At 53.2% G+C, this 56,870-nt stretch carries 55 protein-coding genes (2 of these 55 running past the window's edge); 36 read left to right on the forward strand and 19 right to left on the reverse strand.

Translation table 11 applies throughout. The features are described from left to right. Both JWZ98_RS21635 and JWZ98_RS21640 read left to right on the forward strand, forming a co-directional pair. Window positions 1-269 carry the 3' portion of a clan AA aspartic protease gene (locus JWZ98_RS21635; protein WP_205451863.1) on the forward strand. 112 nt of this gene lie to the left of the window's left edge, so the window shows 269 of its 381 coding nt (coding positions 113-381); the start codon falls outside the window, past its left edge; its stop codon occupies window positions 267-269. A 33-nt stretch (window positions 270-302) separates the two neighbouring features. After that, entirely contained in the window at window positions 303-1,547 is a 1,245-nt protein-coding gene (locus tag JWZ98_RS21640; protein WP_275899147.1) for a TIGR03862 family flavoprotein, read from the forward strand. Window positions 1,548-1,613: 66 nt separating this feature from the next. Here JWZ98_RS21640 and JWZ98_RS21645 read toward each other — a convergent pair whose 3' ends face one another. Continuing rightward, window positions 1,614-2,459: a hypothetical protein gene (locus JWZ98_RS21645; protein WP_205451866.1), complete on the reverse strand. Its 846-nt coding sequence runs from the start codon at window positions 2,457-2,459 to the stop codon at window positions 1,614-1,616. A 376-nt stretch (window positions 2,460-2,835) separates the two neighbouring features. Between JWZ98_RS21645 and trpD the strand changes: the two genes are divergently transcribed. From trpD to trpC, 5 genes are all read left to right on the forward strand, one after another. Further along, complete coding sequence (trpD, locus tag JWZ98_RS21650; RefSeq protein ID WP_205451869.1) at window positions 2,836-3,843, forward strand: anthranilate phosphoribosyltransferase; 1,008 nt, start codon at window positions 2,836-2,838, stop codon at window positions 3,841-3,843. Between the two features lie 59 nt (window positions 3,844-3,902). Further along, window positions 3,903-4,196 carry a BrnT family toxin gene (locus JWZ98_RS21655; protein ID WP_205451872.1) on the forward strand — a complete coding sequence of 98 codons (294 nt, stop codon included), beginning with the start codon at window positions 3,903-3,905 and terminating at the stop codon, window positions 4,194-4,196. Continuing rightward, complete coding sequence (locus JWZ98_RS21660; RefSeq protein WP_205451875.1) at window positions 4,183-4,482, forward strand: antitoxin; 300 nt, start codon at window positions 4,183-4,185, stop codon at window positions 4,480-4,482. Before JWZ98_RS21655 ends, JWZ98_RS21660 begins: the two co-directional genes overlap by 14 nt. 472 nt (window positions 4,483-4,954) lie before the next feature. After that, window positions 4,955-5,440, forward strand: a complete 486-nt coding sequence (locus JWZ98_RS21665; protein WP_205451879.1) for a hypothetical protein — start codon at window positions 4,955-4,957, stop codon at window positions 5,438-5,440. 511 nt (window positions 5,441-5,951) lie between these two features. Further along, entirely contained in the window at window positions 5,952-6,749 is a 798-nt protein-coding gene (gene trpC, locus JWZ98_RS21670; RefSeq protein WP_205451892.1) for an indole-3-glycerol phosphate synthase TrpC, read from the forward strand. A gap of 262 nt (window positions 6,750-7,011) precedes the next feature. Here the strand turns inward: trpC and JWZ98_RS21675 are convergent, their stop codons facing one another. Beyond that, window positions 7,012-7,755: a methylenetetrahydrofolate reductase gene (locus JWZ98_RS21675; protein WP_205451895.1), complete on the reverse strand. Its 744-nt coding sequence runs from the start codon at window positions 7,753-7,755 to the stop codon at window positions 7,012-7,014. A 310-nt stretch (window positions 7,756-8,065) separates the two neighbouring features. Here JWZ98_RS21675 and JWZ98_RS21680 point away from each other — a divergent pair, with 310 nt between their 5' ends. From JWZ98_RS21680 to JWZ98_RS21740, 13 genes are all read left to right on the forward strand, one after another. Continuing rightward, window positions 8,066-9,466, forward strand: coding sequence for an efflux transporter outer membrane subunit (locus JWZ98_RS21680; protein WP_033157518.1), 1,401 nt, complete (start codon window positions 8,066-8,068; stop codon window positions 9,464-9,466). After that, window positions 9,463-10,641 (forward strand): efflux RND transporter periplasmic adaptor subunit, encoded by a 1,179-nt coding sequence (locus JWZ98_RS21685; RefSeq protein WP_205451897.1) that lies wholly within the window; start codon window positions 9,463-9,465, stop codon window positions 10,639-10,641. Before JWZ98_RS21680 ends, JWZ98_RS21685 begins: the two co-directional genes overlap by 4 nt. Then, window positions 10,638-13,745 (forward strand): efflux RND transporter permease subunit, encoded by a 3,108-nt coding sequence (locus tag JWZ98_RS21690; protein WP_205451900.1) that lies wholly within the window; start codon window positions 10,638-10,640, stop codon window positions 13,743-13,745. Before JWZ98_RS21685 ends, JWZ98_RS21690 begins: the two co-directional genes overlap by 4 nt. Window positions 13,746-14,220: 475 nt before the next feature. Next, on the forward strand, window positions 14,221-16,518 hold the full coding sequence (locus JWZ98_RS21695; RefSeq protein ID WP_205451913.1) for a PKD domain-containing protein: 2,298 nt from the start codon (window positions 14,221-14,223) through the stop codon (window positions 16,516-16,518). A 291-nt stretch (window positions 16,519-16,809) separates the two neighbouring features. Then, on the forward strand, window positions 16,810-18,696 hold the full coding sequence (locus JWZ98_RS21700; protein WP_033157523.1) for an ATP-binding cassette domain-containing protein: 1,887 nt from the start codon (window positions 16,810-16,812) through the stop codon (window positions 18,694-18,696). A gap of 2 nt (window positions 18,697-18,698) precedes the next feature. After that, window positions 18,699-19,208: a hypothetical protein gene (locus tag JWZ98_RS21705; protein ID WP_033157524.1), complete on the forward strand. Its 510-nt coding sequence runs from the start codon at window positions 18,699-18,701 to the stop codon at window positions 19,206-19,208. A gap of 8 nt (window positions 19,209-19,216) precedes the next feature. Further along, window positions 19,217-19,660, forward strand: coding sequence for a universal stress protein (locus JWZ98_RS21710; protein WP_033157525.1), 444 nt, complete (start codon window positions 19,217-19,219; stop codon window positions 19,658-19,660). Next, window positions 19,653-20,180 (forward strand): bifunctional adenosylcobinamide kinase/adenosylcobinamide-phosphate guanylyltransferase, encoded by a 528-nt coding sequence (gene cobU, locus JWZ98_RS21715; protein ID WP_033157526.1) that lies wholly within the window; start codon window positions 19,653-19,655, stop codon window positions 20,178-20,180. The genes JWZ98_RS21710 and cobU overlap by 8 nt, the downstream gene beginning before the upstream one ends. Before the next feature lie 7 nt (window positions 20,181-20,187). Continuing rightward, window positions 20,188-21,228 carry a nicotinate-nucleotide--dimethylbenzimidazole phosphoribosyltransferase gene (gene cobT / locus JWZ98_RS21720; RefSeq protein WP_205451916.1) on the forward strand — a complete coding sequence of 347 codons (1,041 nt, stop codon included), beginning with the start codon at window positions 20,188-20,190 and terminating at the stop codon, window positions 21,226-21,228. A 174-nt stretch (window positions 21,229-21,402) separates the two neighbouring features. Beyond that, entirely contained in the window at window positions 21,403-21,816 is a 414-nt protein-coding gene (locus JWZ98_RS21725; protein WP_205451919.1) for a TM2 domain-containing protein, read from the forward strand. Window positions 21,817-21,818: 2 nt separating this feature from the next. Next, window positions 21,819-22,541, forward strand: coding sequence for an adenosylcobinamide-GDP ribazoletransferase (locus JWZ98_RS21730; RefSeq protein WP_205451923.1), 723 nt, complete (start codon window positions 21,819-21,821; stop codon window positions 22,539-22,541). Beyond that, window positions 22,538-23,251: a 5,6-dimethylbenzimidazole synthase gene (gene bluB / locus JWZ98_RS21735; protein ID WP_205451935.1), complete on the forward strand. Its 714-nt coding sequence runs from the start codon at window positions 22,538-22,540 to the stop codon at window positions 23,249-23,251. Before JWZ98_RS21730 ends, bluB begins: the two co-directional genes overlap by 4 nt. Continuing rightward, complete coding sequence (locus JWZ98_RS21740) at window positions 23,241-24,725, forward strand: cobyric acid synthase (protein WP_205451938.1); 1,485 nt, start codon at window positions 23,241-23,243, stop codon at window positions 24,723-24,725. Before bluB ends, JWZ98_RS21740 begins: the two co-directional genes overlap by 11 nt. Before the next feature lie 142 nt (window positions 24,726-24,867). Here JWZ98_RS21740 and JWZ98_RS21745 read toward each other — a convergent pair whose 3' ends face one another. Then, window positions 24,868-25,311 (reverse strand): helix-turn-helix domain-containing protein, encoded by a 444-nt coding sequence (locus tag JWZ98_RS21745; RefSeq protein ID WP_033157532.1) that lies wholly within the window; start codon window positions 25,309-25,311, stop codon window positions 24,868-24,870. 104 nt (window positions 25,312-25,415) lie between these two features. Between JWZ98_RS21745 and JWZ98_RS21750 the strand changes: the two genes are divergently transcribed. The 3 genes from JWZ98_RS21750 to JWZ98_RS21760 all read left to right on the forward strand — a co-directional run bounded on the left by JWZ98_RS21750 (window position 25,416) and on the right by JWZ98_RS21760 (window position 28,212). Next, complete coding sequence (locus JWZ98_RS21750; RefSeq protein ID WP_205451940.1) at window positions 25,416-26,258, forward strand: oxidoreductase; 843 nt, start codon at window positions 25,416-25,418, stop codon at window positions 26,256-26,258. 100 nt (window positions 26,259-26,358) lie between these two features. Continuing rightward, the gene (locus JWZ98_RS21755; protein ID WP_205451942.1) at window positions 26,359-27,360 is read left to right on the forward strand and encodes an NADP-dependent oxidoreductase; all 1,002 of its coding nucleotides are present in this window, start codon (window positions 26,359-26,361) and stop codon (window positions 27,358-27,360) included. 54 nt (window positions 27,361-27,414) lie between these two features. Beyond that, window positions 27,415-28,212 carry an SDR family oxidoreductase gene (locus tag JWZ98_RS21760; protein WP_205451945.1) on the forward strand — a complete coding sequence of 266 codons (798 nt, stop codon included), beginning with the start codon at window positions 27,415-27,417 and terminating at the stop codon, window positions 28,210-28,212. 336 nt (window positions 28,213-28,548) lie between these two features. Here JWZ98_RS21760 and JWZ98_RS21765 read toward each other — a convergent pair whose 3' ends face one another. Next, window positions 28,549-29,646, reverse strand: a complete 1,098-nt coding sequence (locus JWZ98_RS21765) for an IS5 family transposase (RefSeq protein ID WP_205451286.1) — start codon at window positions 29,644-29,646, stop codon at window positions 28,549-28,551. Between the two features lie 271 nt (window positions 29,647-29,917). Between JWZ98_RS21765 and JWZ98_RS21770 the strand changes: the two genes are divergently transcribed. Further along, on the forward strand, window positions 29,918-30,487 hold the full coding sequence (locus JWZ98_RS21770; protein WP_205451947.1) for a TetR/AcrR family transcriptional regulator: 570 nt from the start codon (window positions 29,918-29,920) through the stop codon (window positions 30,485-30,487). Window positions 30,488-30,608: 121 nt separating this feature from the next. On the opposite strand, the gene JWZ98_RS21775 is transcribed toward JWZ98_RS21770, so the two are convergent. The 6 genes from JWZ98_RS21775 to amoA form a co-directional block, all read right to left on the reverse strand. Then, the gene (locus JWZ98_RS21775; protein ID WP_205451950.1) at window positions 30,609-31,115 is read right to left on the reverse strand and encodes a DUF1993 domain-containing protein; all 507 of its coding nucleotides are present in this window, start codon (window positions 31,113-31,115) and stop codon (window positions 30,609-30,611) included. A 64-nt stretch (window positions 31,116-31,179) separates the two neighbouring features. Further along, window positions 31,180-31,560 (reverse strand): tautomerase family protein, encoded by a 381-nt coding sequence (locus JWZ98_RS21780; RefSeq protein WP_205451953.1) that lies wholly within the window; start codon window positions 31,558-31,560, stop codon window positions 31,180-31,182. Window positions 31,561-31,579: 19 nt separating this feature from the next. Continuing rightward, window positions 31,580-32,842, reverse strand: coding sequence for an MFS transporter (locus JWZ98_RS21785; RefSeq protein ID WP_240348130.1), 1,263 nt, complete (start codon window positions 32,840-32,842; stop codon window positions 31,580-31,582). A gap of 431 nt (window positions 32,843-33,273) precedes the next feature. After that, entirely contained in the window at window positions 33,274-34,047 is a 774-nt protein-coding gene (amoC, locus tag JWZ98_RS21790; protein ID WP_205451956.1) for a bacterial ammonia monooxygenase, subunit AmoC, read from the reverse strand. 16 nt (window positions 34,048-34,063) lie between these two features. Then, window positions 34,064-35,302, reverse strand: coding sequence for a bacterial ammonia monooxygenase, subunit AmoB (gene amoB / locus JWZ98_RS21795; protein WP_205451967.1), 1,239 nt, complete (start codon window positions 35,300-35,302; stop codon window positions 34,064-34,066). Between the two features lie 11 nt (window positions 35,303-35,313). Then, entirely contained in the window at window positions 35,314-36,066 is a 753-nt protein-coding gene (gene amoA / locus JWZ98_RS21800; RefSeq protein WP_205451970.1) for a bacterial ammonia monooxygenase, subunit AmoA, read from the reverse strand. 251 nt (window positions 36,067-36,317) lie between these two features. On the opposite strand from amoA, the gene JWZ98_RS21805 reads away from it, so the two are divergent. Further along, complete coding sequence (locus JWZ98_RS21805; RefSeq protein WP_205451975.1) at window positions 36,318-37,253, forward strand: LysR family transcriptional regulator; 936 nt, start codon at window positions 36,318-36,320, stop codon at window positions 37,251-37,253. Here JWZ98_RS21805 and JWZ98_RS21810 read toward each other — a convergent pair. From JWZ98_RS21810 to JWZ98_RS21820, 3 genes are all read right to left on the reverse strand, one after another. After that, window positions 37,250-38,344, reverse strand: a complete 1,095-nt coding sequence (locus JWZ98_RS21810; protein WP_205451978.1) for an L-dopachrome tautomerase-related protein — start codon at window positions 38,342-38,344, stop codon at window positions 37,250-37,252. The two genes, JWZ98_RS21805 and JWZ98_RS21810, sit on opposite strands and share 4 nt — an antisense overlap. Window positions 38,345-38,701: 357 nt before the next feature. Then, on the reverse strand, window positions 38,702-38,923 hold the full coding sequence (locus JWZ98_RS21815; protein WP_033157545.1) for a hypothetical protein: 222 nt from the start codon (window positions 38,921-38,923) through the stop codon (window positions 38,702-38,704). Between the two features lie 167 nt (window positions 38,924-39,090). Continuing rightward, entirely contained in the window at window positions 39,091-39,252 is a 162-nt protein-coding gene (locus JWZ98_RS21820) for a hypothetical protein (RefSeq protein ID WP_165385901.1), read from the reverse strand. Window positions 39,253-40,093: 841 nt separating this feature from the next. Here JWZ98_RS21820 and JWZ98_RS21825 point away from each other — a divergent pair. Then, window positions 40,094-41,095 carry a type I restriction enzyme HsdR N-terminal domain-containing protein gene (locus JWZ98_RS21825; protein WP_205451992.1) on the forward strand — a complete coding sequence of 334 codons (1,002 nt, stop codon included), beginning with the start codon at window positions 40,094-40,096 and terminating at the stop codon, window positions 41,093-41,095. A gap of 650 nt (window positions 41,096-41,745) precedes the next feature. On the opposite strand, the gene lspA is transcribed toward JWZ98_RS21825, so the two are convergent. Together lspA and ileS are read right to left on the reverse strand one after the other, a co-directional pair. After that, window positions 41,746-42,225 (reverse strand): signal peptidase II, encoded by a 480-nt coding sequence (gene lspA / locus JWZ98_RS21830; protein ID WP_205451994.1) that lies wholly within the window; start codon window positions 42,223-42,225, stop codon window positions 41,746-41,748. Next, window positions 42,218-45,049, reverse strand: a complete 2,832-nt coding sequence (gene ileS, locus JWZ98_RS21835; protein WP_205452009.1) for an isoleucine--tRNA ligase — start codon at window positions 45,047-45,049, stop codon at window positions 42,218-42,220. The genes lspA and ileS overlap by 8 nt, the downstream gene beginning before the upstream one ends. 326 nt (window positions 45,050-45,375) lie before the next feature. On the opposite strand from ileS, the gene JWZ98_RS21840 reads away from it, so the two are divergent. After that, window positions 45,376-45,978 carry a nitroreductase family protein gene (locus JWZ98_RS21840; RefSeq protein ID WP_033157550.1) on the forward strand — a complete coding sequence of 201 codons (603 nt, stop codon included), beginning with the start codon at window positions 45,376-45,378 and terminating at the stop codon, window positions 45,976-45,978. A 44-nt stretch (window positions 45,979-46,022) separates the two neighbouring features. Beyond that, the gene (locus tag JWZ98_RS21845; protein WP_205452030.1) at window positions 46,023-47,420 is read left to right on the forward strand and encodes a diguanylate cyclase; all 1,398 of its coding nucleotides are present in this window, start codon (window positions 46,023-46,025) and stop codon (window positions 47,418-47,420) included. A gap of 42 nt (window positions 47,421-47,462) precedes the next feature. Here JWZ98_RS21845 and JWZ98_RS21850 read toward each other — a convergent pair whose 3' ends face one another. Next, the gene (locus JWZ98_RS21850; RefSeq protein WP_205452032.1) at window positions 47,463-48,536 is read right to left on the reverse strand and encodes a TIGR03790 family protein; all 1,074 of its coding nucleotides are present in this window, start codon (window positions 48,534-48,536) and stop codon (window positions 47,463-47,465) included. A 222-nt stretch (window positions 48,537-48,758) separates the two neighbouring features. Here JWZ98_RS21850 and JWZ98_RS21855 point away from each other — a divergent pair, with 222 nt between their 5' ends. Continuing rightward, window positions 48,759-49,190 (forward strand): DUF2721 domain-containing protein, encoded by a 432-nt coding sequence (locus JWZ98_RS21855; RefSeq protein ID WP_205452035.1) that lies wholly within the window; start codon window positions 48,759-48,761, stop codon window positions 49,188-49,190. Between the two features lie 39 nt (window positions 49,191-49,229). On the opposite strand, the gene JWZ98_RS21860 is transcribed toward JWZ98_RS21855, so the two are convergent. Both JWZ98_RS21860 and JWZ98_RS21865 read right to left on the reverse strand, forming a co-directional pair. Then, window positions 49,230-49,616, reverse strand: a complete 387-nt coding sequence (locus JWZ98_RS21860) for an MAPEG family protein (RefSeq protein WP_205452037.1) — start codon at window positions 49,614-49,616, stop codon at window positions 49,230-49,232. Window positions 49,617-49,784: 168 nt separating this feature from the next. Beyond that, window positions 49,785-50,411, reverse strand: a complete 627-nt coding sequence (locus JWZ98_RS21865; protein ID WP_205452039.1) for a DUF998 domain-containing protein — start codon at window positions 50,409-50,411, stop codon at window positions 49,785-49,787. A gap of 213 nt (window positions 50,412-50,624) precedes the next feature. Here JWZ98_RS21865 and JWZ98_RS21870 point away from each other — a divergent pair, with 213 nt between their 5' ends. The 3 genes from JWZ98_RS21870 to JWZ98_RS21880 all read left to right on the forward strand — a co-directional run bounded on the left by JWZ98_RS21870 (window position 50,625) and on the right by JWZ98_RS21880 (window position 53,280). Next, window positions 50,625-51,305 carry an SDR family oxidoreductase gene (locus JWZ98_RS21870; protein WP_205452041.1) on the forward strand — a complete coding sequence of 227 codons (681 nt, stop codon included), beginning with the start codon at window positions 50,625-50,627 and terminating at the stop codon, window positions 51,303-51,305. Window positions 51,306-51,351: 46 nt separating this feature from the next. Continuing rightward, window positions 51,352-52,611, forward strand: coding sequence for an FAD-binding oxidoreductase (locus JWZ98_RS21875; RefSeq protein WP_205452042.1), 1,260 nt, complete (start codon window positions 51,352-51,354; stop codon window positions 52,609-52,611). A gap of 237 nt (window positions 52,612-52,848) precedes the next feature. Continuing rightward, window positions 52,849-53,280: a hypothetical protein gene (locus JWZ98_RS21880; RefSeq protein ID WP_240348132.1), complete on the forward strand. Its 432-nt coding sequence runs from the start codon at window positions 52,849-52,851 to the stop codon at window positions 53,278-53,280. Window positions 53,281-53,456: 176 nt separating this feature from the next. Here JWZ98_RS21880 and JWZ98_RS21885 read toward each other — a convergent pair whose 3' ends face one another. Continuing rightward, window positions 53,457-54,308 carry a YicC/YloC family endoribonuclease gene (locus JWZ98_RS21885; protein ID WP_026602767.1) on the reverse strand — a complete coding sequence of 284 codons (852 nt, stop codon included), beginning with the start codon at window positions 54,306-54,308 and terminating at the stop codon, window positions 53,457-53,459. 55 nt (window positions 54,309-54,363) lie between these two features. Here JWZ98_RS21885 and JWZ98_RS21890 point away from each other — a divergent pair, with 55 nt between their 5' ends. The 4 genes in view from JWZ98_RS21890 to JWZ98_RS21905 are tightly spaced (at most 57 nt apart) and all read left to right on the forward strand, a layout consistent with a single transcriptional unit that may run on beyond the window. After that, window positions 54,364-55,269, forward strand: a complete 906-nt coding sequence (locus JWZ98_RS21890) for a serine/threonine-protein kinase (protein ID WP_020484023.1) — start codon at window positions 54,364-54,366, stop codon at window positions 55,267-55,269. 57 nt (window positions 55,270-55,326) lie between these two features. Continuing rightward, window positions 55,327-56,076, forward strand: coding sequence for a ribonuclease PH (gene rph, locus JWZ98_RS21895; RefSeq protein WP_205454518.1), 750 nt, complete (start codon window positions 55,327-55,329; stop codon window positions 56,074-56,076). A 5-nt stretch (window positions 56,077-56,081) separates the two neighbouring features. Continuing rightward, the gene (rdgB, locus tag JWZ98_RS21900) at window positions 56,082-56,669 is read left to right on the forward strand and encodes an RdgB/HAM1 family non-canonical purine NTP pyrophosphatase (RefSeq protein WP_205452051.1); all 588 of its coding nucleotides are present in this window, start codon (window positions 56,082-56,084) and stop codon (window positions 56,667-56,669) included. After that, window positions 56,666-56,870 carry the 5' end (the start) of an aminoglycoside phosphotransferase family protein gene (locus tag JWZ98_RS21905; protein ID WP_205452063.1) on the forward strand. Its footprint extends 857 nt past the window's final position, so the window shows 205 of its 1,062 coding nt (coding positions 1-205); the start codon lies at window positions 56,666-56,668; the stop codon falls past the right edge of the window. The genes rdgB and JWZ98_RS21905 overlap by 4 nt, the downstream gene beginning before the upstream one ends.

Consider the following 56,870-nt stretch of genomic DNA (forward strand, 5'->3'; position numbering starts at 1 on the left):
TCGCCTTGCAGCTAGGCTTCGATATTACTGAAGTCAGCCAACAGGTAGTGACCCTGGCCGATGGTCACCAGCGCAAAGTACCCAAAATAGCTCCGATTGAAATCGCATTCGCCAATCGGACTTATGTTACTGAAGCGGTGGTTTTGGGCAATGAGCCGTTGCTCGGCGTGATTCCGCTGGAAGCAATGGATTTAATCGTTGATCCGCGTCAACAGGTATTGGTGGTCAATCCGCAACATCCGAACTATCCGGTAGCACTGGCTAAATAGCTACCGCAGCATCTATTCCCACTTTTTAGGTCCGTGACCCATTCAAAACATAGTGTCGCCATCATCGGCGCCGGCCCCGCCGGATTGATGGCCGCCGAAGTGCTAAGCCAGACCGGCTTGAGCGTCGCTGTGTATGACGCGATGCCCTCCGCCGGGCGTAAGTTTTTGATGGCCGGTAAGGGTGGATTAAACATTACCCATTCTGAACCGTTCGAGCCGTTTTTGACTCGCTACGGCACACAGGGTGCCGCACTGGAACCGATGCTGAACGCCTTTTCTCCAGAGGCCCTGAGAGCCTGGGTGCAAAGCTTGGGCATTGAAACCTTTGTCGGCACATCCGGCCGCGTGTTTCCAACGGAGATGAAGGCCGCGCCCTTGCTGCGCGCCTGGTTGCATCGCTTGCGTTCGAATGGTGTGCACTTTCATATGCGCCACCGCTGGCTGGGCTGGGATGATGATGGAGCGCTGCGCCTGAGCAATCCGGATGGCGAAATTTCGGTCAAGCCGCAAGCAACCGTGTTGGCCTTGGGCGGTGCCAGCTGGCCGCAACTAGGGTCGGATGGCGCGTGGGTGACTTGGTTACAGGCGCGCGGAGTGGAAATTGCACCCTTGCAAAGCGCAAATTGCGGCTTTGAAGTAGCGTGGAGCGAGCATCTGCGCGAGAAGTTTGCCGGCGCGCCGCTCAAATCGGTAGCGCTGACATTTACCGACACGCAGGGCTACGCCGAACGCAGGCTGGGCGAAATGGTGATTAGCACGCACGGCGTGGAAGGCAGCCTGATTTACGCATTTTCGCGGCGGCTGCGCGAATATCTGCATGCTCACGGCAGCGCCACCTTCACCGTTGACCTGCTGCCAGGACGCGATGCGGAACGGGTGCTGGCCGAAATCAGCCGCCCCAGGGGTTCCCGGTCCTTATCCAGCCATTTACAGAGTCGGCTGGGTATTTCCGGCGTCAAGGCGGCCTTGCTGCGTGAGGTACTCAGTCAGGCGCAATTTGCCGATGCCGCCATTCTAGCGAAGACGATCAAAGCCTTGCCCATCACTGTCAATGCCACCCGGCCCATCGCCGAAGCGATCAGCAGCGCCGGCGGCGTGAGTTTTAACAGTCTTGATCAAAATCTGATGCTTACCGCGCTACCCGGCGTTTTTGTCTCCGGCGAAATGCTGGATTGGGAAGCGCCGACCGGGGGATATTTGCTTTCGGCTTGCTTCGCTACCGGCCGCAGTGCCGGACTGGGCGTGTGTGACTGGCTAAACCGGCATCAAAAGTTTTAAAGAACTCCCCACTCCATAGTCTGACGCAAAAAAGGGGTAGCCGGCGCCACCCCTTCAATATCTTGTTTAACGTGCGACTTCTGCGAATGGCCGCATTCTGCGCATTGTATTAGCCGACCGCAACGAGGCGGCTCCGGCCAATACACTGCCAAATAGCCAGAAAGCCCCCGGTAGAGGCACGCTGCCGCCGCCTCCGGTTCCGTAGTCGTACCCGTAAACCGATGCACTGGTATTCGCGGAAAAACTTCCGCTCCAACCGTCTTTAAAGACCAAAGCAACAGACAATATATCGTTTTCCGTCACGGCCCCGGAGCCGGTCGATAGATAGCGATTGACATTTTGGTTGACTGACCCGGAGTTTCCGCCATTGTAGTAACTCAAATTGAAGCTTGCGTTGGAGCTTGCCGACGCATTACTTGAGGCACCCAGGTCCCCCATCAAACTGTAATTCGCTTCGAAAATTAACAGTCCGCTGCCTTGTACGGTAAAACTACCGGATCGCTGGCTACTGCTGCTGGCCGATAAACTTTGATACGGAAAAGAACCGTTTAGAGCGGCATTGGCGTTGATTTGATTAATCGATGTAGCGCTGGAAGCAGATCTGCTATAGGTCGATGTGGACAGTGACTCGGTAGTCGAAGTCCCTGAGCTCCAATTTGCCGCGCTATCATAGGCGTTATTGTAGTAGCCATTATTCACTTGGCTATTGTCGTACTGATTACTCCAGGTCAATGTTGGCAGGCCATTGCCAATATCAATGGCGGTAATTTTAAAGGTACTCCAGTCGATGACCGCACTCGCAGAAACCGTCGCCGCCTCAGCAGATTGGGCAAGGCAAAGCGATAGCACCAGAATGCTGAACAGATTAGTCTTAAAGTAAGGTCGCCGAATCGGCTTGGCAAGGTATTTCATGGTAATGTCTCCATTGATTAACGAGCACAAATTTTCATTGCACGGCCAAACGGCCAAAAACCGTTGCCATGCTGATCAAGACTAGCTCTTTGCGACAAGCCGCTTATTTAAAATGCTAGTCTTGACCGTCATTTAACAGCTAAGTTAACCACCGTCAATTACCATAAAAACATAAAGGCTTAATCAATGTGCTACGTCAATAAAACTTGAAATTTATAAGCTGGCTTGCAATAAAATCGCCTTTTTATCTACCCATTCTCGAGATCGTGTAAGCAAGCAACCTCGCTCGCGAGGGATTGACGGCCCGCAAGGTTTTCGATATGAGCCGTCGTTTGTTATCATCCCTACCTTGACCAAAACACCGGCTATTCACTCCATGCAAATCCAAGCCACGCTGCAAAAACTTCTGGATAAACAAGACCTCGGCACCGAGGAAATGCGCGATGTGATGCGTACCATGATGCAAGGCGAGCTGACCGACGCGCAAATCGCCGGCTTTTTGATTGCCTTGCGCTGCAAGGGCGAAACCATCGAAGAAATTGCCGCGGCGGTCAGTGTGTTACGTGAGCTGGTGCGGCCGGTTCCGGTGCATGGAGAGCATGTCATCGACACCTGCGGCACGGGCGGCGACGGTGCCAACACTTTCAATATTTCGACGACGGCGGCCTTTGTAGTCGCGGCGGCCGGCGGCAAGGTGGCCAAACATGGCAATCGCTCGGTATCCAGCAACTGCGGCAGCGCCGATGTACTGGAAGCAGCAGGCATTAATCTGGATATGCCCGCCGAACAAGTGGCGCAATGCGTCAACGACATCGGCGTCGGCTTTTTGTTTGCCGCCAAGCACCACAGCGCGGTGCGGCATACGGTCGGTCCGCGCAAGGAAATGGGCGTGCGCACATTGTTCAATCTGATCGGCCCTCTTTCCAATCCGGCCAATGCGCCGCATCAATTGATCGGCGTGTTCGATAAACAATGGTTGGTGCCGGTCGCGGAAGTCTTGAAAAAACTGGGCAGCAAGCATGTGCTGGTGGTGCATGCGCGCGACGGCCTGGATGAAATCAGCATCGCCGCACCGACCGATGTCGCCGAACTCATCGACGGCATTGTGCACAGCTATACCGTCACCCCGGAACAATTCGGCATGCCGCGCGCCAGCCTGGCAACCTTGTCGATTACTTGCGCAGCCGATAGCCTGGCAATTATCCGCGCGGTATTAAATAACCAAGCCGGCCCGGCCCGCGACATCGTTGCGTTGAACGCCGGCGCAGCGATTTACGCCGCCGACCTGGCCGATTCCCTGGACGCCGGGATTCGCCGGGCGCATCAGGTGTTGGCGGATGGCAGCGCGTTGGGTAAGTTTGAGGCTTTGATTGCTTACTCTTGAGCGGCAGCATTTGCCCTATAAATGATGACAATAGGCACACGCCGGCGTAAACTCTATCCATGAAACCGTTTCGCTGGAATCATGAGAAAAATGAACTATTGAAGAAAGAACGCAGCATCTCTTTCGAAGAAATAGTATTGGCTATCGAAGCTGACGGATTGCTGGATGAATTACGCCACCCCAACCAGGAAAAATATCCCAATCAATTTGTGCTCGTGGTAGCGCTGGATGGTTATGTTTACTTGGTCCCTTACGTAGAGGAAGCGAATTATTTCTTCTTGAAGACTGTCATTCCAAGCAGAAAAGCAACCCGAGATTATCTGACCAGGAAAATACCCAATGATAAAACTTGATGACTTTGAGCAAGATCTTCTGACAGCCTATGAACAGGGCGAACTTGAATCGACAACGCCATCGAAAGCCGATTTGGCTAAATTCAAGGCCGCAGCCTTAGCTACCACCATCAAAGATAAACGAGTCAATATCCGATTGTCTTCTCCCGATCTGATGGATATTCAGGCTCGCGCATTGGAAGAAGGAATTCCGTACCAAACACTGATTGCCAGTGTTTTGCACAAATATGTTTCAGGTCGCTTAGTAGAGAAACCTTCCAGCTTAAATTCTCGTTCAAACCAATAGATTGCCAAATAGTGTTTTTTGGCCTGGCGGGTTGATTAGCCGGTCTATTGTCTAGGTCTGGTTTTTCGAACGGTTTGAGAGGTTTACTCAGGTTTATTTATCGATCAAAGCGAGACACTTGATGTCGGAAGTAGTTGAAGTTTTGTGTCGCTATCGCAACGGGTTATTTAGAAGTCGGGTCTCGGCCCGACAGCCGAGATACTTTCGCTACGAAAACCATCCTTGGTTTTAGCCCTACGGGCCAGCCTATCGGCTGTTCAAATTCGTTCCAGACGAATTTGTGTTTGGCCAAAAGAAAGTATCCAAAGAAAAAGCCACCCCGATGCCGCTTTGATCCTGCGCACCGGAGAGTTTGGGTAAGTGTTCTGATGTAGGATGCTGCCGACGTTAGGAGGCGCATCGTTCGCGACTGATGCGCTTCACTTTATTTAGCATCTATCAGGCAGTCAGCGCACGTTAACGGGTTAAAATTGTGCAGGAATTGGCGGAGATTTATTTGAGCTTGAATAATTCGAAAAAAATAGAAATATGGCGCAATACCCGTTGGTTGTTGCGCCTTACTGTCTTGTCTATTTTGTCTTTAGTAGTTTCGCCCACGTTTGCCGAAGAACATAGAGTGGCAAGCTGTCATTCTATTGATGTTATAGCAATAATTAAAGAAGCTAGGGATACATATAATTATAGAGATAGGAATAAATTTGGTCTTTATACGGATGTTAGCCAGAAAATTAGTAACTATATTCCACTTGATTGCGATGTAAAGGCCTTAGTGACCGAATTAATTAATGGTGGCTTTGAGCTAAATAGCAACCATCCAGAAATACTTACTGAAATTCATTTGAAAATACCGCTAAGCAAATACGAAAAACAGATTATGTTTTATATAATTTTTGAATATAAAGGTAGTCGAGTGGAGGCATTGAAAGCGATTATACATGCCCCTGTTAGCTATTATTAAAAGGCCGCAAATGCAATAACCAACGGATATTTCGCCTTATCTATACCATAAATTAATACTAAACAAATGGATTGCTGGTGAATTTGGCATCCTGACGGGACCTATTTTTACTGTCAACTTATTAACCTGGATGAAGCGCAGCGAAATCCGAGATAATTCAAGTCGTCAAAACCTCGATTTCGTTTCACTCCATCGAGGCTACATGATTTGCAGAACAAGCGAATTTTAATCAGAGACGGTTTTCTCCCCTATGCCGCGCCGAGCACCGGAGGGTTTGGACGGATCAGCCCGAAGGGGAGCGGCAGGGATGCCGCTCGTTTTTGGAGGGCTATGGATAGCCCTTCCAAAAACCCCGTTCAAACCCTTCGGCGCGCAGGATCAAAGCGGCATTGGGGTGGCTTTTTCTTTGGATACTTTCTTTTGGCCACACAAAAGAAAGTATCTCGGCTGTCGGGCCGAGACCCGACATTAAAATAACCGTCGCGATAGCGACACAAACTAAACAAGAAACATGACCGACACACCCGACATCCTAAAAACCATCCTAGCCAAAAAAGCCGAAGAAGTAGCGCGCCGCAAAAGCAATACGCCGCTGTCGCTGCTGGAAGAATTAGCCGGCACGGTACAAGGCCCGCGCGGCTTTTATTCAGCATTGCGCAGCAAAGCTGATCAGAAAAAGCCGGCTATCATCGCTGAAATCAAGAAGGCCTCGCCCAGCCAGGGCGTGATCCGCGAGAATTTCAAGCCGGTGGAAATTGCCGTGGATTATGCGTTCAGCGGCGCGACTTGTTTGTCGGTGCTGACCGACAAGGAGTTTTTCCAGGGTTCGGAAGCCAATCTGCAAATGGTGCGGCAAAACTGCCCGCTGCCGGCGATTCGCAAGGACTTCATGATCGATCCGTATCAAATTCACGAATCGCGAGCTTTGGGCGCCGATTGTATCTTGTTGATCGTCGCAGCACTGGACGACGCGATGCTGAAGGAATTGGCCGACACCGCCACCGGCTTGGGCATGGACGTATTGACCGAAGTGCACGACGCGGAGGAATTGGAACGGGCCCTAAAGCTCAACACCAATATGATAGGCATCAACAACCGCAATCTGCGCACCTTCGAAGTGTCCTTGCAAACCACGCTGGATTTGAAAAACACCATCCCGGCCGACAAACTGATTGTCACCGAAAGCGGCATCCATACCCCTGCCGATGTGAAATTGATGCAGGACAACGGTATTTATACTTTCCTGGTTGGCGAAGCGTTTATGCGTGCCGAATCGCCGGGGCAAAAAATGCGCGAGTTGTTTTTTTAGGTTAACTCTTGGCTTAGATTGATGCCGGCTGCCGATGCTGGAAGCGGCATTCAACCGGGTTTAGGGATAGTAAATCAAAGTATCTACCGGACGACACAGAGCGTCCATGGCGGCATTCCCACGCGATACCTCACGCCAGCGTCAGCCCCTTCTTCCACCGGGAGAAGGTTGGGATGAGGGGATCAGAATAAAGTTTTTTCTAATTTATCCCCTCACCCTAACCCTCTCCCAGTAGGAGAGGGAACTATTGCTGGTGTCAACATTACCCACCCAATTTAATCGCCCCAAAATACCGCGCCAAATCAATCCGTATCGGCATGAAATAGACATTCAAGCCATTCACCGCCGCCGAGGCAATCACGCCATTGGCAAATTCCACATTCCAGTCGTAATCCGGCCGAAAACGCTTCGGAAACTTCACCTTATTTTTCACTTCCCAATAATTCATCGAGGCCTTGCTGGTGATAGGGCTGATGCCGATATAGGTTTCCAGGTCTTGCATGTGCTCGGCGTAGATGTCGATCATGCGGCTGTCGTAGAACGGCTGCGAGAAGAACCCGCCGGCGCCGGCATCGACCTTGCGCTGGATGTAATCGCATTCATCCTGGACGCCGCTGCGATGCGGGTCGAAGCCGGCGTATATGTTCAGATTTGGGAAACGCTGGCGCACAGCTCGAATCAAATCCACCACATCGGTATTGTAAAACGACCGCTTCAAACCTTCCGGCGGATCGCCGGACACCAACAATACGCTGTCCAGCGCATATTCTTCGATGATACGGTAAAGTTCGCCGCTGTCGATTTTGAAGTCTATCGCCCGAAAATGCGGAATAAAGCGGTATTTGCTCCGATCAACGCGGGTTGCCAATTCCCAGCTGCGGGTATCGAAGCGTTGGATGTCCGGGACATTAATGATGTTGATGCCTTTGTCCAAAGTTTGCACAAAGGCGTATTGCTGGTCGAAAGCCTCTAGGCTGCGCGGGACGATTTCAAACGAAATATTCATCGTGTGGCTGGGTAGTTAAAAGATTTGACGGGAAACGTGCGCGATGCGCAAAGTATGGATTGTAACGCAGTAAAAACAAAGCCCGGCGGACATGGCCGATTTCTTTGAGTGGGTTAACGCAGCCTAAGCGCCAAGAGGCGGAATAATTTCTACCCAGCGGGCTTGCTGAACAATTAGTCGGTCCCAAGCTATCACGGCGAGTGGATTGCCTCTATTATTTTTCGCTTGCGGTGGGGATTTGGTCTGTTTGAACGTCTTACTCAATAACCGCGCCTCTATTCATCGGATTTTTTCTGCCATTCCCGCCCTAATGCCAGCCAAACCTTGCCACCCGATGTTATGGATTTTGTCAGCTCTATCGGCGCTATTGACTGTTGGCTGCGAAGCGCCCGCGCCTCGGGACCCACATGCTTTGGCTTTTCAGGCACCACCACACTGGAGCAGCAACGGCCATTTTGCCGAAAAGGCCGCAACGAGCTGGTTGGCCGCGTTTAATGATGAGCATCTGACGGGCTTGGTAAGCAGCGGTCTGGCCGATAATTTTGATTTGAAAACTGCCGCTGCCCGCGTCGACGCGGCACGCGAACAAGCTGTTATCGCCGGTTCCGGCCGCTGGCCGCAATTGTCGTTAACACCCGGCTATCAACGCGCAAAGTCCAATGTGGGTGGCGAAAGCAACGAATCCGGCGCGTTTATGGCGCTGTTCAACCTGAGCTGGGAGCTGGATGTCTGGGGCCGAATCAAGGCCGGACAACAAGCCGCGGAAACCGAAGCCGAAGCGACTGGCGACGATTATCGCGCCGCGCAATTATCGCTGGCGGCACGGATTGCCCAAGCCTATTTCGAATTCACTGAAGCGCAATGGCAAGCGACGGTGGCGGCACAGTCGGTCAAGGACCGCGGCACCATTGTCGATCTGGTGCGCGGCCGTTTCAACCGGGGTTTGACCCGCGGCCTGGATTTGCGCTTGGTGCTGACCGATCTGGCAAATGCCCAAGCGCAGCTGGCCCAAGCTAGAAACGATGCGCAGTTAATCGGTAAGCGCCTGCAAACCTTGCTGGGCCGGTATCCGGGGAATGATCCAGCTAAACAAGAATTCGACGCGACATTCCAATTACCGCAGCCGCCGGAAACCTTGAGCGCCGGCTTGCCGGCCGAGCTATTGGAACGCCGTCCGGACGTCATCGCCGCATTCAAACGCTTGCGGGCCGCCGACTCGCGCTTGGAAAGCGCCGAAAAAGCCCTGTTGCCGCGCGTGACGCTGACCGGCGCGGGTGGTGCCAGCAGCGCGGCCTTGACCGAGATCATCGACCCGCGCGCGGCCGCCTGGAACCTCGCCGCCGGCTTGGCCCAGCCGCTATTGACCGGCGGCCGGCTGCAAGGGGAAATTCGCTTTAATGAAGCTAAAGTCCAGGAAGCCTTTAACCAATACCAGAGCGTGGCCTTAAACGCCTTTCGCGAAGTCGAGCAAGCGCTGGCCGCCGAAGCCTGGCTGCGCACCCAGGAACAGGCCTTGCGCGAAGCTGTCGAGCAAACCGAGGCCAGCCGTAAGCTGGCGGTGTATTCCTACCGGCAGGGCTTGATCGAAATCCTGACTTTACTCGACAGCTACCGCAGCACCCTCAATGCGCAAAGCGCTCACCTGGCCGTACAGCGGCAATTATTAAACAATCGTATCAACCTCTATCTGGCATTAGGCGGTGGCGTTTGAATCCGCAAACACTCAATTTAAAAATCCTGTTACCGATTCTGGTATTGCTGGCGGCGGCCGGCGCGGCCTGGGCGATCATCGCCGGCAAGCCGCAAAACGTGCAGCAAAACACCGAACCAACGATTCCCAAGGTCAATGTGGTTCGCGTCGAGCCGCAAAGCTTGCGGCTGAACGTCATGTCCCAAGGCGTGGTCGCGCCGCGCGAGACTATTGACTTGGTCACCGAAGTGGGCGGTAAAGTAGCGCAGGTACATTCGGCGATGGCTGCCGGCGGTTTCTTTGCCGCCAACGAATTGCTGCTGACCATAGACCCGCGCGATTACGATTACGCCATCGTTGCCGCCGAAGCCCAGCTGGCCGAGGCCCAGCGAGTCTTGATCAACGAACAGGCCCAAGTCGAGCAGGCACACAGCGAATGGCAAGCATTGGGCGAAGGCGAACCTACAGCGTTGGCGCTGCGCAAGCCGCAATTGGCCGAGGCGCAAGCCAAGCTCAAGGCCGCCGCAGCTGATCTGGCCAAGGCCAAACTCAATCGCAGCCGCTGCGAATTGCGGGCACCGTTTGCCGGGCGGGTGCTCAGCAAACAAGCAGGTTTGGGCCAATATCTGCCATCAGGCGCAGTGATAGCACGGATTTACGCCAGCGATGTCGCCGAAGTACGTCTGCCGATCAGCACCGAGCAACTGGCCTTTTTGGAACTGCCTTTGGGGCAACATGGCAAGGTCGGCCGCTGGCCGGCGGTGACCTTGCGCGCAGAACTGGCCGGCCAGCCGCATAGCTGGCAAGGCCGCATCGTCCGCAGCGAAGCGGCGCTGGACGACAACAGCGGCCAGCTTTATCTGGTCGCGCAAGTCGCCGAGCCGTTCCGGGAAAGCGCGGATAGGCCGCCCTTGCTGAGCGGATTATTCGTGCAAGCCGAGATCGAAGGCGTGCTCCGCGACGGCTTGTTTAGCTTGCCGCGCACGGCTTTGAACGGTTTGCAACAAGCCAAATTGGTCGATGCCGAGCAACGCTTGGAAATTCGCCAATTGCAAGTGCTGCGCCACGACGCCGAGCATGTCGTCGTCAAGGCCGGATTAAATCCCGGCGAGCGGGTGGTGGTGTCGGAATTGCCGGTGGCGGTGGCCAGCATGAAAGTCACCGCAGTCGAAGCGCAGCCTGACGCTGCCCCATGATGCCCACCAACCAGCGATTGGGTTTATTGGCTTGGTTCGCCGGCAATCCGGTCGCGGCCAATCTGTTGATGCTGCTGATTCTGACCGGCGGCGTGCTGGGTGTGCTTGGCGTCGATAAAGAAGTATTTCCGCGCTTCAGCCCTAATATCATCGTGATCGAAGCCGTATTCCCTGGCGCTGGTCCCTCGGAAGTCGAGGAATCGGTATGCGTGCCCATTGAGGAAGCCATCCACGATGTGCCGGGCGTTAAACATCTGCACGCCGAGATTAGGGGCGATAACTGCAAGATCGAAGTTGAAATTCTGCCGGACCACGACCGAAACCAGATGATGGCAACCCTGCAAAGCCGGGTGGAAGCCATTCCGCGCCTGCCGAAACAGCTGGAAAAAATCCAGGTGTTGCCGGCAGGCCGGGACGACGACGACGGCGTGATCTGGCTGGCCTTGCACGGGGCTACCGATGCCGCCACCTTGCAACGTTACGGCGACCGGATTCAGGAACAACTGGCAGCGATTCCGGGCGTCAGCCGCGCGCGTAACTACGGTGAGCTGGCCTATGAAATCGACATCGAAGTGTTGCCGCATCAATTACGCAAATATCAGCTGACACTGGACGACGTGGCACAAGCCTTGCGTAAGGCCTCGGTGGATCTGCCGGGTGGCCTGATCAAGAATCCCGACGGCGAGCTGCAATTGCGCGTCAGTGGCCGCGCCCGCGACGCCGACGCGGTCGGGGCCTTGATCGTCAAGACTTTGCCGGACGGCAACCGAGTGCGGCTTGAGCAAATCGCCACCATCAAGGACGGCCTGGAAGAACGCTTATGGGCCTGGCATCACAATGGCGAAACTGCGCAGGGTTGGGAGATTCACGCCGAACAGGACAGCGTCGCAGTAGCCCGGCGCGTCAAAGCGTATGTCGAAGAGATGCGCGGGCAATTGCCGGACGGCTTGCGTCTGATTACCTGGTGGGACGATTCGCAAGCTTACGATGAGCGCATCGGCACGCTGTTGGAAGACGGCTTGAGCGGCTTCGTGCTGGTCTGTCTGGTGCTGACCTTGTTCTTAAGGCTGCGGGTGGCGCTGTGGGCCGGCGTCGGCATTTTTACTTCGGTGCTGGGTGCGTTTTGGCTGATGCCGGCCCTGGATATTTCTCTGAACATGCTGTCCTTGTTCGGTTTTTTGCTGGCGATGGGCATCCTGGTGGACGACGCCATCATCATCGGCGAAAGTGTGCATAGCCGGCAGATCGAAGGCCGGTATTCGCCGCTGCAAGCGACGATTAAGGGAGTACAGGAGGTGGCGCTACCGGTGAGCCTGTCGGTATTAATCGTACTGGTAGCGTTTTTGCCCGGCCTGTTTTTACCGGGTTGGGCAGGGCAGATGATGCGGCCGATTTGCCTGGTGATGATCTTGACGCTGGTATTCTCGCTAATCGAAGCCCTGCTGATTCTGCCATCGCATCTGGTCAGCGACATCGATACCCAGGCCAAACCCGGCCGTTTACACCGCTTACGCGAGCGAATGAATCAGAGCTTGGATCGTTTCGTCGTGCGTGTTTACCAGCCGTTATTGGAAACGGCACTGGCCTGGCGTTATTTGACCGTGGCCTTGTTCATCGCCTTGCTGGCAATTTGCACGGCCTTGGTGCTGAGCGACCGGGTGCGGCAGTCGATTAATCCGGACGTCACCAAGGATAGTTTTTGGGTATCGATGCAATTGCCGCAGAGTGCGCCTTACAGCGAGGCTCAAGCACTGGCAACCCAAGTGGAAAAAGCTCTGTTTGCTTTACGCGACGAACTGGACGGCGTGGATCAGGCAAGCCGACAAAATATGCACGCCGCTCATGCCAACGACCAGAGTGTGATTGTCGGTGTGGAAACGATTATTTGGGAGCATGGCGCCGGTATTTGGTTGGAATTCTCGGCAGAAGGCCGCCGGCGTTTGAAAGTTGAAGACTTCATCCGCGACTGGCGACAACGGATCGGCGATATTGGCCGGGGCAAGGTGGATTTTATTTATAAAGAAGGCGATGTGCCTTACGACATCGAGTTGCTGCTGGGCTCCGGCGACCCAAGCCTGCTGCAACCCGCCGCCGAGCAACTCAAAACGGCATTGGCAGCGTTTCCCGGGGTTTACGATGTGATCGACTCGTCCGAACCGGGCAAACCGGAAGTACGGCTGGCGTTAAAGCCGGAAGCCGAACGCCTGGGCTTGCGCCTGGAACAACTGGCCGAGCAAGTCCGCCAGGGTTATTACGGCGAGGAGGTACACCGCTTCCTGCGCGGCCGCCGCGAAGTGAAAGTGATGGTGCGCTATCCTCTGGAACAACGGCAATCGCTGGATGCGTTGAAGGCGCAACCGGTGCGCCTGCCGAACGGCAGCAGCGTACCGCTGAACGATCTGGCCGAGATGAAGCTGGTGCAAGGCTATTCCCGGCTGAATCGCGAAGACCGGCATCGGGTATTGAAGGTGCAGGCCCGCGTCGATCCGACCAAGGCCGATGTCAACGGCATTTACGCCGAGCTGGAGAACAGTGCTTTGCCGCGTCTGGAGCAGGCGTTTCCCGGCTTGAATGTGCAAATCGGCCAACAGCGCCAGGAACAGGAAGCGATGCTGGCGGCCTTCGGTAAAAATACCTTGATCGCGCTGTTGGTGATCTATGCTTTGATCGCGGTGCCGTTTAAATCTTACAGCAAACCGCTGATCTTTCTGTTGGCCGCGCCGGTGGCCTGGAGCGGCGCGGTGCTGGCGCATTGGGCGGCCGGACTGCCCTTGTCGATGGAATCGTTAGTAGGCATGATTGCGGCTAGTGGCGTGGTGGTAAACGACAGTCTGGTGCTGCTGGATTATATTCGTCAGCACGGCGACGAAGATACCCCGGTGGAACAGCTGATCAGCGCCGCCTGTATCGCCCGTTTCCGGCCAATCTTGCTGGCCTTTCTAACCAACTTTGCCGGTTTTTTGCCGACCTTACTGGAAACCAGCCAGCAAGCGCAGTTCCTGATTCCGATGACTTTGTCGCTGTCGGCCGGTCTATTGATCGGGATGGCAGCCAGCTTGATTTTGACACCGGTTTGCTATGCGATTTTGGGGGCCAGGCGATAGGCAGTATCGATGTAAAAACCAAAGCGGTAAGTTTGGCCTGATACATTGGTGGCGGGGGTTTTTGGCAGGTAGCGATGTTGCCACCGCTTACTAAATTAGCGGCGGATTCGCGTTGTAAGGCAATCCTATCAAGCCGGTGTTATGCTGCGAGGTACGGTGGCAGTGACGGGTATTTTCATTTACTAAAACATAGCTTTAGGGAGGTCTGAAAACATTTGTCATCGTTGTGTATGCGCGGATCTAGTAAGGTGATTGCAAAGGGCCCGCGCTTTCAGGGGAGGGGCGCTTAGGTATTATTATGAGTTACCTTGGGAAAGGTCGGCGCCGTTCAGTTTTTTCCGTTCTTTTTAAAATAGCCACTCTGATCTCAGAATTTTTGGGCACATTGTTCTTTACTTTGTCGTCAGTATTACTCGCCTGTGCCTGCCGATTTTGAGAATAGGTACAGTGATCTTTCCATACACGGGAGTCCACCATGAACAAACAGACATTCATCGCATCCGCCGTCATCACTACCTTAGTGGGTTGCGCCACGCCGCCGATTGAGCAGAAAGCGACCATCGAAAATGATTTGAGTACCGAATTACCCGCTTCAGCCGCCGGCATATCTGCAGAGCCACTGTACTTTTCTTCGCAACAAGAAGCCGAAAGCGCTTTGATCGGTTATAACTACGGGCTGACCCTGCTTGCCGATGGCCGGGTTCAAGCATTTGTCTCGGGTTTAAACGGGTCGGGCATGGAAAACCCATTCGACGTGGTCAGGGCAAAATCGCAAAGTTCATCAGCCAAGATTACCGACTTGGCCGAGGCGGAAACTGAAATGGCATTTCCGCAAATTACCCTAACAGGCAAAAAGAACGGCCAGGCAGCTATCGACGCATTGGGCGACAAGCTGGGGGATGTGGCGAAAGCCTACGACATGTCCAGCGAACGCCTGGAAGATATATTGCGCACCGATGCCTCTGCCTGGATCGATGAAAGCGGCCGCCTGCTTTATATCGATGAGCATACCAAAATCACTCAAGGACAAGGCGAGCAAGAAACCGCCACGGTCACCAGCACCGGTAGCGGCGTAGCCAGTACGGCAACTGCCGACCCATTCGCCCTGCACAGCAAGCCTGGTTCCAATCGCGTTATTTATTTGGACTTCAATGGCCACGTCGCGACCAACACGGCCTGGAGTATGACTACGCTTACCGCTCAAGCCTATGATATAGACGGCAACCCGGGCGCTTTCAGCACTACGGAATTAAATAACATTCGGGAAATATGGCAACGGGTAGCGGAAGACTACGCCCCCTTCGATGTTGACGTGACGACCCAGGAGCCCACTTTGGATGCCTTGAGGCGCAGTAGCACCAGTGACATTCAGTACGGCACTCGAGCCGTGGTTACCCGGTCTATGCCGGAACTTTGCAACCAAACTTGCGGCGGCGTCGCTTACGTGAATGTGTTTTCATATTATTCAGCCACCTACCCGGAACGCTATCGGCCCGCCTGGGTATTCTTCGACAAACTGGGCAACGGTTATCCCAAATATGTTGCAGAAGCTATTTCACACGAAGTAGGGCATAACTTAAACCTCAATCATGATGGCAATGCCAGCACCGGCTACTATGCCGGCCATGGTAGCGGTGCTACCGGCTGGGCGCCGATCATGGGGGTGGGCTATTACAAACCTGTCGCACAATGGAGTAAAGGCGAGTATCCGGGCGCCAACAATCTGCAGGATGATCTTGCAGTAATAAACGCTGCGGGTGCGTCTGTGCGGCCCGATGACTTCCCGGATGCAACAGCCAGTGCGGCACCATTAGCCGGCGACGCCAGTGCGGTTTCACAAAGTGGCATCATCGAGCGCACAACGGACGTCGACGTTTTCGTATTTTCAACCGGCGGGGGCAGCGCGCAGTTGAATGTTACACCCGATGCAATAGCGCCCAATTTGGATGTGTTGTTAACGTTAATTGACGCGCAAGGCAAAACGGTGGCCCAAGCCAATCCGGTGGACAGCTTGGCGGCATCCTTAAACGTCTCGCTCAACGCCGGAAAATATTTCCTGAAAGTCGAAGGAGTAGGCAAAGGCGACTTAACTACGGGTTACTCTGACTACGGCAGCCTTGGTCAATACCAAATTACCGGCAATTACCCGGTTGTAGCGTTGGTGCCACCCTCAGCAGTCATCACAGCGCTGCCAACTGTCGGCGACGCTCCGCTGAATGTTACGTTGAATGGTGCCGGCTCAAGCACTAAAAACGGCTCGATCTCTTCATACGCCTGGAATTTCGGCGATGGTTCTGCGGCAACAACTGGCACATCGGTCAGCCACATCTACAATACCCCCGGCGCCTATACCGCAACACTAACCGTTACCGATAGCAGCGGTTTGAAAACCAGCACCACACAAAGTATTCAGGCGGCGCAAAGTGTCGTAGCGATGAATATGAAAGTTGCCAGTACCGTGATGACTCGAAAATTGTTAAGCGGAGGTAAATCGCAATGCGTCGCCAACATTACCGTTAAATCCGGAACATCGACCATTACCGGTGCAGGCGTCTATGGTACCTGGAGTGGCTCGGTTACCTCGAGCACCAGCAAAACTAATGTGACCGGGGCAAGCTATTCCATTACCGGCACAAAGGGCTCGACCAGTTTGAGCAGTGCCCTGTTACCTAGCAACAGCAAGGGTACTTGCGCGTTCACCGTCACCAAGGTAGTTAAAAATGGCTACTTGTACGATGGTAGTGGCGCTATTTCACGCAGTTTGTCCTGGTAAGTTAATTCTCGGGGGCGGCTGGTTCTTGGCCGTCCCCGACGTATTCCGGAGTTGCCCCGTTTGACGATAATTCATCCGAAATCGGGATAACCTTAAAAACATTACCGCTCCCGCTTACATCCCCTAGCGGCTTATCCCTCCTCTCCCAAAAGCTCCTATTGCCCTGCTCAACAACAAGCCCGCAAATAGCCGGCTCTGCGTCGTCACGTAAACTGCAAAAGACGCGCAACCCCCTGCCGCGCTAAAATCCCCCTATTGTGCGGTGTCGCACCCAGCCAACTTTTGACCATCATGCTCAATTTCAAAAACATCGCCATCCGTCGCGGCAACCGTTTGCTGTTTAGCGAGGCCTCTTTCACGATACATAAAGGCCAAAAAATCGGTCTGACCGGAGCCAATGGTGCCGGCAAATCCAGCTTTTTTGCGTTATTGCGCGGCGAATTGCATGCCGACGAAGGTGATTTTTCCATGCCGCCGAATCTGGAAATCGCCCATGTCGCCCAGGAAACCCCGGCCTTGGAATGTTCAGCCATCGATTATGTGCTGGACGGCGACAGAGAGTTACGTGCGTTGCAGGCAAAATTGCATACGGCCGAGCAAGCGCACGACGGCATCAAATTGGCGGAGCTACATGCCGCTTTGGATCATGTCGGCGGATACACGGCGCAAGCTCGGGCCTCGCGTTTGTTAAACGGTCTGGGTTTTAGCACCGAGCAAGAAAGCCGGCCGGTCAGCTCATTCTCCGGTGGTTGGCGTATGCGTTTAAATTTGGCGCAAGCGCTGATGTGTCGGTCCGATGTTTTACTTTTGGACGAACCCACCAACCACTTGGATTTGGACGCAGTGATTTATCTACAGGATTGGCTCGGCAAGTACCCCGGCACGCTGCTGTTGATTTCGCATGACCGCGATTTTCTGGACACCATCACCGACCACATCGTGCATATCGAGCAAAACAGAGCCGAAATATACACGGGCAATTATTCCGACTTCGAACGCATGCGCGCCGAAAAACTGGCTCAGCAACAAACCGCCTACGAAAAGCAGCAGCGTGAGATTGCCCATATCCAAAGTTTTGTTGACCGTTTTAAAGCACAAGCCACCAAAGCCAGACAGGCGCAAAGCCGGATCAAAGCGTTGGAGCGCATGGAATTGATCGCTCAGGCTCACGTCGATTCGCCGTTTGGTTTCAGTTTTCCGCCGCCGAAGAAAATGCCCAATCCACTGCTGAAAATCGAAGAAGCCGACATCGGCTACGGCGATAAAGTGGTGATTAAAAACGCCAGCCTATCGATTGCGCCGGGCGACCGCATCGGCCTGCTCGGACCCAACGGCGCCGGCAAGTCCAGCCTGATCAAAGTACTTTCCGGGCAAATGCCGGCATTGACTGGTAAGCTACAAACCGCTCAGGATTTGCATATCGGCTATTTCGCTCAGCATCAATTGGAATTGCTAAGCCTGGAAGAAAGCCCGCTCTGGCATCTGCAAAAGCTGGATAAACAAGCGACTGAAAAAGATTTACGCAATTTTTTGGGCGGCTTCGATTTTCGCGGCGACAAGGTCAACGATCCGGTCGGACCGTTTTCCGGCGGCGAAAAAGCCCGCTTGGTGCTGGCGATGTTGGTTTATCAAAATCCGAATTTGTTGCTGCTGGACGAGCCTACCAACCATCTGGATTTGGAAATGCGCCACGCTCTGAGCGTGGCTTTGCAGGAATACCAAGGCGCTCTGGTGGTGGTTTCGCATGACAGACATTTATTGCGCTCGGTGACCGACCAACTGTTATTGGTAGCCGGCGGCAAAATCCAGCCGTTCGACGGGGATTTGGACGATTACAAGCAATGGCTTGCCGAACAAAAGAAAGCGGGCGACGAACCGGTCGCCAACGACAATGGCGGCGGGGTGTCGCGCAAGGATCAGCGTAAACTCGATGCGGAGCGCCGGCAGCGTTTAAAACCATTGTTGGACGCGGTGAAAAAAGCCGAAGCGGCAGTGGAAAAGTTTCATCAGCAACAGCGCGATCTGGAAGAACAATTGGCCGATCCGGCCATTTATGCCGAGGAATATAAGGAACAATTAAAGCAGTTACTGAGCCGGAAAGGCCAAATCGATAGCGCGCTGGAACAGGCAGAAATGGATTGGCTGGCAGCGGAGGAAAACCTACAACAAGCGGAGTGATCATGTACCAACTGATGGTGTTGTTTTTTGAGATTTGCATTATGCGCAAAGGCCCGCAGGATGTGCCGGCGTCGCCTTGGTTAATGCGGCTGATGTTCATACCCTATTTGCTGGTTAATCTATTGATTTTGCTGCTGGATAGCGATTGGTCGCATGCCCTGCTGCAAATTGCCGCCGAGACGGTGTTGATGATAGGTTTTTGCTATCCGCTACTCTATTTTTCCGGAAAAACCGCCCGTTTTCCACAAACCCTGACAGCACTATTGGGCTCTGATGTGGTGATTAGTTTGTGCGCCATTCCGGCGGTCGCCAGTCTGTATACCCAGATCAGTCAGGTGGCATATATCGCGATGATAGCTCTGATGGGCTGGCATTGGCTGGTTAACGGCAATATTTTTCGGCATGCCCTGGATAGGCCGTTGATGTTCGGCTTGGCGTTGGCTTTTTTATATATACTGATTTCCACACAGGTTATGACTTTGTTGTTTACCGAGATCGCTGTTAGCGATTAGGAGGAATTATGTCGATTTATAAACATGTTTTATTGGCGGCCGATTTTTTTGAACATGGCGGTCAAGTTGCGGAAAAAGCCAGGCAAATCGCCGCGCAAAACGCTGCCCAACTGAGCTTGGTCCATGTGGTCGATAATTTGCCGATTACCGATCCGGCCTATGGCCCCATCATTCCCTTCGACGTGGATCTGACCCAGGAACTGATGGATGCCACCAAGAAACGCCTGCACGAGCTGGGCGAGAAACTACAGGTTCCCGCCGAACGGCAACATCTGGAAATGGGTAGCCCCAAACTGGAAATCGTCCGGGTAGCCGAAGAGATTCAGGCCGACTTGATTGTCGTAGGTTCGCACGGTCGCCATGGTTTAGCATTGTTGCTCGGCTCTACTGCCAACGGCGTGCTGCATCACGCTAAATGCGATGTACTGGCGGTGCGGTTAGCGGATGATTGAGCTGGTTTTGGGCGGCGCCCGTTCCGGTAAAAGCCGCTATGCCGAGCAACAGGCTTTGGCCTCCGGCCTGCCCGTGGTTTATATCGCCACCGCTGAAGCCGGTGACGACGAAATGCACAGCCGCATCCAGCACCATCAACAACGCCGGCCGCCGCATTGGTTAACCGTTGAAGAACCCATCGCCTTGGCGGACGTGATTAACGAATATGCCGGCAAACAACATTGCTTGCTGGTGGACTGTCTGACGTTGTGGTTATGCAATGTGTTGTTCGATAAACAAGGTAATCTGCAAGAACAGCGCTATCAGCAACAAGCCGATGCCTTATGCGCCGTACTGGCGACCGGCAGGCAACGGGTGATTATGGTCAGCAACGAAGTGGGCCTGGGTGTCGTAGCCGCCGACGCCATGACGCGCCGATTCGTCGATGAAGCCGGCTTTTTACATCAAAGACTCGCGCAAATCAGCGACAAGGTGGTGCTGGTCACCGCCGGTTTGCCGCAAATCCTCAAAACCCTGTAATTTGATTATGAACAGTTTATCCGCGCCGATTGCCGCGCCTGATGCCGCTTATTACCAACAAGCTTTAAACAGGCAAGCACAATTGACCAAGCCGCCCGGCTCCTTGGGCTTGCTGGAGGATTGCGCGGTCAGGTTGGCGGCGATGCAGCGCCGGGAAATACCTAAACTGGAAAAAATCCATGTCAGCGTATTTGCCGCCGATCACGGCATTGCCGAGGAAGGTGTCTCGGCATTTCCGCAAGTGGTAACGATGGAAATGGTAAAAAACTTCGCGGCCGGCGGTGCCGCGGTGAATGTGCTGGCCCGGCATGTCGATGCCTATTTCGAAGTCGTCGATGTCGGTCTATTGCAGCCAGTGGCCTTACCCAATGTAATCAGCCATCGAGCCGGTGCCGGCACCGCTAATTTTTCACGGACAGCGTCGATGAACGACGAACAGTTAACGATAGCCTTGGCCGCTGGCCGGGCTGCCGTCGAGCGGGCGGTAGCGAACGGCGCCGATTTGTTTATCGGCGGGGAAATGGGCATCGCCAATACCACCAGCGCCAGCGCTTTAACTGCCGCCAGTTTGCGGATACCGGCCGCCGAGATTACCGGCGCCGGCACCGGTTTGAACGCCGGACAAATCGATCACAAAGCCCGTGTTATCGACTCCGCCTTACAGCTCCACCAAGCGGCTCTGCAATCGCCTTTGGATATTTTAAAAACCTTGGGCGGTTTTGAAATCGCCGCGCTCACTGCAGCCTATATCAGCGCCGCCCAGCAAGGTCTGCCGGTGTTGATAGATGGCTTTATCAGCAGTGTCGCGGCGTTGCTGGCGGTGGGGATCAATCCCGGCTGCGTGGACTGGTTTTTTTACGGCCATTGTTCCGCGGAAAAAGGCCATGCCCGCGTCCTGCAAGCCTTGAACGCTCAGCCGTTATTGAATCTGCAGATGCGTCTGGGCGAGGGTAGCGGCGCGGTGTTGGCGGTACCCTTACTGCAAATGGCCTGTCGTTTACACAATGAAATGGCCACATTCAGTCAAGCGCAAGTCTCTACTGCCTGAAATAGGCTTGCGTTAGCAAGCTGCGTCAAGCGCAATGGCGGGGCCTTGGGCTTTCCCGTATCATTAGCCGCGAAAAATAAGCTGGGCTGACGTCGAGCTTGCTTTGCGACCGGCAACTGTCCTAATGGCAGCTGCACATAATAATAAAAACATACAACTGATTTGGTAAACAACATGCTAGGACACATAGAAAGTTACGATGAAAGATGCCAGACCGGCGTGATCAAATACGAAGGTCAATTCTACGAATTCCACCTGGATCAATGGACATCGGAAGCGCCGCCCAAAGTCGGCGATGATGTGGATTTCGATCACGACGAAGATAAAGTCACCGACGTCAGCCTGGTCGGCGCTTATCTGATGGAAGCCAAGCCAGTCAAAAGCAAGTTGGTCGCGGCTTTGTTGGGGATTGCATTCGGCGCGATCGGCTTGCATCGCATTTATCTGGGCTTCTATTTCCTCGGCTTCACCCAAGCCATAGTCACGCTGGTTACCGGCGGTTTTGGCGTCATGTGGGGCTTCATCGAAGGCGTGTTGATTGCAACCGGCCATATCTACAAAGATGCCAAGGGACGTCATCTTAAATAATCGTGGATGCTTTTCTGCTTGCCTTGCAATTCCTGACCCGCATACCTGTTAGCTGTCGTGACGAGGCTGGCGCTCCCTTGCTGGGGCGTTCGGTTTTGTACTATCCAGCGGTCGGCCTGCTACTGGGTGTTCTCCTAAGCCTGCCGCCGATACTGTTTGCCGGCAGTGCGCCCATGCTGTTGGCGGCTATCGTCTCGACCGGCTGGGTATTACTGACCGGCGGCCTGCATTTGGACGGTTTGGCCGATTGCGCCGATGCTTGGGTCGGCGGCTACGGTGACAAACAGCGTAGCCTGCAAATCATGAAAGACCCGGCCTCCGGGCCGATTGCGGTTAGTTTGCTGGTGCTGGTTTTAGTCCTGAAGTTTGCTGCACTGACCGCCATGTTCGAGCAAACTCGCCTCGCCCCCTTGCTGCTGGCCCCGGTTTTAGGCCGAACCGCAATTCTGGGTTTGATGCTGACAACTGACTATATTCGCCCAAAAGGCCTGGCCGAGGCGCTATTGCAACAATTGCCAAGAGCGCATATCCAAGCGGTGTTGGTGATTAGCGTCCTGACTGCCGCGGTGTTTTTAGGTTTACCGGCCGTACTGTTCGCCGGAGGCTTACTATTTTGGGTACGGCAAACCGCGGTCTCGCGCTTGGGCGGGGTAACCGGCGACGTTTACGGTGCGGCGGTCGAGCTAACGGAAGCCGCCGTGCTAATGGTTGCCATGCTGCAATGACACAGCAATCGCCGCGTTCGCCGGCAACTCCCGAGCACAAATCGGCACCGCAAGACGCCTCTGCCGCGCACCGCTTCCCTGACCAACAACTCGCCGGCGTCTATCGCGCCATCGCCGAACGCCGCGACATGCGGCATTTTCTTTCCGATCCGGTCGATGCCGAAGTCTTGGCTCGTCTATTACAAGCCGCGCACCTGGCCGGCAGCGTCGGCTTGATGCAGCCTTGGCGCTTTATCCGCATTACTGATCGCCGCATGCGTAACGATATTTACGCGCTGGTCGAACAGGAACGCAAACTTACCGCAGAAGCCCTCGCCGAACGGCACGACGAATTCATGAAGCTTAAAGTGGAAGGCATACTCGATTGTGGCGAATTGCTGATCGTCGCTTTACCTGATCGACGCGAGCAACACATTTTCGGTCGGCGCACACTGCCGGAAATGGATCTGGCCTCGGCGGCCTGCGCGATTCAAAATCTGTGGCTGGCGGCCCGCGCCGAAGGCCTGGGGCTGGGTTGGGTATCGCTATTCGATCCGGGCGCATTGGCGCAACTATTGAAAATGCCTACCGGCAGCCGGCCGATTGCGGTGCTTTGTCTGGGCCATGTCGCTGAGTTTTACCCCAAACCCATGTTGGAACTGGAAAACTGGGCAACGCCGCAGCCCTTATCAGCATTTGTCTACGAAAACGGCTGGCCCGATGCATCCTAAGCCGCCTTTCCAGGCCGTAATGGTGCAAGGCACTACCTCCGATGCCGGCAAAAGCACCTTGGTGACGGCTTTGTGCCGTTATTACCGGCGTCAAGGTATTGCCGTCGCGCCGTTCAAGCCGCAAAACATGGCATTGAATAGCGCGGTAACCATAGACGGCGGCGAGATCGGCCGCGCCCAAGCCGCGCAAGCCGCGGCCTGCGGTTTGCCGCCGCACAGCGATATGAATCCGGTGCTGCTCAAGCCTAATACCGATACCACCGCGCAAGTGATTATTCACGGCAAAGTCCTGCAAAACCAATCGGCCAGCCAATACCACGATTATAAAAAAGTCGCCAAGCAAGCGGTTCTGGAATCGTGGCAACGCTTGGGCGCTCAGTACCAGATGCTGATTGTCGAAGGTGCCGGCAGTCCGGCGGAGATTAATTTGCGCGCAGGCGATATTGCCAATATGGGCTTTGCCGAAGCAGTGGATTGTCCGGTGATTCTGATCGCCGACATTGATCGTGGCGGCGTGTTTGCCCACTTGGTCGGCACACTGGAATTGCTATCAGCAAGCGAACAACAGCGCGTGATCGGTTTTGTCATCAACCGTTTCCGGGGCGATATTGCGTTGTTAAAACCCGGCTTGGATTGGCTGGAACAGCGAACCGGCAAGCCGGTGTTGGCCGTGCTGCCTTATTTGCACGATCTTTATCTGGAAGCCGAAGATGCCTTATCCACTCGGCATGCCCAACAGGGCCAAACCGGCGCGTTTCATATCGTCGTGCCGCATCTGCCCAGCTTCAGCAATCATACCGATTTCGATCCACTGCAATTGCACCCCGGCGTGCAGGTCAGTTTTGCGAAAAGCCCGGACCAGGTAGCGGGTGCGGACTTGATTGTGCTGCCCGGCAGCAAATCGGTGCGTAGTGATTTAGCGCGTCTTAGAGAGCAAGGCTGGGACAGATTTATTGCCCGCCATCTGCGTTACGGCGGCAAACTGCTGGGGATTTGCGGCGGCTTTCAGATGCTGGGCAAAAGCATAGACGACCCACTGGGGCTGGAAGGTCCGGCCGGTAGTGCTGCCGGTCTGGATTTGTTGGATATGCAGACGGTTTTGCACGCGGAAAAATGCTTGAAACAAACTACCGGCACGTTTTATGGGCAAACTACACAGGTGGCGGGCTACGAGATTCATATGGGCGTCAGTAGTGGTCCGGCGCTGGCACAACCCTTATTTTCGCTAGCGGATGGTCACGATGGCGCCGTTTCGGCAGACGGGCAGGTGGCGGGCAGTTATCTGCACGGTTTATTCGATTTGCCCTCAGCCTGCGATGCCCTGTTGCATTGGGCAGGCTATCGGCAAGCGCAAGCCCTGGATTTCAATGCGGTGCGCGAAGCCGGCATCGAGCGTCTGGCTGATTGTCTGGCAACACATTGCAATTTCACCTTGCTGGAAGCGTTAGCGGCATCTACCCGACGCGCTTGCTGACGCTCAGCCATTGCGGCGAATGGCTGAAATATGTGCCATTTCCGACAGCGGATTTTTTGCATAAACCCCTTTGTTTGATTAGGGCTGTTGCCGTTTTAACTGGGCAACCAAATAAAAGCGCAGGCCAAAGCGGCAATAACCCCTAGTCGCCATCCGGCTCGACAATGCGTATCGGCCGATTCCCGATCTTTATCCCGGTGACCTCATCCACAAGCACCGGTCTGATTTCTGCCCCCGTTTCTGCGTCCAAGATGCGCACCAGTTGGCCCTCGCCGCGATATTGACGTCCCCAGGCACCCATCGTGAACAGCACCGGCAGAAAATCGCGGCCGGCGGCAGTCAACACATACTCCTCACGCGGCGGGCGTTCCGAATAAAGCCTTTTTTCCAACAAGCCTTCCGCTGTCAGAGTCGCCAATCTGCGGGTCAGGATCGCGGGTCCGATTCCCAGGTTTTTCCGAAACTGGTCAAAGCGGGTGAGGCCGAAATGGGCATCCCGCAGAATCAAAAGACTCCATGCGTCTCCCAGAAAAGCCAAGCAGCGCGCGATTGGACAAGGGTCATCACAAATATTTTTATCGTTCATACAATTTTGGTAGTGACTTGCTTTCAAATTGGTAGTAACATAACTACCGAAATGATAGTAACACTTAGATGATAGACAATCCACCCCGCAAGGAGATTTGAGTTATGAGTATTAAGCAAAATATTAGTGTCGCGCTGGTTACCGGCGCATCCTCGGGCATCGGCGAAGCAACCGCTCTGCGGCTGACCGCGGCTGGCTACAAGGTCTACGGGACCAGCAGACGGGGCGCCCAAACCGGTCAACGTTCTTTTCAGATGCTGCCTCTCGACGTGACTAGCGATGTTTCCGTCGAAGCTGCAGTTAGCGAGGTGATGCAACGGGAAGGACGCATTGACCTGCTGGTGAACAACGCCGGCTTCGGGGTTGCGCCTGCTGGAGCGGAAGAGAGTTCGATTGAACAGTCCCAGTCGGTTTTTGATACGAACTTCTTCGGCATCGTCCGCATGACTCGCGCCGTTACACCCCATATGCGGCGCCAAGGCAGCGGCCGCATCATCAACATCGGCTCGGTACTTGGCGTATTGCCGATGCCGTATATGGCCATTTATGCCGCGAGCAAGCACGCGATCGAAGGCTATTCGGAATCGCTAGACCACGAGTTGCGTACCCGAGGCATCCGGGTCTCGGTCATCGAGCCCGCATACACAAAAACGAAGTTCGACGCGAACCTAATGGCGCCCGATTCGCAGCTTGAGGAATACCACGAAACCCGCGCGGCATTAGATAAGGTGTTGGAGGAAGTTATGGCTATTGCCGATGAGCCGGAAGTCGTGGCCGATGTGGTGCTGAAAGCGGCCAGATCGGCTCGTCCCAAGCTCCGATATACCGCGGGCGGTCTCGCTAAGCGCTTGAGCCTGCTACGCCGATTTGCGCCTGCTCGCGTATTGGACGCAGGGCTTCGTAAAGATCTGCGGCTAGACGCAATAAAAAAACCACAAATGTCATGAAGGCGTTCGTCGTCCAGCGTTATGGAAACCAAGTCGCATTTCAACACCGATTTAGTCTGAACTTAGCAACAAGGAATTTTTTGTGAATAGCACATTAACCATGAAAGCCCTCACCTTCAAACGCTATAGCAAGTCGCCCGAGATCGGTTTTTCCGACATTTCTCGTCCCACACTGAAGGCTGACGAACTGCTGGTAAAAGTCCACGCCGCGGGCCTGAACCCGATCGACAACATGATTCCAACCGGGATGTTCAAACCGGTCCTGCATTTCCAGTTGCCGGCCACGCTGGGCAGCGATCTGGCGGGTGTGGTGACTGAGGTCGGCAGCAACGTAACGCGCTTCAAGCCCGGCGATGCGGTCTTCGCCAGTATCTTCGATCTTGGCACGGGGTCGCTTGCCGAATTCGCGGTGGTGCCGGAGAGCGCCGCCGCGCTGAAGCCGGCCAATCTGGATTTCGTGCAGGCCGCATCCATTCCGATGGTCGGGCTTACCTCCTGGCAAGCGCTGAAGGAACGCGCCAATCTTCGCGCCGGCCAGAAGCTGTTCATCCCGGCAGGCTCAGGCGGCATTGGCACCTTTGCGATCCAACTGGCAAAGCACCTTGGCGCCACGGTGGCAACCACCACCAGCACCGGCAACGTTGAACTGGTGCGCAGCCTGGGAGCCGATGAAGTCGTCGACTACAAGAAGCAAGATTTCGAGAAAGTGCTGGGCGACTACGACGTGGTGCTTGGCACGCTCAAGGGGGCCGAACTCGAGAGAACCGTCGGCATCCTCAAGCCGGGAGGCAAGATCGTCTCGCTGATCGGGCCGTTGGATGCGGCGTTCGCGGATGCCAAGCGCTTGAATTTCTTCCTCAGGTTCGTATTCGGGCTGATGAGCCGCAAGATCATGCGGCTTGCCAGAAAACGGGCAGTCACTTACTCATTTCTGTTCGTGCGTCCCGATGGCGATCAACTCAGTGAAATCGGCAAACTCCTCGAAGCCGAGCGTATTAAGCCTGTGATCGACAAGGTGTTTCCGTTCGAGGAAGCCAAAGATGCGCTTGCCTACCTCGCTCAGGGGCGTTCGAGGGGGAAAGTCGTCGTCAAGATGCAGTAAACAGAAGACAAGCAAAGCTCCACATTTTTCAAACACATCCAAAGGTAAAAAACCATGACTTCATCTAAAAAAATCGCTGTTGTAACAGGTGCTTCTTCCGGCATCGGATCCATCTACGCCGATCGTCTAGCTCAACGCGGATACGACCTGTTGCTGGTCGCCCGGCGCGGCGACCGCTTGCAGAATCTCGCCGCCAAACTAGAGCAGGCTTACGGCATCAAGGCCGAAACGCGGGTGGCCGATCTTGAGAACGAAACAGACCTCGCGGGTCTTGAAGCCGTTCTCGCTGCCAATCCCGCTATCAGTCTATTGGTCAACAATGCCGGCATTGCCAGACTCAGCCCTTTTGCGGAAGCGCCAGTGAAAGACTCCTTGTCGCAGATCGCGTTGAATATCACGGCGCTGACGCGATTGACGCATGCCGTGCTGCCTGCGTTCAAGGCACGCAACGACGGTGTCATTATCAATATCGCCTCGGTATTGGCTGTGCATTCGTTTCCGGTGAGTTCGGTATACAGCGGCACGAAGGCGTTCGTGCTCAATTTCAGTCGCGGGCTACAGCAAGAACTGGCAAATACGGGGATTAGGGTGCAAGTGGTGTTGCCTGCCGCCACAGCCACCGAACTTTGGGATACCGCCGGGATGCCACTGACCGCGTTTCCAGAAGAAGCGGTGATGACTACCGAGCATCTTGTCGATGCCGCGCTGGCTGGTTTCGACCAAGGTGAGCTGGTCACCTGGCCCTCCCTGGCTGACGCCGGGCACTGGGACCGATACGACGCTCACCGCTCCGATCTTTTCGCGGCGACGCAAACCGGTAAGTCCGCGCCACGCCTAGCGACGCCATCCTGATTGTTTTCCATGTAAATAACGCGAGCCGTTTTTTGATAACGCCACAGACCACTATAAATCGCATCTGGAAAGGCGCGAGACTGGTTGGCGTATGACAGACATTCTTCACAGATACAGGTAGGCTGAGCAACGAGTCGTTAGTCGCGCGGATTACCAAACAATCCGCGCCTAGCAGGCTGGTGAAAAACCCGCCGATATTTCCCCTTACCCACGATGTAAGTGATTTTTTCGAGTTGAAATCGGTCATGACATCGAGTTTCAAGCGTTTTGCCCCGGTTTCAAGGGCTTTTTATTCGCCTGAAGCCGTCTGTGGACGGTTTTCAGGCGAACTTCACCCTAGGCGGGCGCACTCCACGCCGGTTTCGGCGTGAACACCAATAGGTTGAGCATGCGCGTCAGGTTGTAGGCGGCAAAGCAAAACAAGGCCTGACCCGCGACTTTGGCTAAGCCGATGTGACGAGTTTTGCGCAGGCCGCCGACCGTTTTGACCCAGCCAAAGGCTTCTTCGACGATTTTGCGGCGCTTGAGACTTTGGGCGTAACCTTTGCCGCGCGCGGTGCGGCCATCGACGGCACTGCCGGTCTTTTTGCGGGCCACATGGGCTTTGATGTCACGGGACTCGAGTCCGTTGACGAACGCCGCTTGGTCGTAGCCTTTGTCGGCACCGACGCTGCCGCCTTTGGGCACGCGGCGTTTGATCATTTTTTGCGCGGCTTCGATTTCGGCGGTGCCGGTGGCTTGAGTGGTTTCGACATCGACAATCAGGCCGTTGCGATTCTCGGACAAGGCATGGGTGATGTAACGCAGTTTGGCCTCGGTGTATTCGCCTTTCTTGTAAAGCCGGGCTTCGGGATCGGTCGTACTGTGGTGGGTGGCGTTGCTGCGCTTTTCGCCGCTGAAGTCGACCTCGGGATTGCGGCCGGCGGGTTTGTCCGGGCCGCTGCCGTCTTTTTTAACGAAGCTTTTATGCGAGGCCCAGGCTTCAATGAGGCTACCGTCGACGCTGAAGTGTTCGTCGGACACCAGATTTTGCCATTCGGCTATGGCCAGTACCCGCTCAAAAAATTCGCGACTCAGGGCTTCGGACAGCAGGCGTTCGCGGTTGGCGCTGAACACGCTGCGCTCCCAGACAGCATCGTCGATACCCAAACCAACAAACCAGCGAAACAACAGGTTGTAGTCCAGTTGTTCCATCAACTGACGCTCGCTACGGACCGTATACAGGACTTGTAACAGCAAGGCGCGCAGCAGTTTTTCGGGGGCAATCGAGGGACGGCCAGTGTGCGAGTAACGCGCGGCAAAGACGGCATCCATCGAGGCCAGTACGCCATCGACCAACAGCCGTAAACGGCGCAACGGATGCTGCTTGGGAATGCGGTCTTCCAGGTTGATGTAGCTGAACCAGTTGTTTTGGATGGCATCGTGTCCGCGCATTGAAAGGCTCCAAATTTAGGTAGCCTATTTTAACAGTTGGCGGCTCATCTATGCCTTAGCTTACTTGGCTTTTCGAGTTTTTCACCAGCCTGCTAGCGGCGAGTTTCTATATCGCCATTAAACTTGATTGATTTATTATCAGGCGCTTTTTAAAAATTTAGCATGCACCGTTGTTTCATGACGATTTTTACTCAAACTCCAGCGAACAAAGAATGAATGCAGAATTTTTATTGGGCGCCATAATATAGCGTTTGATTTATATTGATTAAAAATGTCAAATAAAACTCAGGATAAAATTTTAGCCGCTACGACTCATCTTTTTAATGAGCAAGGCATTCGTGCAACCGGAATAGATGGTATTTTGAAAGAAGCTGAAGTGTCTAAAATGAGTCTTTATAAATATTTTGCATCGAAAAACGACTTAATCGTTGCCTATCTTCTGCGTCAGGAAGCATTATTCATGTCCCGATACGAAAACATAGCCGCCGAAATGATTGATCCGAAAGATAAGTTATTGGCGATGCTGGATGTTTATAATGATTTAATTCAAAGTGGAGAGTTCAAAGGCAGTCCGTTTTTGAACGCGCTTTCGGAATTTCCAATTAAGGACGATCCTGTACATCAAGCGGCGATCAGGATAATTCATAATTTTTGGACGCATATACTAAACCTCGCCAATCAATGCGGGGTAAGTCAGCCAAAAACATTAGCATCACAAATTGCCATGTTAATGCATGGCTCAATACTATTTTCTCAAACGAGTTGCAATTCAGATTATATAGCTAACGCCAAAGAACTAGTTTATTCCCATCTGGATTGCCTTGCTACGAATCAGCCATAACTTGAGATCCAAGCCGTGATCAAGACTCTGCCTATTCCAGGCTAAGGAACAGCGCTACCATAGGCAAAACGACCCATTCTACCTATGGGAAATAAAAGATATGGATAATTCAAACTCAGAATTAATCCACCCCCAAAAAGTCCGATTTCCCCAATTCAACCCCGTTGTGGCGAAGGATCGCGTAGCTCATCGTGATGTGGAAATAAAAATTAGGTAGGACAAAATCCAGCAAATATGGCAGACCGACAAAGTTTTTCTCGGTGCCGCCAATCTTGAAACTAATAGCCAGGTTCTCATTGCCATTTATTTGCGCCGGGGTTACATCTTGGATAAAAGCGATGGTTTTGGATATACGAGCCTGCAAATCGGCAAATGTGGTTTCATTGTCTTCATAGCATGGAATCTCTAATCCCGCCAGGCGCGCGGCACAGCCTTTAACCATATCCGTTGCAATTTGCACTTGTTTGCTGAGCGGAAACATATCGGGGGCCAAACGGTAATTTATAAAGACCGATTGATCAATGTTTTTCGCTTCGGCATGGATTGCGGCTTTATCTAGTATTTTCGATAAATTGCCCAGCATTTTGATAAAAACTTTTATTGATACTTGATACATATCGATGGACATAATAACCCCCTATTTTTAAAAACATTTAATCAGATTAATGAAACGCAGAAGTATTGACAGCTTATTACGCATACTGCGCAATGCCATTCCCAAACGACCAATTTTCCTTTTTGACTTCAACCAGGCTTATTAAGACATCTTCTCTGCGTATATCTAGCTGATTATGCAGGGTATCGGCTATGTTTTTATAAAGTGATTTCTTTAAATCAACACCTCTACCTTCGTTCAAGGTTATTTGGATAAAGATGATGCCATCGCTTCGATGTATACCAAGGTAATTGGAATCGTAGATTAAAGAATTATTATCATGCTCAGTAATAACCTGAAAACAATCTTTTTCGGGTACGCTGATTGTGTGCACCATTTCTTGGTGAACGATTTGACCAATCTTTCCCCCAAACTCTTTATTTTCTTGCTTCATTAACGATATTCGAACTAAAGGCATGTTATTCCTCCAAAATTAATTAAAAACGAACAGTTTGCGGCTCTCTGATAAAAAGAACGATACCGGTTGCGATAAAAGCGAACAGGCCTGACGCCACAAAAGCCAAGTGGTAATCACCCATCAGACTATGGACGTACCCGGCACTGTAGGCAGCAATCGCCGCGCCGATTTGATGCGCGAAGCAGATCCAGCCGAACACCACGCCGACGTTTTGTTTGCCGAATAAATCCGCGGTCAAGGCTGAAGTGGCCGGAATTGTGGACAACCAATTCATGCCGTAGATAATCGAGAACATCATCAATTGCCCGGTCGTATCGATGCCGGGCAGCAGTATTAGCGTTGCGCCTCTGACTATGTAATAAAACGCCAGCGGCCAGCGCTTGCCGTAGCGATCGCACAACCAGCCGGATAAAATGGTGCCGAACACATCGGCCGCACCCATGACGCCTAAGGACATGGCCATGGTCATTTCAGTGAAGCCGTGTTCGATGCCGTGCGGAATCAAATGGGTCTGAAATAAGCCGGAGGTGGTTAAACCGCAAATGCCGAAACTCAAGGCCAACAGCCAGAACTGCGGACTGCGCATGGCCGAGCGCATGGGATTTTGATCCGGCTTAAGCATCGTTCGATGAACGCCATGGTCGCCATAGGCCGACAGGCCTTTTGATTCGGGATAGTCTCTTAAAAATTTCAGCACCAACGGTAAAGCCACCAGGCCTAAGCCGACGGCGATAAACAATGTCGCCGCGCGCCAGCCTTCATGCACATTGATCTGCATGAGCAGCGGGGTGAAGACTAACTGGCCGGAGGAAAAGGCGGCTCCCAATATCCCTAACGCCAGCCCGCGGTGTTTATGGAACCAGCGATTGATCAACGCCGATCCCATAATCATCGACGTGCCGCCCGAACCTGCGCCGATCAGCAATCCCCAAAGCAAATACAGTTGCCAGGACTCCTGCATAAAAACGCTGCCGCCGGCACCCGCCACCGACAAAATTAAAGTGATAACGCTGATCCGTTTTGCGCCGTAGACATCCATCAATCGGCCTAGAAAGGGACCGGCAAGGCCAAATAACAACAGGTTGAGCGAAATCGCGCCGCTAATGGTTTCTCTGTTCCAGGCAAACTCCTGTTCCAGGGACAGCATGATGATCCCTGGAACGGAGCGCAGTGCCGATGCCATAAACAAGCACAGAAACGTGACCGCGAGTATGACCCAGGCATAGTGAACTGAATCGGTGTGACTCTTTGGCATGGCGACATCGGACTTGGATTGAAACATGGTCGTGTGGGTTGATTAGTAAGGGATGGAAACGCTTCGCGAGACCACTTTAAAAGTCGGGTCTCGGCCCGACAGCCGAGTTTCTTTCTTTTGCTCGGCCAAAAGAAAGAAACCAAAGAAAAGGCCGCCCCGCATACCGCCTTAATCCTGCGCTTCTCGCCTTTGTCGAGGGTTTTTCGAAAGGGCATCCCAGCCCTTGCGAAAAACGCGCGGCATCCATGCCGCGCCCCTGCGGGCAATTTCTCGTCAAAGGCTGCGATGCTCGGGACGGTATGAGGGGATAAAAACCAGCCTTCGGCTTTTTTCGCTTCGCGGTTTTTTGATTTTTCACATCAATTTGAACCGCACCCATTGCATTCAGGCCGACCTACCTTGGGTACAGCAGCCTTGTTATGTTGGGCTTTTCATGCCAGCTGCATCCCAAAGCAGACCTATTCAGCATCCTCGATTTTGTCCATGAGCTCGATCAGCCGAGTCACGCCTTGCAACAAGATGCCGCCGACGCCCAAAGCAAACCAAACCCCGATCACAAAACCCCAATGAATCGGCGCGGCGAAGAATTCCTCTCTAAACCAGAAGGTGTGTCCCCATTCGTTGAAGCCAACGCTTACCAAGATCATGAAGGGGCCGAACACCGCCAAGGTCAAGGGCAAGGAAATGCCTTTGGCATACAAGGGCAAGCGGGTTCTGGCGTACAGCCAGGCGCAGCCACCCAGGATCACGTACAGCGGAAAGTTGAAGTAAAACTCGATGATATGGTTGGCGGTAAACGGCGTATCGCGAATCGCCACTTGATGCCAGGAGTTGTCCTGCTCGGCGAAATAACTGCCGGCCCAGTACACCGCAAAAGTGTAAATGCTGATCCACATCGTCAAGGTGAAATAGCGGCGTATCTCTTCCTTGGGTGCCAGTTGATCCAGATTCCGGTCGCGCGTGGTCCATAAGTAACCCCAAAAACCGCTGGCGACGGCGGCAATCACCGCCAGTTCGATATAAAACAGCCGCATCCAGTATTGTTCGAATGCCGGTTCCGAGGAATCCAACCCGTGTGCTATGGCAAAAGCGCCCTGATACAGGCGTAAACTGATGTACATAACGGTTAAAAAGCCAAAGCCTTTTAAATATTTGGGTAAGTCGGTCAAATACCAAGGCAATGATTTGGGTTTTTCGGTGCTTAAGCTCACGTGTTCTGTCGTGGTAGCCATGATGTGTGCTCCTGAATTAATTAAATTTGGGAATGACGGCGGCGGAAATGCTGGAGATATAGCGTTTTCCCATCACGTCGTCGTAAAGAAACAGCAAGCCACCCAGCCGGCTGTCCGCATCTTTGATCAGCCCATCCAGCTTTTCCGATTCCCAGGCCGCATCGCGCACTTCTACGGTGACGGTGCGTTGTTCGCCGGGGGCGATAGGGGTGTTGTCACTCAAGCTCAGACCGTTATTACTGACGTCATCCTTGCCGGGTTTGCTGTTGACGCTCGCTAAATCAGAGTTCATGAAATGCACATTGGAACTGGAAAATTGGCCGATCCTGACCGCGCCTTGGCTGCGATTGTCAATACTAAACTGCAACACCATGGCGCGTTGCGCCACGTTGTATTCCGCTTTTAGCGTGTCGACATTGACCATGCCGGCATTGACTTGAGCCGGTAAAGGCAAAATCCGATCCAAGCCCGCTTGTAATGGGATGGCGTCCGGGTACTGGTTGGCAGTGACGGCATTCAACGCCAATACCAATACCGGCACGCCGACTAACACCGCCTTGGCGATGGTTTTATCCTGATTGGTGATCAACTCATGTTCCAAACCGGCATCCAGCATGCGGTAGCGGCTGATGAACAAGGGACGGCGAACCCACCATAACAGCCAGGCAGCCGCCAACGCGCCCCAGAACAGATGCCAAAACACGCCATTGGCAAAGCCGAAGCTCTCCATGTCGATCATTTCACCATTAATGGTTTGAATGGTATTGCTAAAATCCGCGGGATCGCCGCCAATGTCCAGCCACACACCCGGCCCCATCACCTGACCGGCGTCTTTTAAATTAAAAAACGGATGGATGTGATAATGGCCCGGCAAACGGCCTTTCATGACCACCTTGAACTCGTAGTCGCCGCCCGGCTCCAGCGATACCGAGTTGGTCCAGGGTTTACCGTTCAGGTAGCGCTCGGTACGAATCAGCACCGGTCCCGGGGTGGAGATATTCAAGAAGCTGGCTTCCGGTTTGGGGACGCTGATGGGCCAGTCTTCGGCGACATGAAACTTGCCGCTGACGCTGACTTCATCGTTGACGTTGAATTTTTGCGTGGACCATTGCACGTCGTACCACTGGATGGTGCGCATCCTGATGAACGGCTCCAGGGCTTTTTCGCCATGGGCCTGCGCGGTGGGTACGGCAAATATCGACAATACGTTGATGCAAAGCACTGTCAACAGCCAAGGTTTAAAAAATGATTTCATGGCTGTTCTCCTTAGATTTTTTTCAGATAACGGGTATCAGCGAACAATTTGCCGATTTTCCACCAGAGCGGATACATCAGCGAGCACAACAACGCTGAGCAAAATGCCGACAATGGCGTCGCGTACTGACCATAGGTGCGTAAGGTGCCGCGTTCGATGATGCGCAGGTATTCCGGCATGCCGGTACGGATATATTGGAAACCGAACACATCGGCCACCGAAAGCTGGCTATTGTGGTAATCGACCGCTTGGTGGAACATGCCGAAGATCGGCCAGTTGGTGGGGTAAAACAACAAAGCGAACGCCGCGCCGCCAAAAATGGAGGTGATGGTCAAGCTGTTGGTGAGCATCAGCAGGGTATCCAATACCAAGGCACCCGGCACCATAGTCGCTGGCAGCACCATGTTGATCGGAAAGAAATTCCAGTAGTGATAGGCAAACACGCGGGTAACCCAGGTGCCCAGCAACAAGGCAGCGACACAGAGCGTAGCGCCCAAAGGTAGCCGGAACTTATCCCATAACACAGCTTGAACAGCCGCTGGAAAGGTGATGCCGATCAATGGCGTCACCAAAGGCCACCATTGCCGGTCTTTCCAATCGACCCAGAAGTCCCAGTCGCCGACGGTCAGGGCAAAATGCAGGTGAAACGAGCCGATGAATAAGAATAGGGCCAGCACCAGGATCAGGTAATCGTAAGCCCTGGCCAAGCGGGCTTTTTCGCCCCGATAAGGTTTGAAGGTTGAAATTGGAATTTGTGCAGACATGGTAAGAATCCCCCGTAATGCGTTTTAGTGAATGGCTGTTGCCATTGAGTATTTGGGCGCGCCGCCAACCGAAAAGCTACCCTTGGGGGGAGTTAAACCTTGTAGGCTTGGACGACGCGCTCGGGGTATAAGGTAGGGAGAAACGGCCTGGCTGTGAAATGGTGAAATTTCATCCGCTACCATCAAGACTGTTCATACCGGCCAGCAGCGATATTGTTTAGTATGCAGCCGAATTTTTTGAGGAACTCAGGATGGCTAACCTACGCACTTTCGACTTAAACCTATTGCTGGCTTTCGATGTTTTGATGCGGGAGCGCAATGTCACCCGCGCGGCGGAATGTATGTTCGTGACGCAGTCGGCGATGAGCCATACCTTGCATCGCTTGCGCCAGCAATTGAACGATCCGGTCTTGGTTAAATCGCCCACCGGCATGCAGCCGACCGCACTGGCGCTGGCCTTGGTGGAGCCGGTACGCAGCCTGTTACAGGAAATGGAACGCTTGCTCGAGGCTCCGCAAGCCTTCGATCCAGCATCTAGTCAGCGCCGCTTCACCATCGCCGCGACCGATTACATGGAGTTTTTGATCTTGCCCGAGTTGTCGCAGTTGATAGAGCAAACGGCGCCGGGCGTGGATATTCATGTCAAACGCACGGAATCTGCTTTTCCGTTGGCGCAGTTGGAAAACGGCAGTCTGGATGTGGTGTTGGGCTTTGCATCGGTACTGAATCCGCCCGCGCATTTGCACTGCGAACATTTATTCATGGATCGCATGGCTTGCGTAGTTAGGCAGGATCATCCCAGCATCCAAGCCGCGCCGTCGCTGGAGGACTATTTGGCGGGGACACACATGCTGATCTCCCGAACCGGCGATAAATTGGGGGTAATAGACGAGAAATTGACCGAGTTGGGCTTGGAGCGGCGTATCAATTTCATCGTGCCGCATTTTCTATCGGCACCCTTGATCGTGGCCCAAACCCACATGATTTTGTCTTTGCCTTATCGCTTGGCCATCGCTTTTCAGAAACTGGTGCCGCTGCAAGTATTACCCGTGCCGGTGAGTTTACCGGACTACGATTTGGCGATGATTTGGCATCCGCTATGGGAAAAAGACCCGGCCCACGGTTGGTTGCGCGAACAAATCAACGCCATAGGCCGGAAAATAAGCGCATCTCAAATCAATCTTTAACGTCCTGGCAGGCCCGCGGCCAAGGCTTTGACCTTCAACAGAAAGTAAGGCGGTTTGGATTGGTTGTCGCCGCCGTTCAGTGTGGCTGAGCGATGCAAGCGATTCACTACCGCATAGAGTTGGCCGTTAGCGTCAAAACTGAAGGAATCGACCCATGACAGCCTTGGACACTGCGCCAATTGCCGGTATTGTCGGTTAGGCGCGATCACGCCAATCGCATTATTCGCCAAGTCCCCCAGATAAATATTGTTGTTCTCGTCAATGCTGATGCCGTCCGAGATCGGTTTGTCGCTGTAGCGTTCAACCTGCTTCGCGAGTTCTTGAGGCGTTAATGACTCGTTGATCAAATCCGCCGCTTTAATCCGGTAAAGACTCAGGCCGTGCATTGGCCCGAAATAGACCCATTCGTTCGCCAAATCCTCGGTAATCGGATTGACGCCAATATGCGGCTTCACCAATTCGCCCGCCGGAGTCTTCACCAGAATCGGCACATTGTCGATAACCAAATCGACGTTTTCCGGCACCACACTTTTATGACCTTCCAGTACCCGCCGCGCGACGCCGGTGGACAAGTTGACCACGATCAAGCCGGCATTCGCACCGCCCGCCGGATCGCTGATGAAGGCATGATTGTGGTTGGCATCCAATGCAAAGTCGTTAACGAACGCATCTTTCGGTGCAATCGGGGCCGGCAGATAAATCAAACGCTGCAGCTTGTTGGTTTTGGTATTCCAGCCGACCAGCTTAGGCGTCACCCCGCTGCGCATGCCGTTGTCCAGCATCCAGACGATGCCGTTGGCGTCGGAGCGGATACCCAGCACCGAGTCGAGTTTGATCGGCGCAGTCGAATCGGCAGCAGACATTTCCTTATTCGGAAAAGGGACCAAGGTTTGATCCTTGTATTCCACCACCGTGTATTGCGGCTGATAAAACTGATGCTGGCTCATAATGATCCGGCCGCTGGCTGTGGCCGTAACATTGCCGGGGCCGGTATCGAGGTTGGCGAATACATCAAAATGAGAGTTGCCATCCGCCAAAGCCTCAAAGGCCGAAAACACCATGGCGGTGCAAAATAGGATTCCACGGTTCATTATCATCTCCAGTAAGTTGTTGGGTTAGGCAACACCATACTGGATCGTTAGACCCCTGTTAAATGACATCCATTCATCACGAACCATTCAGTACATTGATGATGATTGGCGTATTCAATTTTGGAAACGCCGCGATAGCGAAGTGAAGGTTTTTATACCCAGATAGCCGCAGCGCCAAGTTGCGGGAAAATCTAAGCTCAACCCCTGGTTAGAGCGGAAAAATGTGACACGGGTGCCGTTCGGGCTGAGCCCATCGAAGCCTAGGCTGGCGCCCCCTTCGATAGACTCAAGGCGAATGGTATTTAGGGGGCGAGTTAATAATAACTCCCAGAAAAACGCCGTATTTGAATTTATCCATTACATTTCAACATCCAATACATTCAAAACATCCGGCCTTTGTTGCACGAACACTTCTGGTCGCTGAAGTATTCGATGCCAATTGCGACGAGTCATTTGTTCAATCCAGTCCAACACATCATCAAACTCGTCATCGCTCCATGATTCGATAATCGCCAGGGTGACGGGAGGCGCATATAAAAATTCGAGCGCACTTTTCATATTTGCGTAACGTAAATTCATGGTATTTCTCCTATGGCTTTATGCTTGGCAGTGAATGACTGTAAGGATCTTTAATATGTCTAAGATTTGGGTTTGTTTATAAAAATACCCATAAGGTTCCGCCGTGATTAGCAATGCCGGCATTTAAGTCTGCGCCACAAGTTGCCGATAGCGGTCAGCCTACACTCTTAAACCCGCGCCGGTGTTGCTTGATTCAAGTTACTGGCCAATGATGCGGAACCAAATAAAAGTGTGGATAGGATAAATTGACCGGAGACGAAGCTGAGCACGCCGGTGACAAAAAACAAGCCAATCATCACGTCTCTATAAATGTTTTTTGAAATATTCATGGGGTCCACCTTGACTATGTTTAGTCGCTTTGTAAGTACGACTTCACTATATACCTGCCAAAAATATTTACAATCAGGCATTTAATTCATGATTTGTTTCCTTTATGGAAACAAATTGCCCGGAACTTTTGTAATCTGTAGCGCAAAATAGCTACCGTCATTCAAATTCGCAGAATTGTGTGAGCGGTAGGAAGGGTTAGCAACTTGTTTGACCTGGGATTTTTGACCTTAGCGTGGCAGGGTTTGCGTTCCCAATTTGCCCAAGCTCAAGAGTGTGAGCTGATTGGGTTATCGACGGAGAAGAATAATTTTTCTGTGCAACGGTTCCGCGGGCGGAATTTGAGATTTCGGGGATGATGCCAGGTGGTTGGTTTTATAGGTGTCGCTAGCGCGACGGCTGGTTTTAATGTCGGGTCTCGGCCCGACGGCCGAGATACTTTCTTTTGCTTGGCCAAAAGAAAGTATCCAAAGAAAAGGCCACCCGGACGCCGCTTAATCCCTGCGCTCCTCGCTTTTGCCGAGGGTCGGCAGAAGGGGCTTCCCAGCCCCTCCGCCGACGTGCGGCATCCTTGCCGCACCCCTTCGGGCAATTCTCGCCAAAAGCTCCGGTGCTCGGCGCGGCATACGGGAGAAAACCCGCCGCGGATTTGAAATTCAATCTGGTACGATCAACGCGAAAAGTTGCGCATCCATAGGTTGTGCCGAGCCAGCGGCGAGGCACAACGGTCACGATCGATGCGCCTCGTGCCTCGGCAGCATCCTATGGCCGTAAGAACCTAAGATCCTAATCCTAAAGGTTGAGATGACAAATAATTTTTTCAGAATAGAGAGTACTTAAGGCATGGATTTTACAAAACTCAATGAAACCGATGTACGCGAGGAAATTATTGCACCGTTGATTCGAGAATTGGGTTATCGATCAGCGTCGAAACACAATGTCTTACGAGAGCAGTCTCTTCGCTACCCGAGAATATATCTGGGCCGAAAGGATTCCAAAAAGGATCCGGTTTTGCGAGGGAAGGCTGATTACATTCTAGAAGCGGGTGGGGAGGTGCGTTGGGTGATCGAGGCTAAAGCGCCATCTTGTGCCATTGACGCTGATGAGATAGAACAAGCATGGACATATACTAATCACCCAGAAATACGAGCGGTTTATTTTTCGTTATGTAACGGCAAACACCTATTGATATATCAAACCAATCGTGGGGCTGAATCACCGCCTATTTTGTCAATTGACTACGAACAACTCAGTGATCAAATTACCATGGGTGTGCTGCAAAATTTGCTGTCTCCAGAGGCTGTACTCAGAGATCATCCAGCACAAGTTATTGATATAAATCCTGCCCTTGGCCCTGGCCTCCGATCAATCGCTCGGATAACTGGCGGACACATTCACTACGAAAAATGTAGTTTCCCTATGCCAGCCCTGGAGGCATTACAAATATCAATAACTTCTGGAGCGGTAGAGAGGGATTCAGAAAACAGAATGGTCGTTTTTTTAGAAACGCATGCTCCAACTCGTTCATTTCAAGAAGTCAATGAGCGTATGGGTCTAGCTACTGTTGAGCTGGTCTCGATCGACTCATATATTTCCACTGACCCAATAACGCCAACCCGTTTTACATCCTCAAAATCAGTCATATTCCCTGCTGGTGAAGAGTTACTTGATATGAATACCTGGAAAATAGTTAGGTTACCGAACAACATGTTTATCAGCTTGTCTGCCTCAGCGACTGGCGTACTCGAGGAAAACAAGTTCTATGGTACTGTCCTTAACAATATGGTGATTAATAATTCTTACCCAATTAGTCTGGAGGGTCAGTTTTGCTTATATGTCACATGATTAAGTTAGCGACGTAAGGTGTCAAAAGGCGTAGCTGCTATGCCTCGCATAATGCCTTTGATTATTCGGTGCCATACGCTATTGGCAATAAGCCCTACCAGGCTGGTGAAAAACCAGCTGATCTTTCCCCTTATCCACGGTTACTGTATTTTTTTGCGCTGAATATCCTTAATTCCTCCGAATACCCACCCTTCGCAGCTCGGATCTACTTCACTATATTTACATTCTTCAAATCTCGGGCGCGGTTTCTCCCGTGTGCCGCGCCGAGCACCGGAGCTTTTGGTGAGAATTGCCCGAAGGGGTGCGGCAGGGATGCCGCACGTCGGCGGAGGGGCTGGGAAGCCCCTTCTGCCGACCCTCGGCAAAAGCGAGGAGCGCAGGGATTAAGCGGCGTCCGGGTGGCCTTTTCTTTGGATACTTTCTTTTGGCCAAGCAAAAGAAAGTATCTCGGCTGTCGGGCCGAGACCCGACATTAAAAACCAGCCGTCGCGCTAGCGACACCTGATTGGAAAATCTCCCCTAGCCCCTCGGCAACCGTTCCGGACGTTGCCCTACCTCCTGAGTCCATGCAGTCGTCTTTTTCAAAGAGGGGAAATAAACAGAATTCACAGTTTTTGGCTAACGTTTGATCAAAAAGTAATTCGAAAAGCCTATTCCAAAACATCCACGGTTTTGCGCCCAACCCCAAAACTCTCCAACAACATCAACCCCACGCCAATACAAATCGCCGAATCCGCGATGTTGAACGCCGGCCAGTGCCAGTTTTGGTAATAAACATCCAGAAAATCGATGACATAGCCATATGCCACCCGGTCGATCAGATTGCCGATGGCGCCGCCCAAAACCAGAGACAAGGCCACGGCCATCAAAGTCTCGTGCTTTTGTAAACGATACAGCCAAACCGCAATGATGCCGCTCATCACTACCGCCAAGCCGGCAAACAGCCAGCGCTGCCAGCCGCCGGCCTGAGCCAGGAAGCTGAACGCCGCGCCGGTGTTATGCACGTAGGTCAGGTTGAAGTAGGGAATCAGCGGAATCGACTCGAACAACTGCATCGAGCCGTCTACCGCCAGTTTGCTGGCCTGATCCAGCACCAGCGTCACCGCAGAAATCCACAACCACTTAAGCATAACGACGGATCTCGCCATTGCCGGCGACGTTTTCCACGCAGCGTCCGCAGAGTTCCGGATGCTCCGGGTGCTCGCCGATGTCGTAGCGTTGGTGCCAGCAGCGCACGCATTTTGGATGCTCGGACACCGTCACTTTCAGTTTCACGCCTTCCAATTCGGTGGTTACCGCATCGTCCGGGCAGAATTGCATGTCGGCGACGCCGGCGTTGGAGGTGATAAACACAAAATGCAACTCGCTGGCCAGTTTGTTCAGCTCCGCGCCGTAAGCGTCATCACAATACAATTCCACTTCCGCATTTAGCGAAGCGCCAATCGCGCCCTTGCCGCGCAGTTGCTCCAACTCTTTGGACACCACGGTGCGTACCGCCATCACTTTGTCCCAGGTATCGCGGCTGATCGTCGCGTTGGCGTCTAGCGGGAACAACCCCTCGTACCAGGTTTCCAGAAACACTGATTCGCCGCGTTGACCGGGAATGAAATGCCATAATTCGTCAGCGGTGTAACTGGTGATAGGTGCCAGCCAGCGGGTCAGCGCCTCAATGACATGGTACATCGCAGTTTGCGCGGAGCGGCGAGCCAGACAATCTTCCTTGGCGGTGTATTGTCTGTCCTTGATTATGTCCAGGTAAAAACCGCCCAAGTCGATGCTGCAGAAGGTCAGCACTTTTTGGTAGATGCTTTGGAACTGATACGCGCTGTAAGCGGCTTTGATGTCTTCCTGCAACTGCCAGGCTTTATCGACGGCCCAGCGGTCCAAGGCCAGCAAATCGTCTTTAGCCACCAGATGTTGCGCGGGGTCGAAGCCGTCCAGGTTGGACAGCAGGAAGCGCGCGGTGTTGCGCAAGCGCCGGTAGCCGTCCGAGGTGCGTTTCAGAATCTCGTCGGACACCGACATTTCACCGCGATAATCGGTGCCGGCCACCCACAAGCGCAACACGTCAGCGCCCAGCGATTTCATCACGGTTTGCGGCAGCACCACATTGCCCTTGGATTTGGACATTTTCTTGCCCTCGGCATCGACAGTAAAGCCGTGGGTCAGGACTTGTTTGTAGGGGGCGACGTCGTTCATCGCCACCGATGCCAGCAGAGAGGACTGGAACCAGCCGCGATGTTGATCGGAACCTTCCAGATACAGGTCGGCCGGGAAGCGCAACTGCTCGCGGCGCTCCAAAACCGCCGCATGGGTCACGCCGGAATCGAACCAGACATCCAGGGTGTCGGTCATTTTTTGGTAATGCTCGGCATCGGCACCGATCAATTCCGCCGCGTCCAGTTCAAACCAGGCGTCTATGCCGTGTTGTTCGATACGTTTGGCTACTTGCTCAATCAATTCGCCGGTGCGCGGATGTAGCTCGCCTGATTCTTTATGCACGAAAAAGGCAATCGGCACGCCCCAGGTGCGTTGGCGAGAGATACACCAGTCCGGACGGTTATTCAGCATCGCTTCGATACGGGCTTGGCCCCAATCCGGTATCCACTCTACCCTTTTCACTTCGTTCAACGCGGTATCGCGCAGGCTGTTTTTCTCCATGGAGACGAACCATTGCGGGGTGGCGCGGAAGATGATCGGGGTTTTGTGGCGCCAGCAATGTGGGTAGCTATGCAGCAAGGCGTGGTGATGCAGCAGTTTGCCGCGTTCGCGCAACACTTCCAGCACTTTTTCGTTGGCGGTAAACACATGCAGGCCGGCGAACAATTCGGTACTGGGCAAAAATACGCCGTTGCTGCCGACCGGATTGTCCACGGGTAGGCCATATTTCATGCCGACCACATAGTCTTCCTGGCCGTGACCGGGGGCGGTATGCACCGCGCCGGTACCGGCATCGGTGGTGACGTGATCGCCCAAGATGACGGGCACTTGCCGGTCGTAGAACGGATGTTGCAACAATTGATGTTCCAGCGCCGCGCCTTTGCAGTAGCCGACGATGTGGTGTTCACCGATGCCGTAACGCAATACCGCGTCTTTGAGTAAGGCTTCGGCGATGACCAAGCGCTCGGTTTGGCCGTCGATTTCGCATTGCACGACCGCGTATTCCAGATCCGGATTCAAAGCCACGGCTTGGTTGGCCGGCAACGTCCACGGCGTGGTGGTCCAGATCACCACCGACAGCGGGCCTTTGCCTTCGCGGTCGCCGGCATGATGGCACTTGGCCATGAAAGCGTGTTCATCAACGACGGCGAAACGCACATCAATGGCCGGTGAGTGTTTGTCTTCATATTCCACTTCCGCCTCTGCCAGCGCCGAGCCGCAATCGGTACACCAATGTACCGGTTTGGCACCCTTGCTCAAGTGGCCGTTGGCGGCGATTTTGCCCAGCGCACGAACGATGTCGGCTTCGAAGGCAAAATCCATGGTCAAGTAAGGATTGTCCCAATCGCCCAACACACCCAGGCGGATGAATTCTTCTTTCTGGATGTTGACTTGCTTCTTGGCGTAGGCGCGGCATTCCTTACGAAACTCGGCCGGCGTGACTTTGACGCCGGCCTTACCGACCGATTTTTCCACCATCAATTCAATCGGCAAACCGTGGCAATCCCAGCCCGGCACGTAAGGCGCATCGAAACCGCTGAGGGTTTTGGATTTGACAATGATGTCCTTCAACACTTTGTTGACGGCGTGACCGATGTGAATCGCACCGTTGGCGTAGGGAGGGCCGTCGTGCAGCACAAATTTAGGCCGGCCGGCGCAAACCTCGCGAATTTTTTGATACAGCTGGTTTTCGTTCCATTTTTTCAGCATCTCCGGTTCGCGTTGCGCCAGATTGGCTTTCATCGCAAACTCGGTCTTGGGGAGGTTCAGGGTTTGTTTGTAATCCATGGTCATGATGTTGTCTGCGTTGCATTCCAGCGGCTGGGTGCGGACTTAGGCCGCTGAAAATAACGGTTGCGCCGATTAGCCGAATGAGTCTAAGGATGATAGTAAACGCGCGATTTTAGCACCAAGTGCCAAGCGGCATAAAGCCTACTCGGCGCTGGACCTTGAACCGTGCTAAAAATAGACGGGACGGCGTCGGCGAGTTACCATCGGCTAGCGTATCCGGTTTGCTGATTTAGGAAATTTACCGGCGGGTTTATGCGTGGCACAGGGTCGGCAAACTACTGGTCCGGCATGCACTGAAAATTACTTAAGCACACACAAGGGGCTCAACCATGCAACATAAACGCGCCACCACCCAGGTTCAGATTCACGACTTGATCGCCAGCCGTTGGAGCCCGCGGGCTTTTGCCGTGGATAAAATGGTCAGCCACCCGGATTTAACCGCGTGTCTGGAAGCAGCGCGCTGGGCGCCGTCTTGTTTTAACGACCAGCCTTGGCGCTTTGTGGTTTGCGACAAATCCAGCAATCTCGCAGCCTGGGAAACCGCGCTATCGGTGATTGTCGAAAAAAACCAACTGTGGGCCAAAAACGCCCCGGTATTTATCTTGACGGTGGCGATGCAGAATTTTAATCACAACGGCAAAACCAACCGCTTTGCCGCTTACGACACCGGCGCCGCCACGCTGAGCTTATGCTTGCAAGCCAACGCTTTAGGCTTGATTACCCATCAAATGGGCGGGTTCGATGCCGATAAAGCCCGGCAAGTGCTGAATTTACCGGACGACTGCACGCCGATGGCGATGTTGGCATTAGGCTATCAAGCCGAGGCGGATAACTTAGCCGAAGAGTTTCAAGCCGGCGAGCAGGCGGAACGCAGCCGTGCGGCCCTGGAGCAACGGTTTTATCTCGGACAATGGGGCGAGGCATTTAAATAAGCGTCGCCGATATTCATGAACTGCGATTGCCTTGAGTCGCGCCGATGAAAAATCTTAAAACCTCCTATGCGCGCAGCCTGATCGAGGCCAGTCTCGATCCGCTGGTGACTATCAGCGCGGAAGGTAAGATCATGGACGTGAACAGCGCTACCGAAAAAGTCACCGGCGTACCGCGCCAACAATTGATCGGCAGCGATTTTTCCACTTACTTTACCGATCCGCAAAAAGCCCGCGACGGTTATCGCCTGGCGTTTTCGCAAGGCAAAGTCACGGATTATCCGCTGGCTATCTGCCATACCTCCGGCCAGATCACCGAGGTGATGTACAACGCCTCGGTTTATCGGGATGACAAAGGTGACGTCGCCGGAATTTTTGCTGCGGCGCGGGACGTTACCGCCTTAAAAAAAGCCCAAACCGAATTGGAAGCGGCGATATTGCATATGCAATTAATCCGCGAGATGACTGATCTTTTACAGAGCTGCCAAAAAATGGACGAAGCTTATCCGATTATCAAAGCGGCATTGGTACGTTTGTTTGCCGATTCCGTCGGCGGTCTGTATATGCTAGACGCCGCCGGTAATTCGCTGGTACTGGCCGATGCTTGGGGCTGTGGCGAAAGCGAACTGGAAGCCGTGTTTACTCCCGACGAATGCTGGGGCATGCGGCGCGGCTGCATTCATATGGCGCGCGTCGGCCAGAGTATCAATCCGGTTTGCAGCCACGTAAAACCGGGAACCAGCCCTTATCTGTGCATTCCGTTGCTAGCGCATTCGCGCGCTTTGGGTTTGATTTACATCGAACACCGGTTTACCAGTGGCCACCCGGAAGATATTCAGCGCGAGCTGTCGATAGCCGAAGCCGCCGCCGATAGCGCCCGGCTGGCCTTGGCGAATTTGAGCTTGCGCGAGGAATTGCACGAGTTATCCATACGCGATCCGCTCACCGGATTGTTCAATCGGCGTTTTCTGGAAGAAGTGTTGGACCGGGAATTATTGCGGATGAGCCGCTGTGGCAAAATGCTGGCCGTGGCGATGGTAGACATCGATCATTTTAAAATTTTTAACGATAACTACGGCCATGACGCCGGTGACGAAGTTTTGAAAAAAACCGCGCAATTGATGAACGGTTTTCGGGAAGGCAGCGATATGGTTTGCCGTTTCGGCGGCGAAGAATTCGTAGTGGTCACCACGGAAATCCAGCCAGACAAAATCCTGCAACGCCTGGACGCTTTGCGCGTGGCTATCGAAAGCCTATCGCTGAAGTTTGGTAATCATCAGTTGCCGCAGGTGACGGTATCGATAGGTGTGGCGATTTATCCGGTCCATGGCGGCAATCGGCTCGATCTGTTAACTCGTGCCGACCAAGCGCTTTACGTCGCCAAGGAAGCCGGCCGCAATCGGCTTGTCGTCGCGGACGAAGAAGCGGACCTGGGTGACGTCTAAAATCCCATCTTCTTGGGTGAGCAGGGATTTTATGGATGCCTACTAAGGAGCCGGCGCTTGGTGTGGTTGATAAGCAAACGGTTTAGCCAGCGGTTCGCCGACAAAAATCCCCTGGCCGGGTTGGGCGACGCTTTTCCAGTAAGCTTCAATCACACTGCTGCCGCGCAGGTAGAAATACATCAATACGCCCGGATTGGGAAACTTGGCCGGAAAATTACACGGTTCCACCACCGCGCCATAACTGGCGGTAGCGCCGGCACGCAGCCATTCGATGATATTCATCTGGTCGCTGCCCGACATCACGCCGCCCGAGGAGGTGAGATGGTCGGCAACAGCGCCCGGTAAATAGCGGTTATCCGCCAGATGCGGCACTTTGATCAGTCCGGTGAAATAAAACATCACGTCCTGGCGACCCTCAATATACTCTTGCTCCAGATAATGCACAGGCCAAAAACTGGCCAGCGATTCGGCCACTTTCGGAAACAGCGCGGCTCGGGAGCTGCGGGCCTTGTCCGAAGTTTTCAACAAATATGCCGAGCCTTGCGGATGCGAATAATCCGAGGCGACACCGGTATCGATCAGTTTTTTCGCTTCCGCGAAGGTCTTGCCGGCCACGGCCATGGTGGGCCGCCAGCCGTGGGTTTTAAACGGTTTATCGGTTTCGGAGGTGAAATAAGGGCTGTTATGGGTTTGTACGCAGCCTTTGGCACAAAAGGATTCACTAAAGCCGGCCGCGAAGGCCGTGGTGATGGACATGCAATCGACGCGAAACGGTTGCAGCCAGGTCAGCGCGTAGGCCTGCACATGCGCTGGCGTTTTTTGATCGACTTCCTGTTTCACTTGCTCAAATTGTTGTTTGGGCAACACGGCCTGATTCGGTGCAAAACGCACATGTATCATCCGTTCCGCCGGAATTTGCCGCTGCTTTTGGTAATAAGCGGCGATTTGTACGCTCAAGGGATCGGCGTCGTTGACGATGACGGCCAGATCTTGGCCGGTCAGCGCCGAGGAAGGCCGGTACATCGGCGAGACCGGGGCGGCCAATGTGGGCGAGCAAAGCAGCTGGCTGAGGATAAGCCCGAGCAGGGCAAATTTGCATGACTTAACGGGAAACACACGTTACTCCGTGAGGTTGGCGGTCGAATTTATCGGATCGGTCACTTTAACCGGACACGCATTAAATGCAACACTCATTGTAAAATTTTTCGACAGTGGGCAAGGTGCGCGTTTACCTTGTCCGATTAAACCCGGCCTTTGAATGTCGCGGGAATCAGGAATCCGGGGCATTTAAAGCTTGGGTGGATAAATGCGTTATTTTTAATTTTGCGGATAGTCATTATGGATGCCATAGCCAACATACCGACAGTTGCTCATGTGATTCAACAAGCGGTCGCTCCGGTTTTTCTGCTGTCCGGCGTTGCCGGTATTTTGGCGGTATTGACCAACCGCCTGGGACGCACCGTGGACCGGTTTCGTTTGCTCAGTGAGCTTGATGGCGCGCAAGCCGAGCAACATCATCCGGAATTGCAAATCTTGACGCGGCGGGCACGTTGGAACCAATGGTCCATCATCCTGTGCACCAGCTGCGCCTTGCTGGTTTGCCTGTCCATCGTCGTCATGTTTGTTGGCGTGGAATTGGCCATCGATCTCTCGGATGCGGTCTCTCTTTTGTTTGTGGCATCAATGCTGGCGCTGATAGCCGGTCTTTTGTGTTTTCTTAGAGAAATCATCTTGGCAACGGGCATTTTAGCCCTGCTCAAACGGCCTTAAGCTATCCAGCCATTCCGCAGATTATTGCCCAAGCATCAGCTAACCGAATGCGGCATAAACGGCGTAGCCCAGATTGGCGACGGCCAGGCCTATCAGGGTAAAAATAGTGATTTGCATGCCAAGCACTCGTTGATCCAGGTTCGCACGCAACAAGCCCCGGGCGTGGACTATTCGACCCAGGATGATCGCAAAACCGCCGATATGCAGCAGCGCGGCATGTCCGCCGCTTAATTCCAGCAGCGCCAATAAAATCAACAATATCGGTATGTATTCCGTAGCGTTGCCTTGGGCGCGGATGGCGATTTGCAAATCGGTTTCGCCGCCATCGCCGAAAATCACTTTTTTTGCCCGGCGCAATTTGATAACTCTCTGTGACAACCCGGCTATTAGCAAGGCCGCCAAAGCGGCATATACGGCACTGATCACATTATTCTCCCGCGGTTTTGCTGTTGAAATTTCGGTGATTGAAATCCTGGAAAGTTCCTGCCATCAAGCAGACCCTTAAATTTCATACTCCACTGCACTCCACACTTGCCTGTGCCGAAGTGTCGTTACAAGGGCCGGGCAATATAACTAAAGTTTTTAGCAACAGCGCTATTCATCCGTCGCTACGGGAGTGCGCCGTAAACGCAACGCCAACACCAATGTCCAGATGGAAAGCACGCCGGTTGCCCAGTGTTCGAACAGGCCGGGGGTTTGGATAGGATTGGCCTCCCAAGTCATCAGCAGCAGCAAAGTCGTCGCCAGCAAGCCGCTACCAATCGAGTAAGCGCTAAGTATGCCCAGCCACGCATGGCGTCGGAATACCACACCGCAAACAAGCGTTGCCAGAATAGCCGCGGAAAACCCGGTCATCGCAAACAGCCGATGTAATTCCTGGCTGGACGACAAGCCATCGCAGCCGGGGTCGCAGGCGAATACACCGGCCCCAATCCGCCCAATTCCGTCCAGACCAATCAGCATGGCGAGCAGCACCGAACGCCAACCTTCGCGCAACGCTGCCGGGACGGCTAATGCAAAGCACACATACAATAATCCGGCAAACCCGAAGCCGATATAGCGCATCGGTATTTCCGTACTACTGCCGCGTTCGCCCAACTCGCTGATGTACTGATAGCTGTGGCTGAACTCCGAACGCATAGCGCCGGCCAGGCCAATCAGCGACAACCATATGACTGGGGCCGCGATACCGCTGAAGATGCCAAATCGGCCTGGATTCATCCGCAAATCTCGTCACGTAAAAACACTAGTTTATCCCGTCCAGCTTAGCCGTGCGCAGCGCATTGACTAACTGCATCTCTAAGGTAGCCTTCAGATCACGGGGGGCTAGTGGTGCAAAACTCAGTCTGTTACGGCGCATACAAGAAGAAATCATTAGCACCCCCACCGCAAACGACAGATTTTGTTTGGATTGATCGGCTGACAGAGGACAACATGGGTAATGTTTTGATTGTAGGAGCCAGTAGCGGGATTGGGGCGGCACTTGCCGGTTTGGCTCAGCCGCACTGCAAAGTCTACTCCTTAAGCCGTTCTGCTGCGGTGCCGAACGTGTTCAAACATTTTAGTTGCGATGTAGCAAGCGACGCATTGCCGCCCATTGATGAACCCTTGCAAGGCTTGGTGTATTGCCCCGGCACTATCAATTTAAAGCCTTTCGTCAGGATCAAGCCCGAGGAATTTATCGCGGATTTTCAACTTAATTTGATCGGTGCCGTGCGCTGCCTGCAGCACTATCATCGCAATCTACAAGCGGCAGAGGGTGCTTCGGTGGTGCTGTTCAGCACTGTGGCCGTGCAAACCGGGTTTCCTTTCCATGCCACGGTCTCGGCATCCAAGGGCGCGATAGAGGGTTTGACCCGTGCCTTGGCGGCGGAATGGGCTCCAAAAATCCGAGTAAACGCAATTGCGCCGTCATTGACCGACACGCCGTTAGCGGAAAGTCTCTTGCGCGAAGACAGCAAAAAGCAGGCTGCTGCGGCGCGACACCCGCTGAAACGTCTGGGTGCAGCGGAGGATATTGCCCAGATGGCCTGGTTTTTACTGTCCGAAAATGCCGCCTGGATTACCGGGCAAGTCATGCATGTCGATGGGGGAATGTCTGCTATCAAGACTTGATAGCCGCTGAAAATTGCTTTGCAGCGCCAGGCTGCGCGGAGACTTGATGAATAAGCTCTATCATACCGTGGTGATTGGTGGTGGCTGCCTCGGCGCGGCATGCGCTTTTTCGGTACAACGCCGGCTGGGCAATAACAGACATAAAGTCGCCATTATCGAGAAAAAAGTTTTGGGTGCCGGTCTGAGCTCCCGGCATAGCGCCATCGTCCGCTCCGCCAATGCTTCGCCGATGGCTGCCAGGATGGCTAAAATGGCCACCCAATATTGGAAAAATCTCAAACCTCTTTGGGGCGTCAACATCCCCTACGAGCAACCGGGCGCTATCTGGATTGCAGAAAATACCCCCGACAGCCGTGCCGAAAGTTGGACGGCGCTGGAGCAAATGCTGCAACAGGAAGGCATAGGCTTTGCGATGCTTGCCCATCGCGACGTGATGGATCTGAGCCGCCAAGCCCTAAAAACCGTGCCGGACGAAATTTACTATTACGAACCGGACGTTTTGCAGTTGGACTCGCCGCAGATATTAAATGCCATGCAAACGGCGGCTAAAAAGAACCGCATTGATGTGCTGGAGCATTGCGAAGTCATAGACTTTGCACATACCAAGCAAGGCATCAGCGCCATCAATACTAGCCAGGGCAAAATTTTTGCCGAACACGTGATCAATGCCGCCGGGGCTTGGAGCGCGGAATTATTTGCCGGTATCGGCTTAAGTATCCCGGTGGCTTTGGAACCGGTGTATGCCGCCAATTTTTTAGTGAGCGCCGATGACATTCCCGAAGGGATGCCCATCATCGCCGACTATGTCAATCAAGCCTATTTTCGGCGCTGGCGTGGCAGTATTTTGCACATGCACCAACCTCGCAGCCGCAGCGCCAAGGATATTGCCCGCTCGTTTAGCCGGGCAGTGATGAATCCGGAGGGCGCCAACGTTATTTATGACGCGCTGAGTTTTAATGTTACCCATCAACAGCTCGATAATTATCTGGGTAAGGTGATTAATCGTTTCCCCAAAATTGGTAAGCCGGTTTATGCCGGCGGCTATCATTCGTTTTTCGATATTACCCCCGATTTGAAGTTTATCCTGGGCCCGGACACCCAGTTGACTAATCTTTACCACTGCTTGGGCGCCGGCCAGGCTTTGAAATATGCACCAATTTTCGGAGAGATCATTGCCGACTTAATTATTGAAGGCCATGTGACGGCAAAGTCTATTGATATTGCAGAATTTTCCATAGACAGGTTTTTGAATAACGATATATCCCAGTATTGGCAGTCCAATGCACTGAAGAAAAACAGCTTGTAAATTCTAGTTATTATTAATAGAGGAGTTAATCCAGAGACGGGCCTTATTTTGCCGATTATTTTTATTGAGTTTTTATATATTTTCAGTTGATTTGTAAATATTCGACAAACCTATTTTTCATGGAATAGTGAGTGAGCGTAAGCTGGTAACTAAATACTCTAAAAGTCGAGTAATTTATTAGCGAACCAAAAATATAGTTTTTATTGATTTAACTATATTAAACATCAATATTAAATAATGGGGGATTTACTCATGAAAACATCAAGTAGTATTTACCGTTTTATCCGCACCTCAATTGCCATCGGCTCAATTGCATTGTTTTTTAATACTGTGACAGTTCAAGCCTCCGACCATGAGTCAGAATGCTTTAATTCAGTGCAAGGCAAAATCCCCTGGAATGACGAGAAAAATATGAATTGGGAGCCCAAAAACGTCAAGCAACTCTGTGCCGGAACGACTAAACCCGCAGAGCCTGGCGCATGCTTTCTAAGCGTACTGGACGGCCGAGTGAACTGGGGCAAGGGTGTCAGTTGGGATTGGCAAAATATTATTAATCTCTGCGCCGGCACCAATAATGCCAAAAACACAGTAGAGTGCTTCCAAAATGCCACAGGAAAAGGTTTGGATTGGCGAGACGCAATATTGTTTTGTCAGCGCGCTGATAAGTAGTGCTTTAATTTACGCTATCAGTGTTGTTTAGCTTTATTATGGGTCTTGAGCTTGTCGGATAATAGTGAGCCGCTAACGCCGACAAGCTCAGTTTGAACTTTAAATTAGAGGGATCACAAAATATATGTGGTACGGGAAGTAAGATAAAAGTCTAAGCGCCTGTCTTGGTTGAGACTTCATTCAATATTTTGTATCTGCTCACGCATCTGTTCGATAAGCACTTTTAAATCGATGGAAATCTGCGTCATTTCCCGGTCAGCGGACTTGGAGCCCAAGGTGTTAGCCTCCCGGTTCATTTCCTGCATTAAAAAATCCAGACGGCGGCCGGTGGGTTCCGGTTGTTTCAAGGTGCGCAGCACTTCGGCGACATGGGTTTCCAAGCGATCCAGTTCTTCGGCCACATCAAGTTTTTGCGCCAGCAACACCAACTCCTGCTCCAAGCGATCAAAATTAGGTTCGGCCACCATCTCCAGCACCCGGCTGGTAAGCTTGCTTCGCAGGTTGTGCAACACATCCGGCATACGTTTGTGGGCCGCTTCGACCAACAAATTAATCTTTTGGCAGCGGTCTTCCAGAAGTTGCGCCAGTTGCGCGCCTTCGCGGGCGCGGGTTTCCAGCATTTTATCCAGCGTTAAGTCCAGCAACTGGACGATTTTTTCGCGTAATGCTTCCTTGTCGGTTTCGGTTTCTTGTTGCACTCCCGGAAACGCCAGCACCTCTAATGCGGAAAACGGCTGCGGATTGCTCATCAACGCTTCGATACCCGCGGTTGCCGTCAGCAACTTTTCGATTATTTCCCGATTGATATTGAAGCTGTTATCGCTGGCTTGCTTTTTGTAACTCAAGGCGCATTCGATTTTGCCGCGCTTCAGTTTGTCGGCAATCAGGCGGCGGGCGTCGGCTTCCACAAAGCGCAGTCGCTCGGGCAACTTGACGCTAAGATCGCTGTAACGATGGTTGACCGAACGTAATTCGCAAAGGATGGTCAGATTGTCGGCGCTTATTTCGCCGTCCGCGAAAGCGGTCATGCTTCTTATCATTTTTCACCTATAATCGTTACGCTTAACCCGCCCAGCTTTGCACATGGCCGAATACTACGATCCAGAAACTTATCCCAAGGAATGGAATTACCTTCAATCGGGAACCATTATAGATCAGTACATGATCGAGCGGGAATTGGCGCATGGTGGCTTTAGCTCGGTGTATCTGGCCAGGCAGTTGGCCGATCAGATTCAGGTAGCGATTAAGGAATATCTACCCCGCAAGCTGGCGCACCGCACCTGGAATAATCTGGTCGTACCCAATAATGAGGAGGCAAAGACACTGTTCATGCGCGGCCGCTCGTTATTCTTTGAAGAAGCCAAAGTGCTGGCGATGCTGAAGCACCACAATATCGTCGATGTGATTAATTTCTTCCAGGCCAACGACACCGTGTATATGGTGATGACTTACGACTATGGCATCACGCTAGACAAAATCCTGCACAAACGTAGCCTGCCGATTAACGAAGACTTCCTGTTGACCGTATTCAAGCTGTTGCTGACCGGCGTGGAAGCGGTGCATCAAAAAGGTCTGGTGCATCTGGACATTAAGCCCGCCAATATTTTGATCCGCAGTGAAAACGACCCCTTGCTGCTGGATTTCGGCGCCATCCGCAAAATCACCCTGGACCCGCAGCGCAATCGTGCCAAGGTGCTGACCAACGGTTATTCGCCTATCGAGCAATACGACAACAATGGCAATCTTGGGCCTTGGTCCGATATTTATGCGGTGGGTGCCAGCATGCGCGCCTGTCTGGATTATAAAATCCCGCAGCCCTCGCCGGATCGCATCAAACAGGACGATTTAGCGCCGGCCGTGAAGGCGCATAAACGGCATTTTCCCGAGTATTTACTGAAAGCCATCGATTGGGCCATGGCGGTTTTTCCGGAGAATAGACCGCAAAGCGTGGCAGAGTTACAGCAGGCTCTCAGTCCTGGCAATAGTTAAAAATCCGCCCGGTAAAGCCAGTATAATGCCGGCAATTTATATACCAGCGAGATGAATATGAGACCAAGCGGACGCAACCCCGATCAACTGCGCGAAATACGCTTCACCTGCAATTACACCAAACATGCCGAAGGCTCGGTGTTAGTGGAGTTCGGCGATACTCGGGTTCTATGCACCGCCAGCGTCGACAACAGCGTCCCGCGCTTCTTGAAGGGTAAGGGCGAAGGCTGGGTCACCGCGGAATACGGCATGTTGCCGCGCTCCACCCACAGCCGGATGGACCGCGAAGCCGGCCGCGGCAAACAAGGCGGCCGCACTCTGGAAATTCAACGTTTGATCGGCCGCTCCTTGCGCGCGGCCATTGACTTAAAAGCCCTGGGTGAAAACACCATCACCATCGATTGCGACGTGATTCAAGCCGACGGCGGCACCCGCACCGCGTCCATCACTGGCGGCTTCGTCGCTTTGTCGATTGCTATCGAACATCTGTTAAAAACCCACAAAATCAAGAAAAACCCGCTGCATGGGCAAGTGGCTTCGGTCTCGGTGGGGATTTACGACGGCGTGCCGGTGTTGGACTTGGATTATGCCGAAGATCATCAAGCCGAAACTGATATGAACGTGGTGATGAACGAAGCCGGCCACTTCATCGAAGTGCAAGGTACCGCCGAAGGTCATGCGTTTAGAAAAGACGAGCTTAACGCGATGCTGGAATTGGCCGAGTTCGGCATCAATCAGCTGCTGGAAAAGCAGCAAGCGGCATTGCGGGAAGCGAAAAAGCCAGCCCCGCTGCGAGTCGTGCTGTAAAAGAAATGAGTTCGATAGTTTTGGCCAGCGGTAATGCCGGCAAGATTCGGGAAATTCAGGCCATCCTGCAAAACGACCAAATCCTGCCGCAATCGCAGTTTAATGTGGTCGAGCCGGAAGAAACCGGCGCGACCTTTATCGAAAACGCCATCATCAAGGCCCGCAACGCTGCGGCGCATTGCAACTTGCCGGCCATTGCCGATGACTCGGGTTTGGCGGTGGATGCGTTGGGCGGCGCGCCTGGCGTGATTTCGGCGCGTTATGCCGGTGTAGGCGCTTCGGACCAAGAGAATCTGGACAAGTTACTGGAAGAAATGCGCGACGTGCCGGACACAGAACGCAGCGCGCGTTTCATCTGCGTGATGGTTTATCTACGTCATGCGTTGGACCCGACGCCCATCATCGCCCAAGGCGTTTGGGAAGGCCGGATTTCGCGGCAAGCAGTGGGTGAAAACGGCTTTGGTTACGATCCGGTGTTCTGGGTTGAGCAGCATCAATGCTCGTCGGCGCAACTGGCCCCGGAATTAAAAAACGCTCTCAGCCATCGCGGCCAAGCTTTGCGGGCGCTTAGTCAACAACTTGCCGGGCTGTGATTCGGCTACAGCAGATAGCCGAACAATTTACCGGCCTCGGCAGCGCACCGCAGATCAGCCCGCTCGGTAACGGCCTGATCAACGACACCTATCTCGTCACCCCAAGCAACGGCAATCGCTTTGTATTGCAAGGCCTGAACGGCAGGGTATTTCCGCAACCGGAACAGGTCATCGCCAATCTGCAACGGTTGAATCGACATA

It is taken from the genome of Methylomonas sp. EFPC1 (assembly GCF_016925515.1).
In the GTDB taxonomy this organism is placed as follows: Bacteria; Pseudomonadota; Gammaproteobacteria; order Methylococcales; family Methylomonadaceae; genus Methylomonas; species Methylomonas defluvii.

What these genes read in the sequence shown, in the direction of transcription:
- JWZ98_RS21875 (WP_205452042.1), top strand. Translation starts at nt 51,352, where the DNA reads ATGAATAAGCTCTATCATACCGTGGTGATTGGTGGTGGCTGCCTCGGC.
- JWZ98_RS21805 (WP_205451975.1), top strand. Translation starts at nt 36,318, where the DNA reads ATGGCTAACCTACGCACTTTCGACTTAAACCTATTGCTGGCTTTCGAT.
- JWZ98_RS21760 (WP_205451945.1), top strand. Translation starts at nt 27,415, where the DNA reads ATGACTTCATCTAAAAAAATCGCTGTTGTAACAGGTGCTTCTTCCGGC.
- JWZ98_RS21700 (WP_033157523.1), top strand. Translation starts at nt 16,810, where the DNA reads ATGCTCAATTTCAAAAACATCGCCATCCGTCGCGGCAACCGTTTGCTG.
- trpC (WP_205451892.1), top strand. Translation starts at nt 5,952, where the DNA reads ATGACCGACACACCCGACATCCTAAAAACCATCCTAGCCAAAAAAGCC.
- JWZ98_RS21890 (WP_020484023.1), top strand. Translation starts at nt 54,364, where the DNA reads ATGGCCGAATACTACGATCCAGAAACTTATCCCAAGGAATGGAATTAC.
- JWZ98_RS21870 (WP_205452041.1), top strand. Translation starts at nt 50,625, where the DNA reads ATGGGTAATGTTTTGATTGTAGGAGCCAGTAGCGGGATTGGGGCGGCA.
- JWZ98_RS21695 (WP_205451913.1), top strand. Translation starts at nt 14,221, where the DNA reads ATGAACAAACAGACATTCATCGCATCCGCCGTCATCACTACCTTAGTG.
- JWZ98_RS21855 (WP_205452035.1), top strand. Translation starts at nt 48,759, where the DNA reads ATGGATGCCATAGCCAACATACCGACAGTTGCTCATGTGATTCAACAA.
- bluB (WP_205451935.1), top strand. Translation starts at nt 22,538, where the DNA reads ATGACACAGCAATCGCCGCGTTCGCCGGCAACTCCCGAGCACAAATCG.
- JWZ98_RS21725 (WP_205451919.1), top strand. Translation starts at nt 21,403, where the DNA reads ATGCTAGGACACATAGAAAGTTACGATGAAAGATGCCAGACCGGCGTG.
- JWZ98_RS21745 (WP_033157532.1), bottom strand. Translation starts at nt 25,311, where the DNA reads ATGAACGATAAAAATATTTGTGATGACCCTTGTCCAATCGCGCGCTGC.
- rph (WP_205454518.1), top strand. Translation starts at nt 55,327, where the DNA reads ATGAGACCAAGCGGACGCAACCCCGATCAACTGCGCGAAATACGCTTC.
- JWZ98_RS21775 (WP_205451950.1), bottom strand. Translation starts at nt 31,115, where the DNA reads ATGTCCATCGATATGTATCAAGTATCAATAAAAGTTTTTATCAAAATG.
- JWZ98_RS21755 (WP_205451942.1), top strand. Translation starts at nt 26,359, where the DNA reads ATGAAAGCCCTCACCTTCAAACGCTATAGCAAGTCGCCCGAGATCGGT.
- rdgB (WP_205452051.1), top strand. Translation starts at nt 56,082, where the DNA reads ATGAGTTCGATAGTTTTGGCCAGCGGTAATGCCGGCAAGATTCGGGAA.
- JWZ98_RS21820 (WP_165385901.1), bottom strand. Translation starts at nt 39,252, where the DNA reads ATGAATATTTCAAAAAACATTTATAGAGACGTGATGATTGGCTTGTTT.
- JWZ98_RS21690 (WP_205451900.1), top strand. Translation starts at nt 10,638, where the DNA reads ATGATGCCCACCAACCAGCGATTGGGTTTATTGGCTTGGTTCGCCGGC.
- JWZ98_RS21710 (WP_033157525.1), top strand. Translation starts at nt 19,217, where the DNA reads ATGTCGATTTATAAACATGTTTTATTGGCGGCCGATTTTTTTGAACAT.
- JWZ98_RS21740 (WP_205451938.1), top strand. Translation starts at nt 23,241, where the DNA reads ATGCATCCTAAGCCGCCTTTCCAGGCCGTAATGGTGCAAGGCACTACC.
- JWZ98_RS21680 (WP_033157518.1), top strand. Translation starts at nt 8,066, where the DNA reads ATGCCAGCCAAACCTTGCCACCCGATGTTATGGATTTTGTCAGCTCTA.
- JWZ98_RS21770 (WP_205451947.1), top strand. Translation starts at nt 29,918, where the DNA reads ATGTCAAATAAAACTCAGGATAAAATTTTAGCCGCTACGACTCATCTT.
- JWZ98_RS21785 (WP_240348130.1), bottom strand. Translation starts at nt 32,842, where the DNA reads ATGTTTCAATCCAAGTCCGATGTCGCCATGCCAAAGAGTCACACCGAT.
- JWZ98_RS21705 (WP_033157524.1), top strand. Translation starts at nt 18,699, where the DNA reads ATGTACCAACTGATGGTGTTGTTTTTTGAGATTTGCATTATGCGCAAA.
- JWZ98_RS21675 (WP_205451895.1), bottom strand. Translation starts at nt 7,755, where the DNA reads ATGAATATTTCGTTTGAAATCGTCCCGCGCAGCCTAGAGGCTTTCGAC.
- JWZ98_RS21810 (WP_205451978.1), bottom strand. Translation starts at nt 38,344, where the DNA reads ATGAACCGTGGAATCCTATTTTGCACCGCCATGGTGTTTTCGGCCTTT.
- trpD (WP_205451869.1), top strand. Translation starts at nt 2,836, where the DNA reads ATGCAAATCCAAGCCACGCTGCAAAAACTTCTGGATAAACAAGACCTC.
- JWZ98_RS21885 (WP_026602767.1), bottom strand. Translation starts at nt 54,308, where the DNA reads ATGACCGCTTTCGCGGACGGCGAAATAAGCGCCGACAATCTGACCATC.
- JWZ98_RS21780 (WP_205451953.1), bottom strand. Translation starts at nt 31,560, where the DNA reads ATGCCTTTAGTTCGAATATCGTTAATGAAGCAAGAAAATAAAGAGTTT.
- amoA (WP_205451970.1), bottom strand. Translation starts at nt 36,066, where the DNA reads ATGTCTGCACAAATTCCAATTTCAACCTTCAAACCTTATCGGGGCGAA.
- JWZ98_RS21865 (WP_205452039.1), bottom strand. Translation starts at nt 50,411, where the DNA reads ATGAATCCAGGCCGATTTGGCATCTTCAGCGGTATCGCGGCCCCAGTC.
- cobT (WP_205451916.1), top strand. Translation starts at nt 20,188, where the DNA reads ATGAACAGTTTATCCGCGCCGATTGCCGCGCCTGATGCCGCTTATTAC.
- JWZ98_RS21645 (WP_205451866.1), bottom strand. Translation starts at nt 2,459, where the DNA reads ATGAAATACCTTGCCAAGCCGATTCGGCGACCTTACTTTAAGACTAAT.
- JWZ98_RS21765 (WP_205451286.1), bottom strand. Translation starts at nt 29,646, where the DNA reads ATGCGCGGACACGATGCCATCCAAAACAACTGGTTCAGCTACATCAAC.
- JWZ98_RS21845 (WP_205452030.1), top strand. Translation starts at nt 46,023, where the DNA reads ATGAAAAATCTTAAAACCTCCTATGCGCGCAGCCTGATCGAGGCCAGT.
- JWZ98_RS21655 (WP_205451872.1), top strand. Translation starts at nt 3,903, where the DNA reads ATGAAACCGTTTCGCTGGAATCATGAGAAAAATGAACTATTGAAGAAA.
- JWZ98_RS21815 (WP_033157545.1), bottom strand. Translation starts at nt 38,923, where the DNA reads ATGAATTTACGTTACGCAAATATGAAAAGTGCGCTCGAATTTTTATAT.
- amoB (WP_205451967.1), bottom strand. Translation starts at nt 35,302, where the DNA reads ATGAAATCATTTTTTAAACCTTGGCTGTTGACAGTGCTTTGCATCAAC.
- ileS (WP_205452009.1), bottom strand. Translation starts at nt 45,049, where the DNA reads ATGACCATGGATTACAAACAAACCCTGAACCTCCCCAAGACCGAGTTT.
- JWZ98_RS21825 (WP_205451992.1), top strand. Translation starts at nt 40,094, where the DNA reads ATGGATTTTACAAAACTCAATGAAACCGATGTACGCGAGGAAATTATT.
- cobU (WP_033157526.1), top strand. Translation starts at nt 19,653, where the DNA reads ATGATTGAGCTGGTTTTGGGCGGCGCCCGTTCCGGTAAAAGCCGCTAT.
- JWZ98_RS21880 (WP_240348132.1), top strand. Translation starts at nt 52,849, where the DNA reads ATGGGGGATTTACTCATGAAAACATCAAGTAGTATTTACCGTTTTATC.
- JWZ98_RS21840 (WP_033157550.1), top strand. Translation starts at nt 45,376, where the DNA reads ATGCAACATAAACGCGCCACCACCCAGGTTCAGATTCACGACTTGATC.
- lspA (WP_205451994.1), bottom strand. Translation starts at nt 42,225, where the DNA reads ATGCTTAAGTGGTTGTGGATTTCTGCGGTGACGCTGGTGCTGGATCAG.
- JWZ98_RS21750 (WP_205451940.1), top strand. Translation starts at nt 25,416, where the DNA reads ATGAGTATTAAGCAAAATATTAGTGTCGCGCTGGTTACCGGCGCATCC.
- amoC (WP_205451956.1), bottom strand. Translation starts at nt 34,047, where the DNA reads ATGGCTACCACGACAGAACACGTGAGCTTAAGCACCGAAAAACCCAAA.
- JWZ98_RS21660 (WP_205451875.1), top strand. Translation starts at nt 4,183, where the DNA reads ATGATAAAACTTGATGACTTTGAGCAAGATCTTCTGACAGCCTATGAA.